A 57,671-nucleotide genomic window follows, 5' to 3' on the forward strand; every position below is an offset into this window, starting at 1 on the left:
TGAAGGACCCAGCCCGCAGTCGAGGGGTGCTCGGGGCTATCGTAGGGGTGTCGCCCTGTCGTTGGAATTGACTCTTTTTCATCCCACTCAATGGCTTCTACGATCGCTTTGCGGGGTGCTGTCTCGCGGTCTGGCGGTTCGTACTCGATCCCGATCTCGTCCAGTACCCGTGGTAGATACGCCGGTGCATAGGTGACCCCAAAGGTTGTGTCAAGAATTTCTACGACCTCTGTTGTGGTACAGGGTTGCTCTCGCTCAATGATCGCTCGAAATCGCTCCCGTTCTTCCTTGGACAGTTTTGGCGGCCGCCCACCAGCATAGTCGGGCATCATCGCCGTAATCCCGCCTGTATTCCATGCCTTGAGCCATCGATAGCCGGTTGAACTCGAGAAGCCCTCCCGGGCGATTGCCTCTCGAACCGAATCACCGCAATAGAGATTTTTGATAAAGCCGAGTCGGCGGATGCGTGGTGCTTCGTCTGCTGCCTGCAGCCGATCGTCTAACTCCGCTTCGGAGAGCCGCCGTGCAACCGTCACCGACTCGCTCATGCAGACACTTATTCTCAAACCTTTTCTATGTACTGCCGGTCGATACGCTGCTGCTTAGGATAGCGTTCTCCGCTCCCAGTAGTCTCCCATCCCCTCGTGTTTAGTTTGGAGCATTGTGCCAGCGAGCGAAACTCTGCAACCAGTTTTCAGCTGTTGCTGGTTCGACGTGGCTGAAACAGTTTGAAAACGAAGAGGTTCGTCGTTTTACTTCTCTGAATATACGTTCGATGGCATTCCGATTTCCGTGGCGTTCTGTCTGAAATCGGAGCCCTGATCGGTCGAGTGCAGTTTGGAGATGTTTGGCGCCATCGACGAGAAACACGGCGGATTCGACATCGTGTTTCTCCCGCAGTTCGTTGAGAAAGAGTTCGGTGAGACCGATTGTCGTGGTCGAAAACAGCCGTAGATGGAGTAATTCGCTCGTTTGTGGATCTGCGGCGGCGTACAGCCAGAACTGCTGATCGTTGATTCGAATCACCGTTTCGTCAACCGCAACCTGATTCGGAGCCTTCCCGCTGACCGGCTGTAGATCGGCCTTCTGTACCCAATCGTGAACCGCTTTCCGAGAACGTTCGACACCCAAACTATCAAGAGCAGAGACGGTATTCGAAAGTGATAGTCCAGCCAGATGCATCTGAATACCGAGCTTCATCGCCGGCTCGGGTGTCCGCTCTCGCTCCACAAAATCCAAATCAATCCAGTCGTTATTCCCGCTGAGGCGTGTGATTTCTGCCATAGACCAGCAAGAAATTCACTCGCCTCACTCTTCATCGTTAACTAAACACGAAGTCCCATCCTGACCTATATCCCAAGCGCTTCTAGCCATGGCCCGTCAACATCGAGTCTTCTGTGCACCCCCGTCGGCACGGTTTGCCATTAGTGGGGGCCCTCTCTGATCCATTGTCACGTTCTATCGGCAAACCTCCTGATAGCTGTATTATTAGTATTATATCAGTCGGTGTTTGGTGCCATACACCTGCTGCCGTCTGCCGATTAGGCAGGGGTGTGCCGCCCAGTCTGAGCGGTGCCGCCCACCGTGCCTCGCACCATGCCTTACACCTCGTGAGTCACCCTCTATTAGGGGTAGAGTTGCTCCCGTCCAGCGTGAATTACACGCCGAGACGATCTGTGAGATATAGCACAAGCAACCCAGCACTGGTACGGATCTGACCCAAATTTTCAGTTGTAGAATGATTGGTAAACGGTGCGAACTGATCTGTTTGTATCTCCCGGTGGACCTGAAGGTCGAAAAAGAAATCGACCGAAAACAACCATGCAAACCCAACAGCCAACTCCAGCTGAGTCCGCACTAACGGCAGCGACGACGATCGCCGGTAGCGAGCGTGATCGCAGCAAGACCCCACCTGCACCATGTTTCACCATCGAATTCAATCCTGACGAGGAGACTCGCCGGCGCTACCGCTTCGAACCCAAACGCGATACAACTGGCTGGTGGCGCTACGAAGACGAGTGGACCGGAATGGACTGGCAGTGTCTCGTCCGCGAATCAATTAAGACGATCTCGTTGTCAGTTGACGGCAGTCCCGTTCTTGACACCTGACGTCCTCTCATAGCTACTGCCGCGGGGTTCTCCATAGGGACTGGTCTCACAGACAGGTTCGCCGGTTCGTCGTCATCCTTACTTATACGCTGAACAGGCGCAATACCACGGCGTTCACGCCGTGGATACGCGCCGTCACTTGGGAGAGAATCCACGTTCGGCAGCACTCTGAGTTTCGGAACATCGACGTTTAAGTGACAGGCAGCCCTATTCATGGATAGGAATCGGTCGGAACGGAGCGGATTCCGACCCGTCCTTCGGAGGCGGCCTGTCCGCCCGCGTAACGAGGCAGTATCCGAAAGGGCAATCGGTGAACGTCACATCCTCGAAGGGTGTGCCCACGTGCCGACTGCTCAAAGCGAGTCAGACGATACCCCCGAGTCTGTTGACGCCTGCCGGCGTCCCCGTGGCACAAACAACACCGGGACGCCGTACACGGTCAAGGATAGGGGTAACGGCAGTTTGGCACTGCCAGCAGTCCACCAGTCCGATACCGTGGGACTACCCGCGCCCGAAAGGGCTGGTAGTCCGGTGATTGGGCTGCGAACCTGAAACTCCCACCGCTCGGGATTCCTCCGCGTTTACGCGGAGGAGGATGTCAACCGACGGCTGGAAGACCTCGTTGAGAAAACGTCTTCGGAGCATGGTGAGCGATCACCACTTGAGGATCCTGATCCAATTGCTCAGAAGCATCGAGACGCTATTCGGGGCGACGACACATAGCCGTGAGTGAAGCACTCGATACGCGGGTTTCGACAGAACTTCCCTTGTCCTGGAACCCGCTGGATAGTTTCAACTCGAGGGCAGTCCGAGTGTTGGCAAGTCTCACACATACGACTGCAATTGAACGAATTCGTTCGAACTCAGATAGAAATGCACCGCCTACAGGGATCCGCTATCAAGAGGGAACAAACACGTCGGACAGTGAGTGGGACGAACGCTGTCGCTTCGTCGCGAGACATAGAGGCTAGAACGAGATCCCACCGATAATTCCACCCCTCTGGGGGTGGGTTGGTGACTGGATCCGCAGGACTCGTCCAGCAGGCTATCGGGAGATACTGGCAGTATTCCTGCTTGAAACCGACAACCGAGACGGTATGGGGACTACTCTCCCTCGATCCAGTACGCGTTCGTATCGTCCCCACCAAGCAGCAGTATATCGTCGATGACAGCGATTCCGCTCCCACCCGTATCGTGCGTTGACTGGTGGACCACTTCACCGCTCTCGCGGTCGAGAGCAAACAGCCCGCTCTGGCTATTGACAACCCACACGTTGTACGGTGATAGAGCGATACGACTCGCCTCGCCGGTGATCGTCCCCTGCCAAGCTCGTTCACCAGACGCCGGGTTCAGCGCGTGGACGGTCCCGTCACCAGTCCCGACAACGACCAAGGAGTTGTCGGCTGTGACACTCGTCGAGATATTTTGGATCGAAGGGCCCTGCCACGCTGTTTCAGCTTCATCGAGGCGGTACCCGACGAGTCCGTTTCCATCGATAGCGAACAACGAATTACCCTGTATGACTGCGTCCTGTGCGCCGATCGTGTCTCGCGTTTCGATTTCGCTACCGGTGTTCGGATCGAGAACCACGAGTTCCGACTCGAAACACAGGTAGATGTTGCCGGCGTGACTGACGACGGCGGCTAATTGACGATTCGAGTACGACGTCTCCCACACCTGCTCGCCAAGCGAGATATCTATCCCATATACAATTGGATCGGTACGGGCCCAATCCCCGCAGCCGAGCGCTACGATCCCTTCCGCAACGGCTGTGCCGTCTGGCCTGCGATGTGCCCCGTCATCCGGAGCCGAGTGTGTCCACTGCTTGTCACCGGAGGATCGGTCGTACGCATAAAAATGGGCTCCAGCCTGCGACAATGAGTCCTCGGCACCGATATCAGCGTGAAACCCGAAGACGACCGTATCAGACGTATAACAGAACGCATCGTAGCCGAGGTGTCGTTCGCCTCCCTCGATGTCTTTTTCTCCGGTCCATAAAATCTGGCTCGTCGATGCACGTGCTGATCCTCCGGCACCGTTGAAAAAGAAGTTCGTGCCGACAGTCCAGATATGATCGATATTACGGTCGGCTGACCACCGTTCGGATAACGTCGGATTGGACCGAACGTTCGCGCTCGGTCCCGGCTCTGGTGTGTCGGATGGTGTTGGTTGGGATGGCGTATCAGCTGTGGAGTTTGGCGCCGCCGGCGCGGGTTGATCGTCTCCATTACGCTGCGTGAAGCCGATCGCCCCTGCGCCCACAGCACCCAGTCCCAATACGCCAAGCACCGCTCGTCTAGGAACTACCGAGCCACTATCCTCTGAAGGGTCTTCATCCGACTGTTGGTGGTCTCTATCCCGTGATGAATCTGTAGTATCCCGATCGGTCCGTGTCGTCGATGACGGTGCTACGGAACCCCCCGTTACGGATATCGCAGAACTATCGGCCGGGTCGCCACCGATATGCTCCTCAAATACCGTATCGATATCCTGTACGAACGGGAGGACACCCTGATACCGTTCGTCTTTGCGTTTAGCCAACGCTTTCAGAAGCATCTCGTCGACCGCCGACGGGACTGCCGGGTTGATCTCCGATGGTGGCTTGGGGTCGTCGCGGAGGACACTCTGCATGACAGCGGTCGCCGATCCGGAAAACGGCGGTTCGCCCGCAACCAGTTCGTAGACAACCACCCCGAGCTGGTAGATATCCGTAATGTCGTCTGGGCGCCCGAATTCATCGGCATCAAACTGTTCCGGGGCGGCGTATGTCGGCGAGAGTCCCTCGACACTCTTTGAATGGTCGATGAGAAGTTTCGCCAGCCCCCAGTCGCTGACTTTCGGGTACTCCCAAGTGTTGTCACCGGTCTCTCGAAGGAGAACGTTCGTGGGTTTGATATCGAGGTGAGCGACCCCATGTCGATGTCCATGGCGGATTCCCTCAGCGATCCGACCACTCAACCAGAGCGCCTCAGCAACGTCGATCGCTCCGACCTTCGAAGCTAGCGTTCCACCGTCCATGTACTCAAGCGCCAGCCAAGGTACTGGAGTCGTGTTCCATGAATAGACGGTAACGATGTTGTCGTGGGCGTCGAGGCTGGCCCACGTTTCGGCTTCGTTCTGGAACCGTTCGAGTACCTCCTGGTGAAGGGTTCCCTCGAACCGTGGCTCTTTGACGGCGACTGGGTAGGACTCGCCGTTACGGTCGACAGTCGCATAGTATACGTTGGCGTCTCCACCGGTCCCGATTTGATCACCCGTATCGAGACGTTCATACTCGAAGTCGGATAGTGGGTGCGGAGGGATCACCGAAGGGATCCGAGGATGGTCGTCGGGCCCAGGCATTCCGGATACTCTGGCAATCTGAGTCGCGGACAATAGTTTCTTTGTTCACTCTGGTAATATCGTTAGTCGGTGACCCTCCATTGACATCCTCCTCCGCCTGAAGGCGGAGGAATCCCACGGCACCGCGCCGCTGGATTGGGATATTACGGTTTGCAGTCTACCACTTGTTCCTGCGGTTGGAATCCGCTGGACAAGTCATGAAGGTAGACTCCGGGCTGTGCCAACCAGCCGGTACTCCTATCCCCACACAAAACGGGTGCGGACTCGGAGTTACTTTGATTGATGTCGAGACGGATGTTCTCCGCCCCGTTCACGTCGGCGTTGAACGCCGTATCACACTCTTCACACACGTACAGGCCGCGTTCGATACGCTGACTGTCGTCTTCTCTACCGCAGACGCAACACGTCTTGCTCGTGTCGCGCTCTGAGACCTCTACGACTTCGATTCCCTCGACTTTCGCCTTGTATTCGAGGATGTTCGAGAACCGGTCGAACGCCCACCCGTGTAGGTCGAGGTTGCCGTGCCGACCCCAGTTCTTCGACTCGCCGTTCTCATCCTCACGAACACCAGCGAGTTTCCCAACGTTGATGCGGCCAACTTCCTGCTCGACACACCGTTCTACGATGTGCTTCGCTAAGGAGTGGAAGAAGTGGCTTCGGCGCTCCGCCCACTTCGCGTGGAGACGAGTGGCCCGTTCGCCCCCCGAATCGTCGCACTTGGCGATTTCCTTTGGGAAGTAGTACCCGTCCTGTTTCAGGCGATTGCCGGGGTACAGGTCGGCTTCCTCCGTACTGTACGCGACCGCCGCGAAGTTACAGATGCCGAGGTCAACACCCGCTGTTTCGTTGCCGGGTGCGTTGGGCGTCTCGATTTCGTCTTTGCAGACGAAGTGCAGTTCCCAGCGTCCTTTCGCCTTGTCGTAGACGGCACGGACTTGTTGTAGGTTTTCGACGGTGACACCGGGGCGTGTCTCGTATTCGACAAGGATGTATTCCCACGCCTTGGGGTGTTCCTTGTGATTCGCGCCTTTGGACAGACGAACACGATTGTTTTTCGAGTCGTGTTTGATGCCGTTTTGCTTCCACGTCACCGTTGACCGAGGGTGTTCTTCGTGGACGCGATGGCCTTCTGAGTCGTAGTAGTTTTTCTTCCGGTAGTCGGGCGGATTCGCTCGACTGTCGGACTTCCTCTTGCCATACCACGAGTTGAAGGCTTCAGCGAGTTCCTCCAGAACGCGCTGACTGGACTGCGAGTGCAATCCCTTGTATTTTGAGTGACCTTTCAACTCGTTTTTGAGGTCGCCGTGGTCGGGAATTTCGCCTGTTTTCTCCCACACTTTGCGGGAGTGGTAGTTTGCAACGTTCCAGAGTTTGCTGGCCGACCACCCGTGCCGGTCGAGCGGTTCCTCTACCTGGCCGTGGTTGAGGATTTTCGCTCGGTAGGTGCGGTGGACTTCTAGCATTCTGAACGTCTGTATAACCACTTATACTCGATTTTCTTGTAAAGGTTCGGTTTGAGAATGGTTGAATATCCGGCCCTGTCATCGACGGTGGGTCGTGGAGGAGTTGTCGGATTCATCCCGCGCCTAAAGGCGCGGGTATTCTCTTCGAATTTCTATAACAAAATCCCTCCCCCCAACGTCTAATACATTAGCCGTACAATTCTCGTATATGCCCGTCGATTTCGAAACACACGAACCCGGAAACCCACGCGTGGACCTGTCAGAAGGGACCAACGCGAGGCGATTGCTGGAGTTCCTGTTGCAGACACCGACCGTTGGATACACGCCAGCGGAATTGGCAGAGGAAACAACGGTCCCGCGTGGGAGTGTTGGACCGACATTGAACCGGCTCGAAGCTGCGGGCCTCGTTCGTCACAAGGAACCGTATTGGGCAGCCCCGGAAGACGACCGGATTGCAGCAGCGACGGCTGCCTTCCTTGGGGTCGAGACGGTCGCTTCCACGTACAGTGATGATTGGTACGCTCAGAACGACGGGTGGGCTGAGGAGTTGCCCGACCTGAGCGACGAGGAGTAACAGCGTGGCGTATGCGCAAGGCGCTATCGTCATCGCGGACGGCCCGTTCGGCAACAACCCAAAGCGCCCGTACCTAATCCTCTCGAACGATCACGTCCCCTTCCACGGCCACGAGTACGTTGCGGCAGTGATCACGACGACGGCTCGAACTGAGGCCGTTGAACTCACTGCTAACAGGCTCGAACGGGGACGGCTCCCCCGAACGTCCTACGTGTCTCCCTGGTCAGTCCTCACACTTAAGCACTGGATGATCACGAAACAACCCGCAGAAGCGACTGACGCGACTGTCGATGAAGTGCGGCAAGAGCTGGATACATATCTTCAGACCGGATGACATCCTCCCGAGCCTAAAGGTGCGGGCCTCCCACCCACTGTTGGCCGGGCAGGTCAATCCTGAAGATTGGGAGTCTAAGGTTTGCTGGACAGTCAGCCAGTGGCTCTGCCACGAAGCCGTCGGCATTGCCGTTAAACAAGTGGGTTCGGCGTACACGTCGAAACGGTGCGCCGAGTGCGGCTTTACCTGTACGCTGACGCCTGTCTGACGGGGTTTAATATTGTCACACACCGAACTACATACCGCCCATAGTCGGGCACATGCCACCGACCGCCGTCATACTTCCCAGTTGCGGACTGGTCCCCGTGGGACCATCATCACACCTCCATCCGTTCCCCGCTGTCGGTGAATGTCCAAGAGCGGTCGCTGAGTTCGCCGGGAAGAGTTAGTACCCGCGAATTCATGTCAGTCGCTTCGTAAACAGAGGCCATGTCGACCTATCGGGCCGTTATCCTCGTTTTGATACTCGCACTCGCAGGCTGTAGTGGTACTGGTGGCGGGGCTGGTGGTCTGCCGACGGATACGGCTACGGAAACGGACACACCGCCCCAAGCAGCGACGACCACTCCAACAGACGTATCGGGGGTCCCGTCTGGAACACTTGAAGTCCATTTCATCAACGTCGATCAGTCGGTGAGTACGCTTATCGTCGCGCCCTCGGGGGAAACGATGCTCATCGATACTGGTGACTTCAACGACGACGGGGAGTACGTACTGCAGTATCTCCAGCGGCAGAATATCACACGAATTGATCATCTCGTCGTCAGCCACAACGATGCCGACCACATTGGCGGGAATGCCGCCGTCATCGAGTACTACGAGACGCAAGCCGATGGGATTGGAATGATCCATGACCCCGGTATCGCTTCGAGTACGCAAACCTACAACGAGTACCTCGACGCCGTCGAAGAACACGACGTTCGACTCGTCGAGACCCGTGAGGGCAACGCGCTGTCGTTCGGTGGCGCTGCGGTTGGGGTCCAGGTTCTCGGCCCACCGGATCCGTATCTGGAAAACGGGGCCCGAAACGAGAACAGTATCGTCCTCAAGTTCACGTTCGGATCGACGAGCTTCCTTGCAACCGGTGACGCCGAGAACGATCAGGAAGCGTACCTCACCGAGCAGTATGGAACACAGCTCCGCGCGACGGTGCTGAAAGCCGGTCATCACGGGAGCAAGACGAGTACGGGTAGCGCCCTCTTGGATGCCGTCCAGCCCAAGACAGTCGTCATTTCGAGTGCCTACGACTCGCGGTATGGGCATCCAAGCGAGGAGACGCTCCAACGGTTGGCCGAGCGGTCGATCCCCACATACTGGACGGCAACCCACGGCGATATCGTCTTTGTCAGCGACGGTCGCAGCATCTCAGTCCGCACCCAGCAGGCAGCCCCAACCGATCCGCTCGTACTCCGAGATGGGAGACCGGTTGCGCCCAGCGCTTCGGATCCAGTCACCGAACGGACGCGTTTAGGTGGGGAGTCACCTGACGGGTCACAGGTGACTTCAGATAGCAGAACGACCGAAACGGCGACTGCCACGATGACCGATGGCGGAACTGTATCGAAAGCGGCGATCGCCATCACCGAGGTCAAGGCTGACGCCGCCGGCAACGACAACGACAACCTGAACGACGAGTACGTCGTTCTTGAGAATAGAGAGGACACAGCAGTCGATATGTCAGGGTGGACACTCACAGATGCAGCAGCCCACACCTATACGTTCCCGACTGGCTTTAGGCTCCCCGCTGGTGAGGAGGTCACGGTACACACCGGAAGCGGGACCGACACGAACACTGATCTGTACTGGGGAGAGGAGTCGGCCGTCTGGAACAACAATGGGGACACAGTTATCCTCCGAACTGCTGATGGGAGACTCATCCTCAAGGAGGAGTACTAAGCATGGTTGATGATGGAACCTACACTGCGGTCCTCGATCGGGTTGAGGACGATCTGGCGGTGTTAGTACTCGAGTCAGATCGCGAGGCAGGGGGGATACTGGTCGTTGAATCCGGACTGCTCCCTGCCGATGGCCAGCATCAAGATGCGCTCTTCACCGTCGAGGTACGGGAGGATGAGCTTGTGGATGCGACATACCACTCGGAGCGAACCAGGCAACGGCAGGAGAGTGCTCAGTCTCGATTTGATCGACTATCGGAGCGCCCCGACCGTGACGAGTGAAAGCGCCACGTGCAAAGGCCTATGTCACGTGGCGGAAATCTGTGAGTATGAAAGCAGTCGTACTCGCAGCGGGGAAGGGACGACGGCTCTGGCCACTCACAGAGAACCGTCCAAAGCCCATGCTCCCCGTCGCAAACCGTCCTATTCTTGAGCATATTATCGATACACTCACCCAAACTGCGATTACCGAGGTACTCGTTGTCGTCGGATCGAATCGAGATCGTATCCAGAGTCACTTCGAAGACAGCTACGACAATCTGGAGATTTCCTATATCGTACAGGAGCCACAACTTGGCACGGGCCACGCACTACTCCAAGCAGAATCGCATCTCGGCGACTCATTCATCGCATTAAATGGCGACCGAGTCATCGATGCAGCAGTTATTGACGCAGTCATCAATCGCCGGAAAGAGACAACCAACCCCGTAATGGCAATCACCCGAATCGAACGGCCGAGTCGATACGGGGTCGTTGAACTTGAGGGACAAACCGTCGTCGGATTGGAAGAACAGCCACATCCCGACCGCACGAAATCAGACTACATCAACGCCGGCGTCTATGCCTTCGGCCCCGAAATCTTCGCTGCGATCCGACGTATCGAGACACACGGCGAAAAAGCGCTTACGGACGCGTTGGACACGTTTATTGACGACCAGCGTCTCGAAGCAGTTCGATACCAAGGGACATGGTTAGACGTCTCGGAGCCGTGGGATCTACTCACCGTCAATACTGCGCTTCTCGGGACGGAACGATCGTCAAATACGATCCCGGAAAACGCGACGATTGACCCCTCGGCAGTAGTCAGAGAGTCCACAACGATCGGAGAGAATACCGTTGTTCACCCACAGGCAGCCGTATTGGATGGCGTCAGCCTTGGCGAGAATGTTAGTGTCGGTGCCGGCGCAATCGTAAAAAATGCGATCATTTTATCTGATGCGACAATCAAAAGTGGGAGTGTTATGACAGATTGTATCGTCGGCGCAAATACAACACTCGGCTCGAACACCACGGTTGAAGGCGGACATGCTGACGTTGTCCTTTCGGATACCGTCTATCACGATGTCACACTTGGAGGATTGATTGGGGATAATGTAGCCGGAGGAGGCAACGTAACTATTACTCCGGGGACAATCGTCGGAAACAACGCCACACTCGATAGTGGAACCTACGTGTCGGGTCGGATTGACGACCGCAGTCACGTGCAGCGAGGATAATCAGATGTGTGGAATCACTGGTTACATCGGCCCAGACGATACGGGACGGATCGTCCATCAGGGACTCAAAAACCTCGAATACCGGGGGTACGACTCAGCAGGGATCGCACTCACAGGCGAGACCCTTACACTCGCCAAAACAGCGGGAGAAGTCGATGAACTCACCGCGCCACAGTCGGCTGACGCCACCGTTGGGATTGGCCACACGCGGTGGAGTACGCATGGGGAACCCACCGAAACGAACGCTCACCCCCATACGGACTGTACTGGTGAGGTCGCAGTCGTTCATAACGGGATCATCGAAAACTACGATGCTCTCAAACGAGAACTCAGCGAGCAGCATATCTTCCAGAGTGAGACCGATACCGAAGTAATCCCACACCTCATCGAGACGCATCTCGCTGACGGCATCTCCCTGTTAGGTGCGGTTCAGCGAACGACCGAACAACTCGATGGGAGCTACGCAATCGCTGCAACGGCGGCCGGTCATAACGGGATCGTTGTCGCACGAGAAGACAGTCCCCTCTTGATCGGCCATGGCGATGATGCGACATTTATCGGGAGTGACGCGACTGCGTTCATCGAACATACGAATCAGATTACGTATCTCGAGTCAGGTGATATTGCGCACCTGACTACGGATGACATCACGATCTACAACGGTGGAGAACCCGTTGACCGATCGACCGATACCCTTGACTGGGATGCCGAAGCTGCGGGCAAGAGTGGCTATGAGCATTATATGCTCAAAGAGATTCACGAACAACCACGGGCGCTCCGACAAGCAATCTCGGGTCGGATCAACGACCTAGCCACGAGTGTCGACCTCGAGGTTGATCTTCCCACGGAGTATCTCCAGTCCATCGAAGAGATCCAGATTATTGCCTGTGGAACCTCCTATCACGCCGGCCTCTATGCGAAAGAGCTCCTCGAAACGCACGCCGGCGTGAAAGTCACCGTCCACATCGCTAGTGAGTATGAGTTCAACGGGGATCGCGATCCGTGGCGTACGCTTGTCCTCGCTATCACGCAAAGTGGTGAAACAGCGGATACCCTCTCGGCACTCCGCGAGGCCACTCGGGCAGGCGCACGGACACTCGCACTCACCAATACGCTTGGCAGTACCGTGACTCGGGAAGCTGATGATACGGTCTTTATTCGCGCTGGTCCTGAGATCGGCGTCGCAGCGACCAAGACCTTTGTCTCCCAAGTCGCGACCACCACGCTCCTCACGGTACATCTGGGGCAAGTTCGAGGAACCCTCTCGTCACAGGCCACGACGGAATTTCTCGAAAGCCTCCGGGATCTCCCTGGTGCAGTTCAACAGGTGTTAGATCAAGCACCGGCGCTCAAACGCGCTGCCGAGACCTACGCTGACAGTAAGGCATTCTTCTATATTGGACGGAAGGCTGGCTATCCAGTCGCGCTTGAAAGTGCCCTCAAACTCAAAGAGATCTCGTATGATCACGCGGAAGGCTTCGCTGCTGGCGAACTGAAACATGGGCCACTCGCACTCGTGACACCTGAGACACCCGTCATCGCAATACTCACTAACCAAGCAGCCGCTGAGAAGACTGTCAACAACGTCAAAGAGGTAGAATCCCGTGGGGCACCTGTTATTGGGGTGGCTAGTGATTCGGCAGTAACCAGCGATATCGACACGGTCTTCGAGATTCCAGCGTGTGGTCCGTTGGAGCCAGTCGTCGCGAATGTCGTCCTTCAGCTGTTTGCATACTATGTCGCAAACGAGAAAGGACGACCGATCGACAAACCGCGCAATCTCGCGAAAAGCGTGACCGTCGAGTAAGGGAAACAAACCAGGCGACATATCTGGAACTGTTCGAAAAAGCGTCGCTCTTCCGTGTTTGTAAGATATCGATGACATCTCGAACAGCAGGACTCTAAGACAGTCACGACCCATCAGAATCCACAAGAGCAGTCCACACATCAACAGCGACCTTCCACAGTTGTCGGACGACGATTTTCAGGTCGTATTGAAGCGACTGCTCGCGGACGTACTGGAGATCGTACCGTAATTTTGCATCTGGATCCAGACTACTCACGTCATTAATTTGTGCTAACCCGGTTAGGCCGGGCTTGACGAACCACCGCTTGCGCCACATTTCCAAATCATTTTCCAGCAGATGCTCTTCTTCGGTCCAAACAGCACGTGGGCCAACGACACTCATATCTCCACGAAGAATAGCCCACAGTTGTGGAATCTCGTCCAAGTGTGTTTTCCGTAACACACCACCAACTCGCGTAATCCGATCGTTATCCTTGTCATCGGTTGGTGTTTGGGACTCGCCCTCTGGTGTCATCGACCGGAATTTGAACACATCAAACGTCTCTCCAAAAACGGCCGTTCGCTCTTGACGATACAGAATGGGACCCCCATCCTCGAGTTTGATCGCCACAGCAATCACCACAATCACGGGGAACAACAGGACAAGCCCTGTAAGCGAAAACGCCACGTCAAACGCTCGCTTCCACAGATAGTCTTGGAGGTCCCAAGGCTCAATCGCGACATCAACGAGCGTTCCGGCATCACTCCCGGCAGTCAACACCGTATCTGCATGGGAGTGATGGACTTTTGCGTCAACACCGTGTTCGTAACAGGCATCTAACGCTCCGAAAAACTCCGCGCGATCGGCATTGGAGAACGCCAACACGGCTGTGTCGACATCATACTCAACAAGGATATCTTCCAGCCGCGACAGCCCCCCCAAATGCTGCAGTTCGTTGCCCTTGCCGCCGTCGGTTGCGGTTGGCATGGGTCCATCTTGTGTCGTGGATGCCGTCCGTGCCGGTGAGGGCGCCAAATAGCCGAGCAAGGGAAGTTCCACTTCCTGGGCAATCACCGCGATATCGTCAAGATCATCCCCGACGATGATCGCTCGGTCCCCGCGTGACGACGGCCGACGAAGCCAAATAAACCACAGGGGAAGCACAATAAGCAGGATCGGTGTAAGCAGTAGGATCGTCATTCGCGGCAGCTTATACGAATAATCAAAGTAACCGATCGTCGCTAACGCGAAAACGGCAACAAACACACGCTTGTGTGCCAACGCAACGATATCGACGATACGGCGTGGCCGCGGTTTATATAACGGAAGAAATGATCCAGTCACGACGCCCACGGTCAATAGCATTTCAATCGTAAATTCGGCACCACTTGGCGGATCAGTTGGTAACCGGCCCAGCGGCGGGACAGTCCCTAGAGTTGTCTGGACAGCACTATTATTAACGACAACAACGGCGAGTGCTGACAGCACAGCCACACCGAGAACGCTGACGATGCGGTAGCGCCATCCAGTATCCATTATCAGCGAGTGTTGCTTGTGCAGTCATAAGTACTACGCCATACGGCTACGGACTCCATCTTGTCCCTGGATGGACTTCCATAACGGTTTAGTCGCTGTACTAATCAGTTTGGACCAACATGGGTACGGGGGACGATAATGTCGCTGATTGATGAGGAGGGGAATTTGTTTGGCGTTATTAATGTTATTGATGCGCTTGTCGTTCTCTTTGTCATTGCCGTTGTGGCGGCAGGGGCCGCATTTGTACTGCAGCCGTCCGATTCGGGGCCAGAACTCGAGACGACCAATGTGACACTTGATCTAGGGACCCAGCCAGAATATCTGATTACTGAACTCAACGAGGGGGATACATACAGTCCAAGTGGAACCAGCCAACTCACGATCACTGATGTCCATCTTACCCCCTCGGAAGAGGGCACACAGGTCATTGTCCGTGCGGAACTCCAAGGGCCAACAGGTGAGGAGGGTATCACCTACGCTGACGCGCCGCCGCGGTTAGGGCGGAGCCTTGAGATCCAGACGAATCGATACGCAGTAAGTGGACAGATCCGTGCGATCGGAGACCAAGCGACGTTTGCTGACGACACAACGACCGTCGTCCTTCGGGATACAGTACCCGCGCCTGATGCGCAAGCGATTGCACCGGGTGATGAAATCCGTATTGCTGGCCGTACCGTGGCGACGATCAACGATGTCGCGGCGTATACAACGAGCGATCCAACTGAACGGACCGTATTTGTGGAAGCTGCCCTGCAGACACATCAAGAACAGGGCCAACACCACTTCGGTGGGAACCCACTACAACGCGGGCAAGTGGTGTCGCTTCCCAGTGAGGAATACACGTACGCTGGCCGTATTGAACGTGTTGGGAGTGGCCTGGATCGTGGGCGTGCGGACGTGTTACTTGAGGCGGTCGTTGATTCTGAGACTGCAGATCGACTTGCAGACGGCGATGTCACTACAGCGGGAGGTCATGAAACAGCAACGATCGAGAATGTGATCACATATGCGACGCAGGATCCAAATCAAAAGCGTGTCCTTGTAGGCGTCTCGCTGCGGACACTTGGATACGCCGAGCGCGAGCAGTTTGGCGCTACACCAGTTCAACGCGGGAATACAATCAACCTCACAGGTGAGAACTACCAGCTATCTAGCTCTATTGAGCGTGTCGGTGCCGTTGAACCCCGCGGTACAGCGGCAACTCGAACCGTTGTCCTTCGTATGAACGAGGTTCGAGAACAGTTTGCAGACGCGATCCAGCCGGGCATGACAGAACGCACTGACGGACAGACGATCGCGACAATCGATCGGGTCACTATCGAGCCGTCGGTCATTATTGCTACCGGCGAAGACGGGTCTGTGAACGTTGTCGATCATCCGATAAACCGTGACGTGACGATTACTGCTACACTCCGGGTGCGTGAGACGACCAGTGGTATTCGATTTAAAGGCCAGAGTCTTCAACAGCAATCACAAATCGTCATCGATCTTGGGACGATAACTATTGAGGCGACGGTCGTCTCTGCGTAGGTATGCCAGCCCATGATTCCGAAACGATGACACGGTCCGAGGCACTCTCCGGATCGAAGGTGATAGCTACTTTTCAATCACTACGCGATACTGCGAGTCCTCGCATCTCGGCCGCGCGCTCTCGAGCGATCGGTGTTGTCCGGAGTTCATTCATATATCGCTGGCTCACCACCCCTCCCGAGCCAGACGTTATTGTTATCGACCTTCGAAAAACAGCTACCATCGCTCCATTCCTCACCGTCCTTGACCGAATCCTTGCTGTGTTGTGTCCGTGGTTCGAGACGTCGCATCTGAAACACGGCCTCGACAGACTTACCAGACTCATAGGCCGGATGAGTGACACTCGACTTGGGCAGACGCTTGTTGGGCTATTTGAGCCGCCAGAGCCGCCGAAGGCAACTGACGACGAAACCCAGCATGACGATTCGGAGACGAATCCGTAATACTACACCAGAACCAACCCAAGATCACGGGTCAATTGAAAGCGGTCCCTTGAGAACGGCAAATACCGAAGATGGATTAGCTGTTAGCTGGCAGCTGCACGGGCATTATCTTGTTCGGGGCGAGCGTCGGATCGCTCGTGATGAACAAGTGTACGTGGTCGGGGCGAATCGCCAACTCTAGTATCTCTAAACCGAGTTCGTCGGCTTTCTCCTCGATGAGTTCTTCAAGACGGTCGCGTACCTCGTCTTCCAGTACCGACTTGCGGCTCTGTTGAAATCCTTACCAACTAACAGGAATAGTCCCCGATGTGCTAAGTACAGAGGATGAGTTCAGCATGTGGGCCTCATTTCTTTCAGGCTGAACTCAACGAACCAGCTGGTCAGTAGATCTGCGTACTGATCGTCATTTCGAGTGGCGCAAGAGTTTTACATATCAGTATTGTAGTGGGAGACAGGAGAATCAAAATGGGAAAAATCTCATCTGACGACAGACACGGGGAAGAGCTCACCCTGACAGTCGATGATCGGGGGCGGGTGACACTCCCGAAAGCGGTCCGGGACCGATTAGGGATCGAATCAAATGATGAGATTCCTGCCACCCTCGTTGGGTCGGTCCTCGAAGTCAATCCGAGCCCGAGTTCGAAACTGGAGACCGCAACAGCTGGCCGAGAGACGTGGGAAAACACCACACCAACTGATGCCGGAGACACGCTTTTCGGTCCGATGGACCAGTGAGCGACAGTTCGATGCCCGATTCGCTGCCGACCGAAGTGACGGTTCTGACCGACGTGAACGTCCTCGCTATCGCGCTGACTGAGGATCATCCCGCACACGAGGATGTGTTTCCCTGGATTCAGAACGCACTTGATGGCCCGAACGTGTTGCTCGTGTTCGATTACTATCCGTTGCGAGCGCAGTATCTCATGACGAGCAATTTTGGCGTCGACGACGTTGCCGCCCGAAACGCAATCCAATCGCTTGTTCGGAGCCCGGCACGAATCATCAGTGCGACCGAGACAACGCTGCTGAAGGCCTACGAGATCAGCGCCGCCAAAAACCACGACGTCTACGATTCGTTCATCGTTGCGCTTGCACGAGCATATGATGCCGATTACTTGGTCACGACTGACCGGGATTTCGACGACCTTTGCGAGGGTGAAGACGTAAAATACGCTAATCCAATCCCGGCCGAGAAGCATGAGAAATTGACGCTCATTGACGGTTGACCTCCTCCCACGGCTGAAGCCGTGGGATTCCCCGAAGGGGAGTTCAAGGTTGCGCGTTTCCTCGGCCCTCAAGTACGCTTTCGCGTGGGGCGTTCGACGGTGGCCGTTCGGTTACGACCCCGAACGTGCTTTCTAGCGCGTACAGCCCGGCCAAACGGGCCTTCCCACCCGGACGCGCCGGGCGCTTCGACGGCCCGAATACCGGTTCGGGCCTCCACGGTCGGGTATTCAGCCAACTGGGTACCACGGGTCGCGTCACCTCGCGTGTTACGCCGTGGACTGGGTTCGGCTTTCTTACCCGGCGGGCTGTGGACGCGAAGCGTCCGTTGGGGTCGAAGACCCCGTGCCACAACCGGGGAACGCCGTCACAACACAGTACGGGAGGGCCAAACTTAACGATTCGGGACACAACTCCCGGCTGGCTGGTGGGCCGTGGATTGTCCCCCCACCGTGTCGGCTTCATCCCACGGCTAAAGCCGTGGGCTTTCGCCTCGAACAACTGTAACGAAGTCCGATTCAGTACACTAATACTCATGAAACCGCCGGGGAGTTGATGATTTTGACACGTAGCGAGCGGAAGCCCACCCCTTTAGGGGTGGGAGGATGTCAAAGAGCCATGCGCGCACTTCCGATCCCGCTTGTCCCGCGATGGTTCCGATATTGTGGTGTCGGGATTGTTGCCGCGGTCTTGTTTTATTTTTCCGTCCTTAGTGCACCACCGGCCTCACCACGCCCTAGTCCATTTTGGGATAAACAACTGCATTTCCTTGGATACGCAGGCTTTACGCTTGCGTTAGCATATGCGACAGCACACCTTCGCGATCGCCTCTGGATGCGAATTATACTGGTCCTAGCCATCGCCGTAGGCTATGGTCTCTTGATTGAATCCATTCAGTGGTTCCAACCGAATCGATATTTTTCACTCGGCGATGCACTAGCAAACGTTCTCGGAGCGGTGCTTGCGAGTGGCTGGTTTCTGCTTGAATCACGGCTGCGATATCAGTTGTTGTGAATACGATTTCTTTATCCACGGAACCACGTGATGTTTAGTCGCCGATTCGCCTGTCATCGTTCGGATTGCTCACTCCGTTTTCTCGCCGTTCTTCTCTGAGTTCTTACACTGGTCTGACCGGGAATCGACTGGCTTCACTCGAAGCTCTCCGAAGCCGTACTTCGAGTGACTGCCGACCCGGAGGATACCGCTCTTCGCAGTCTCGATGGGCCGGTCGTCCTCGTACTTCACGACCTGCCCGTGGTCGACGGTCTAGAGCTTGTAGACCTCCCGTTGCTCGAGGATCTTCTCCGCTCGCTCACGGAGATCGTGTCGGCTCTCCTTCCACCACCACGGGGCGTCCTGGTCGGCGGCCTTGGGGTACTCCGACTCCAGCACGAACGGCGTCGTCACCTCCACGAGGAAGACCTCGCCGTCCTCGAGCCGGGAGTAGTCCAGGTCGTCGAGGTCGACAACCTGCGTGTCCTTCAGCCGCGTGATGCCGTAGCCGTAGTTCCGTTTGCCCCCGAACTGGAGGCTATCGAGCACGTCCTCGCTCAGCGGGAGCGTATCGGGGTCATCGGCGTGCAGGTAGGCGTTGATGTACCACTTCGTGGTCTGCTGCTGCTTGCGAGCGCTCTCTGGGTTGCCCATGATCGTCTCGTGGGACAGCGCCGGGTGGCCGCTCTGCGGGCGGATGTCGTGCGTGTTCAGCGCGTCTCGTGGGGCGGCTGTCGAGAAGCCAGCGATGGGCCGGGTTCCGCATCGCGAACTCGGGTGTCCGCTGACGCTCCACAAAATCTAATTCGATCCCGTCGCTACCATCGCTGAGGCGGCTGATTTCGGGCATGAACAACTTAGAAATCAGCACGCCTCACTCTTCACGCTAACTTAACGCGACCCCCGTGAATAAGAATACCAGCCGACTACGCCAACAAGGTGCTTCCGATTAGATCTGAAAGAATTACTGAACAGGTGTGCAACGGTGTCCGAAAGGCTATCAATTAAATTATAGAACTACTGGGTGTCGACACGTACCGTTTCGTTCTGTCGAACCGCAGTCTCCGGGACTTGGACACGCGTCCCGTCAACAGTATACGTCCCTGGATAGGGAACCGTGATGGTATAGTCCCCGTTTGCATCCGTCCGGACCGTCCGAGTGTAGGTGAAGGAAGTCCCAGTTACTGACTGATTGGTAGTGACCGTCAGTTCCGTCCCCGGTGGTGCGGTCCCAGCAATTTGTGCACCCGGAACGAGCGTGAAGATCTTGAGTGAGGTATCATCGCTCACATAAACGGCCCGATAGTGCGAGAGTCCAGGGGTAGACGTAGTTGCGCTCCCATAGTGAGTATGTAACCGCGTCTGAATCGACTCTTGATCAAAGTCATCATGCTGGTACGGTGAATCGCGGGTCACGATAAAGCCAGTCCGCTCACGAAGGGTCCGATACCACGCTGACCCATCGGTAGCGACAAGGAAATCAGCATAGTTCGTCTGGGCGTAGCTGTATGAACGGGCGTCACCACTCACGAAGTAGTTATACATTCGATTCTTCCCCCAGGGACTGAATACGTAATTCTCGGGGTACGACCACCCTTGTGTGGCAGCATACTCATCCATCCAACTCGCAGCCTGATACTCCGTCTCAGAAATAGAGGGCTGGTTCATTTTGATCGGGACCATTGCAAAACTCAGACTCCCAACTAACAGAAAGACGACTGCGAGCGGGACAATCGTGTCCCGATCCGGGAACTGAGCAATCGACATCGGATGCTGTGTCGGGTTTCGAGTGGTTGTTGACTGTTGGGAAGGAGTAGTGTCCCATAAAATCGGTCGAGCAAGCTCAAGTCGTGAGAGCAAATGAATGAACCCGAGTCCAGCAAACAGCGCAATGGGGATAGACAGTTCACCCGCGAACCGAACCTGGATGAGGGCTAAGCCAAGCAGGAACCACGCATAGACAACCGGAACAAGCGCTTTTTCATCGATATCATGGTAAATACGGAATGTAACCCAACTCAAGTACGGGAGTGCGAGGAAGAGAATCCAACCGAACAAGAGAGCCGGCCCGAAAATCGAACCTAGATCGCCGCTCACAAGTGACATCGTTTCTGCGATACCCTCAGTTTCAAGTAAGAACGCAATGCCACGGTCAAGTCCTTTAGCAAGATCTGGGAAGACCTGAGGCAAGATGGCACCTCCGGCTCCGAGAAGCAGAAGTTCGATAGTGGCAAGAAGTTTCGAAGATCGGTCAGTTCGCCAAGCCACTTCACTCAGAAGAATCGCACCACAACTACCCATCGTTAGTATGGCTGGGACAGTCGCAACGACAGGTGTATGCCATCCTAACTCAAGATGGATCAAATATGTGAGTACAGCGCCACCGCCAAGCCCGATTAGAATCGGATAGCCGATATACAACGGTGACCGATTCTGCTGGAGCGCAGCCATCGACGAAATGGCAACATAAATGCCAACCGGAAGGAGAAGTAACGGGCCAGCTTCCCAAGCGAGTGTCTGCCCAGTAATGCCAACCCCAAGTAGCACGATTCCGGTCATAGATTCCCGCACAGACGATGTCGGTCGGTCCGCAAGAAACACTAATGCAAACATCGTCACTGCCAGCCACAGGAAGTCAAACGCATGGTGATCGGCAAAGCCCACCGATGTTCGAAGTGCATGTGCAGGTATGAGTGCCAGCATAACCACAGCTGCGACACCTACACGACGGTCGGCAAAAACTCGCGTCCCGAGTAGATACACGATGGCCCCAACAGTGACAGCTGAGAGTACGGGGTACCAAGCAAGGACGACACCCGCATCAGACACACTCCCGCCTAAGATTTCGGTCCCCAGCCACAAGACGGCTATGAGGAATGGCTCTCCATATGAAATTTCGGCTGGGAGTGTGAAAAGTGTCTGGAGAGTCGTAGACCCTGCTGATTGTGCTAGGAGTGTCTCTATCCAGTAGCGGTAAAAATAGGGATCGTTACCGGGTAATACGACTACCCCATCGCGAAACACGCTAGGATAGGTGAAAATGCGAGATAACAAAAGAAACAGTAGCGCCCCAAAGACAGGTCCAAGCACCAAGGGTTCAATCTGTGGGAAGGTAATTGATGGAAGCGCTCGGTTATGAGTCACAGTTTCAGTATCCTCATCTCTTTCAAGCACAGCTTGGACGGCCTGTCGGTCTGCAAGCTGATACCCATCGTCAGCTTGCTCAACGATTCCCCGAGATACGATTTCTCCAAATACACCCGAATCAAGCGGGACATCATCAAACGTCCATGTTCCCTGTTTATCGAGTTCCAGTATAGTGTGGAGGGCCTCCTCAGAGTCCGGATAGTCCTCAAGGAAGGATTGCGTTAATTCGCGGATCGCAACCATACGTTCAGGGGGGAGGAAGAACGGTATAAAACCCGCGGAGACATGGTTCAGTATTGACTGGTCATCCCCGTTCAGATTCCAGATAAGAAACGGTCTCATTCGAGCAACCGCAATTTGGAACCAGAGAGCCGAAGTATACAGGAAGCATAGCTTGAAGGTTTGGAAGCAACTCTTAGTAGCGTATTCTCTTTTTTGAACAGTCAAGAGTCCTATTAGTAGCGAACTGAGAGCGACACGCTACAACGGTACAGTCATCACTAACTAACCAGCATCAATAAAAAATCCGCACCGAATGACCGCTTGCGGCGGTCAGTCGTGGTTAGTCGTTAGTTGTCGCGCCGGGTGGCCAGCAGTGCGGCCGCGAGCAGCGCGATGACCGCGACGATGGCACCGAAGCCGGGGCCGCCGCCCTCGGTGGGCGTCGGCGTGTCGGTCGGTTCCGCCGTCTCGGTCGGCGTCGGCTCGGGCGTTGCCGTGGCCGTCGGTTCGGGCGTTGCCGTCTCAGTCGGCGTCGGTTCCGGCGTCTCCGTCGGTTCCGGCGTCGCCGTCTGGACGTTCTGGACGATCTCTACCTGGACGAGGTCCGTGTTCTCCCCGTCGTCGGCTTCGAGGTCGTACGTCCCCGTCTGGACGTCCTCGAGCTCGACGGTGGTCGACCACGTGCCGTCGTAGGACCATTCGTCGGTCGTCGACAGCGCGACCGAGTCGCCCTCTTCGGTCATCAGTTCGGTCGTGATCGAGTTGTCGTCCGGACGGAGGTTGGTGTTACCTTCGACGACCATCGTGTCGTCGACTCCGACCGGGTTGACGCCCGAGGCTTCCATGCCTTCAGGGTAGACGTTCTGGATCGTCGACTGCGCGTCGGCGTACCGGAACGTCGCGGTGACCATCCGGTCGTCGCTCGCGACCGCTTCAGTCGTGTTGTCCACGATCCGGGCGCGGACCTGCTCGCCCGTCAGCGTACCGCCGCTCGGCACGACATCGCTGATACTACCGGAATCAGAGTTGCCGTATTCAGCGTCACGACCCGGGAACAGGACGTGGACGCTGACCGTCTGTGATCCCGCAAGATCGCTCTGGGGGACGCTGACTTCGTCCTCCGAGAACGTGTTGTCGTCGTCCACGGAGATGTCCGTGGTGTAGGTTCCACCACGGTCACCGACGAAGACGACGTCAACGTTCTGAGCACCGAACGCGGTACCAGAGATGTTGACCCGTTCATCGGTAGTCGAGACCTGCCCACCGACGGTCTTGACGTTGGCCGTCAGTTCCGTGTCGGTGACACGCAGGGACTGCTGAGTGCTTGTGTTCGTGTTGAACTCCGAGGTGGTCAGCGAGTAGTCGGCCGGGAGCGAACCGCTGTAGTCGAGGCCGTCAATGTCGACCACGCCAAAGCGGTAGGTGCCCGGCTGACTCAGGATCTGGTTCCCCGCACCGTTGTTGTTGTAGTCAGAGAGGATGACGTCTTCCTCTTCGAAGGTGCCGTCGGCGTCGACGGTCAGCGAGGTCTCGCCGTCAATCTGGACGAGCTCGTAGTCGTTGTTCCGGCGGGCGAAGAAGGCGACGTCGTCGACACCTTCCGAGGCCGTGCCGTTGACGTCGACTTCACTGCCGACCACGTAGGCACCGGAGGGCGATTCAAGCGTGAGCTCACCTTCCGTGACATCGAGCGTCTGGTCATCTACCTCTTCGTCGACAACGGCATCGTCAGTGTTGTCGAACGGCAGGTCAGCCGGAGTGGCTGCACTGCCGTCACTTTCGTAGAGGTAGATGTCCACGCCAGTGTCGTCGAGGTACTGCGTTTCGATCTGCCCGACGCCGACACCCGTGTCGTCGTCGATGGTGACGTTCGCGTACGCGTAGTCAAGGTCGCCAGTGATGGTGCTGTCTGCACGCGGGGACTTCTCAGTATAGTCGTCCGAGACGACACCGACTTCGCTCGTGTCGCCAACCTGGCGGAAGATCCGCTGAGCGTTCTGCTTGTTGTTTTCGACGCTGTCACGGAAGTCGTCGGATTCGATGATGAGGATGTGCTCATCACCAGCGTCCGAACCCTGAATCTCGAAGCGGACGTCCTCACCGCGGGTGACCTCATCCTCGTCAAGGACGAGGCTCGCATCATCGTCACCGGTGACGGTGAGGGTCGTGGACTGGGACGCCTCACCGAAGTCGAGGTCGTCCGTGCCAGCGAGGGAGATCGTGTAGGTGCCGGTACCCGTGTTCGCCATGTCGAGCGGGTAGGCAACCTCGTTCTCGGAGATATCGCCACCGCGGTCGCCCGCACTGGCACCTGCGCCAGCACTACTGAACTCTTTGCCCGTGTCGTCGCCCGTGCGGATGGCAGCAACATCCGAGTCCAGCGTAGAGACAGCCTGAGCGTTGTCGTCAATGACGTCACCAGTCACGTCAAGACCGGATTCGTCCTCGACGGTCAGTTCGAGGTCCTCGGCAGCCTGGTAGTTCCAGGCGCCGACGACCGTCAGGTTACCGGCACCAGTACCAGGAGTACCGGAGGTGGGGGTGCCACTCGGACTAGTTCCCTCAGCGACCGAGCTGCCAGCGATGTCGTTGAGGTTGCTGTTGAGGACGTCCAGCGTGGTGACACGCGGCGTCTGGACGGTTACGTTGGCATTAGATGCATTACCGTTAATGCCGTACGTACCCGTCTCTTGATTCTGTGGAACGTCGGGCGTTTCGAGCGGCACGCCCTCAGCGTTACCAGCTGTTTTGGTCGGAGACGTACCACCGAAATCGTCACTCAGGAAGATATCAGACTCTCCCTGGAAGACGGTGTCTCCTGATTCAATATAGCCTGTACCATCTCGTGTGTCGAAGTCGCCGCCGCCGGTAGAGTTACCGGCACGAGCGGCTGCAGATCCTGACAGCGCTACGGTCCCAGCGAAGACGCTGAAAACCATGAGCGCAGCAAGGATGACTGCACGCACTTTGTTGTTGTTTTCTGTCATGTTTTCGTTGTTGGCTGCACTGCAGTGACAGTCCCGAGGTCGTTCCTCTTTCGTGCCGAATTTGTGGTCTGGCATCACGCCAGCCACTGGTAGGGGTGTACGGAGGATATTGTGCCTGTATTAAGTGTTTTGTGGTTTACGAATGGTATCATACTGCATGAATCGCCGGACAGCGGTGCCATCGGAGCGTCTGACTGATGTCACACAATCCAGTCGCTGGGACCGTCAATCACAATAAGGTCGCGGGGCGCTGACTGATCGATCGTCCACCCAAGTTGTGTCGACAGCAATTGAACAAGGGCATTCGAAAATTGTTCGCCAACGGAAGGAGGAACGGCAATTTTCATTGATCTCCCCTCATTCCCGGAGTTCCCTTCGTCTTCAAAAGGCTCTGCATGATGCAAACGCCAAATCTCAGCGACCTGCTGGGCGTGGCACCGATAGTGATATGCAAGGAGCGGGATCTGGGCCGTCATCTGGGATTCGCTCAAGCGGGGGACACCCAGCGCATAGAGAATCCGACCCAGAAGTGCACCTTCCTCATTCAATCGAAGTTCGGTCGGCCAGTCAGGATCACCAGGCCGAACGATCTCGTAAGAAAGCCCTAACACGTCAGCAAGCGATGCGAACCGCTCCCGTTGGGCAGTTGTGTCGGCCCCAAAGACCGGATAGTACGTTTCACGGAGCGATCCACGAGCCAGCAGCCACGTCAGTAAGGCCGTCAGCGCAGTCGCAGTCTCGCTCTCAGGGGGAACATCACACCAACCACGTTCGCGTGCCCGCTCAAGCGCATTCGTCGCGTAGGGGCGGCTCCCACGCCGCCAGCTTTGAATGGATGATTCGGGGACACCTAATTCAGCGGCGAGGGAACTCCGAGAGTCATCGCGATTGCGTGCAGCCTCGTAGCAACGGTGATATCGATAGCCACCAGGCGTTTTCGTACGTCGAAACGTTGAGGCGATCGCCCGCTCTGTGGGCGGTGTAGAGGAGCCATATAGTGCCGTTGTCGCCAGTCCCGACCGAATCGACGCATCCACTCTTTCTTCGCCAGTTGTAGTTCCGCCGTTGCTCTCGGAGAGGTCGCGGACGGTCGCCGCTGACACCCATACACGATGTTGACTGCCAATAGTGGCTGAACCTAGCGCTGCCGTTGTGAACAGCTCACAGAGTTCTTCGGCAAAAGTTTCTGAGTGGATGCCCTGAATGTAGGATCCCGTCTGTTCGGGATTGGTATTCCGATTTAGGAGATAAATCCGAGCGAAATCACGCCGGTGCTCGTTGTCAACCGTCGAGAGATATGGAGGGAGCGTGAGATCATCTCGCTGAGCTTTCACACCACGTGGAGCACCAAGGACCGACAGAACACGTCCAAAGATTGCGCTTCCTTCGGTCGGGACGATCTCGAGATGCCGGTCAGAGTCCTCCAGATGGCGACAGCGATAACCAAGATGCAACCAGCGAAAATGCTGTGCAAGAATCGCTAGCATCATCGAATCATCAGCTGAAAAGTGGGGTGTGAAGGTATCAACCGAGATGCCACCACCCGAAAAGATCCAAGCGACCAACTGATTGAGCGCCCGAAATCGTTCTGAATCGGTGTCAACATCGATCCAGCCATGCTCTTTAGCCGTTCGAAGTCCAGAAATAACGGCCGGAGTTTTCCCCTCAGCGAGCCACCCCCGGATAGCACTCTGTGGACGATCAACGCGTCGAGCAATCTCCGCACGGGCCATCTCGGGATTTTGGTCACGAAGTCGAGTCGCTTCGCGATACTGAGTAACGGTCTCCCACCCATCATCAGTATAGGTTTCGGCGAACTCCTGTTCGGTAACGAACTTCGATGCCACGAGTACGATTAACCGGAACGGGACCGATAACAATACTTTCGGTGGCACATCAGAGAGAAGCCCGCAATTCACTCGTGAGCAGGGGTGCGCGTGAGTGGTCACGAGGGTGAATGGTCGCCCGTAGACCCGTGTATTATCTCTGTCTTCGGAACATGTCAGAATCCACGGCAAGAAGCAATCGCTAGAATTTGTGCGTCCAACCCACCGAGATGGAATCATTAACAGTACCGGGAATCGGGCAGAAGTGAATTCCTAGTGATGAAGATTAGTTACCTGACGACGAACTCCAGATAGCTTTTAGTTCACCATCAGGAAGTGTTGTTTCCCAAGACATACTCACGTCATCAGCTGCTGTCCCTGCAGGGACAGCATAGACGAACGAATCGCGGATTACCATTCGAGGAGTAAGGGTCTGACTCTCGTACGGATCAGGATTGACCGATTGGTTCGATTGGTACTCTTGTCCGTTGACTGTAATCGTAAATCCGGAGGGATCGGGAGACTGTACCGATTCGTTTTGTAATCGATTCCGAATATCGACACGCATGGCTAACCAGGTGTTATCGCCAGCTGGCGTTGTTGGAGTTGGCGTTGCCGTCGCATTGCTTGCTGTTTCATTATTTGGACGAGGATACTCCGATTCAAATGATCCCCCAAGTACGCTAATCAGTAACCCGTTCGGTACCACATATTGCTGCTGGAATCGGAGTTGTAGTGGCACGACTTCGATGGACCAGATCCTATCGAAAGCCGTCAGCCGATATTGATGGGACCCAAGGTACGGAAACGAGAACTGAGATGTTTGTATGTTTCCTGCTTCACCACCATCCAGTTCAAGACGGACATCATCAACGGTACTCCAGGTTCCGTCCTGTTTCTCTTCAATAGCAGATTTGAATGTATTGGATTCTGAGCCAGTATTCTGTACTCTGAAAGTAAAGGTGACTTGAGCAGTCGATGGGACTTGGTTTGGGACATTGGACTCAACTAACTCGAAGGGTCCTGAACTGGGATTGTTCGAATTACTGTTGTCAGGAGTATCTGAATTGCCATTGCTGGAACAGCCTGCAAGCGCGGTCAGGCCAAGACTACTAAGAAAGAAGCGGCGGCGCATAGATGCTAGTTGCTCAAGTAGCGTTAAATATCATGGGACATGACCCCGTCAAAGTCGTATTTCGCTCGCATCAACTGTCGTTAAAGAGTAAAGAGAGTCGATAAGAGACAGAGATCAAGCCAGTGTGCTCCGCCACAATCCCCAGGAATATTGCGAAAACTACTGTGATTTCACCGGTTTGGTCGTGCGTCTATCTCATTAAGTGCTGCGTTCATCCGATCGTCTTCGGCCTCTCAGTCAAGAAACTAGGACTGACGCTCACTATCGTCGATGCGGATCAACGTGTACCGCATGACGTTTGACGTCTCGCCGGCGGCCAACTGATAGCTCGCTCCAGCATCGATTGCCTCCAAGGAGTCAGTAATGTCCTGATATCCGGTCTCGTCGGCCTCATAATTTGGTGAGACGTCTGGACGAAGGTAGCCGTCGATGTGAACTAAAATGGTCAGGCCTTGTGCAACCCACTTCCCTCGATCCGAGCGTGCTGAAGACCAGTTCAGTACCTCCCAAAGCCGGTTAATGAGAACGCTTGCTTGCTGGATGATATGCACAGCCTCAGCAGACAGACAATGAATCCACGAGGAGGAAGTACTGATAACTCTGCGGACAACGCTGAAATGGGTTCTGAAGGGATCTACGAGGACCTCATTGGCGCTTGTGCCGACTAGAGCTTGGTCTCCACGCTGTGTGATTCCAGTGAGGACTCACCATCTGCGAACACAATTCCCTACTATCTACGAGAAGATTCAAGCCGAAAGGCTCGGACAAGTCGCTAACGCACCTGCAGCGAGATATCATCGAACTACTCCCCGAGCAGGTGAGGTCCGCTCAGATCCCCGCTTGCGGCCCCTACTATAGTGATCACATGGACAGCACTACATTCAGAAGCAAAGTTCAAATCCTCATAAAAGGTGCGCGTGCGGAAAGCACCAGATCTACGCTGGCGATGCATCGTCACGAAGACGGCGCTAGTCTCCTGATAGAGTTCCTCGGGTTCTCAGCGGTCTTAACCTCCTCCGGTCAGTCTACCTCGATCATGCCTTCTACGGCAGCAAGAGTCTGATACCATTGTAGGCACACAATTACGCCTACGTGACATCTATCAGCAGGTGGAAAGAGACAACCCGACAAGAGCTTCTCGAAGGCTGAGTAATGTCTCCGACCCCGATCAGAATGGACGGTACGAAAACCACGGGACAGCGCATCACGGCTTCGCCGCTGACGCACCGTTCATCGGGACACCACTCCAGTCCGATACCGCTACAGCAAATGGTTCGGTATCAAGTCGAATCGTCGTTTGTCCGAGCAAGCGATAGCGATGATAACCACACGAAACGCGACAGTGATGGCGACCGTCCGCGTCTCAAACGACCCCCGAATCGACGGTCGCTCCCGACTCGACCACGACGCTACCGCGGAGGTCCGCGTCCGCGTGGACCTCGCCTCGGATCCGTCGGGAGCACTCCCCGAGTTTCCACTCGTTGGCCGCCAGCAGTTCCCACGGGCGGCCCACGTCCAGCCAGCGCTCCAGCGTGACCGCCGTCACCGTCCGTTCCCGACAGACACGTCCGAGGACGTCCGTCAGCTCGCGCTCCCCGCGTTCGCTACGCTCGACGTCGAGCCACTCCCGGGCCGCCGCGGGGAAGACGTACGCACCGGTGTTGATCACCTCCGAGGGCAGCGTCTCGGGCTTCTCGACGACGTCGGTGACCCGTCCCTCCGTGACGTCGAGGACGCCGTAGGCGCTCGGGTTCTCGACGCGGTAGGAGCCGACGCTCGGGCCACGGTCGAAGAGGTCGGCGAGCGACTCCGGATCGTGAACCGCCTCGGGGTCAAGCCCCGAGGCTTCCCGTGGGTTAGTCGGACACTCCCATCCGACCATCGGCCTGATAGCCTCGAACGGTCGAGTGGGTCACGGTCGGGGCGTCCACGGCCCCCGATGCCTGCCGTCGCACCTTCCGAACAACGGGAAGGCTGTTGAGAGCAGGCACATTCCAATCGAGTTTCTTCACGCCTTTCACGGCGATGTTGACGCTTGCACCACGGTCGCTGTGGTCTTGATGCTCACAATCCTTGCACTTGAACCGCTTTTTGTTGCGGTTCGCACGCTCCGTATGCCCACACATCGGACACCGTTGGCTTGTGTACTCGGGATTAATCCAACCAGTTGGGATGCCCTCGAACGACGCCTTGTAAGACGTATAGAACTGAAGGGCGCGGAACGGCAGGTGGTGCAAGCGTCGGTTCATCCGCGTACCGTAGTCGATACTGTCGCGCATCTCTTTGAGGTCTTCAAAGACGATACACGGCGTCTCGAACTGACGGCTCCACTCCACGATGTGCCGAGACACCTTGTGGAGTCGGTCGCGGACAAACCGTTCCTCACGCCCTTCCAACGTGTCGTGGATGCTGTCCTTCCCCGCGTTCTGGACGCGCTTCCGCATCGTGAAGTAGCGGTGGCGCTCGAACTTGATTTCGGGAAAGTCGATAACCAGTGTGTCCTCAACCCCGTCTTCGGACAGAGCGGTGAGGGCTACGTTGTTCTCGTTCACGTCCACGCCAACGAGCGTCCGTGAGTCCTGCTTGTCTCGAACAGTCTGCTCGGTATTGGTGACATTGACGTGCAACTCGGCGTTGTCGTTGTGGAAGAGGGCTTCCGCTGTCCCAATCTTCCACTCGTCACTGGTGAGCGCAGTCTTGAGAATGTCAAGGTGGGCGTCACTCCCTTCGAGGACGCCCTTGACGTGTTTGTACGGCTTCGCGCTGATACGGAACGCCACGTCACCGTCGTCGGTGAGCGACAGGTTGTATCCTTCCTCGTAGTTCGCACGAAGCGGGTACGCACCGTCTTTGCTGTGACTCGGGAGTCCGAAGTCGTCGTACTCGTAGTAGTTCTCCATCGCGCCGAGAGCCTTGGCAACGACGCGCTGAGTCGTGTTCTTCACGAGGTTGGCATCGTCGGCCACGCGGTCAGGAATGGCGTCCCAGTCCACACCTTCTTTGGCGAGACGGATGGTTTCGTTGTACACTCGACGGGCTTCGAGCGTGGCGTCATACAGCAGGCTCTCGTTGTCACTCTGGATGTCGAGTTGGAAGTCCAGCGTCTTGACGAGAGCCTGTGAGTCGATCATTCTTCGTCTTGTTCGGTTGGTTCTGAGGTTCGGACCACTTTCACGTCGGCTCCACGCCAGCGTTTGGGGACGGTGACGTGGGCACTATTCCCGAACGGTTTGACCTCGCCGTCGAGAACTTCCTCGCCGTCGATTTCAAAGCGATTCGCCATACAATTGTATATCCTTTGGATATACTTTACTGTGTTGGTGGGGTAAGTTCGATATGGGTGAGAAGCGGTCGAATCACACGGTTTACAACGTCAACTACCACTTCGTGTGGTGTCCGAAGTATCGACACGCGATTCTCGAACCCATCAAGGATTCGTTGGAAGCGAGTTTCCGCGACGTGTGACCAGTACAATTACGAGCTACTGACGTCGTCCGAAAATCAAAGATTTTCGCGATCACGAGAGACTTCGTCTCTCGAACGACTCCACATCTCGCCCGACCACGTACACCTGTCCCTGCAGCCCACCCAAAACACGCGCCGAGCGAGATTGTACGGACTGTCAAGAGCATCACGGCGCGGGAGATGTGGGAACGGCACGAGTCGTTCTTGGGGGAGTATCTGTGGGGTGGTGGATTCTGGGAACAGTCGTACTACATCGGAACGGCAGGAACAGTCTCAACGGAAACGATTGAGCGGTACATCGAGCGGACAGAACACGTCTAAGTGTCGGCTTCACCCTCGGGGTCAAGCCCCGAGGCACTCGCCTTGTTTTCTCTGTAGAGGTTGTCGCCGTTCAGGACGGCGAAGGGGCCGTCGTCGAGTTCGGCCGCTCCGACCCGCACGGCGTCGGCCGTCCCACGCTGGACGTCCTGTACGGCGTAGTCCACGGGGACGCCCTCGAACTCCGTCCCGAAGCGGGCGCGAACGGCCTCTGCCTCGTAACCCACGACGAACACCAACCGCGAGGCCCCCGCCTGCACCGCCGCAGCCGCCGTATGCGCAACGAGTGGCCGCCCGGCGACCGGGAGCATCGGTTTCGGCCACCGTTCGGTCAGCGGCCGCATGCGGGTCCCCTGGCCAGCCGCCAGAATGAGCGTCTGCATGGCCCTATGTACCGTCGGGGCTTGCAAGTCAGTACCGGCTGGACCACCGTCGTCGGGGGCGCCGGCTCCTCACCCCGCCGACCGGTCGGGCGTCGCCGACACGTACCGTTCACCGACCCCGGCGACGACACCAACCACCAACCCGGTCGCGTGGCCGACGACGCTCGTGCCGGCCGGCGGGTCGGCGAGGCCCAGGAGGGTCACCCCCAGTCCGACCGTCGCGACGGCGGCGATACCCCACTCGACGCGCGGGAGCGACCGCCATCGGTGGAGCGAGCGGAGTCGGGCCGTGGCCTCGCGGCCGACGAGCGCGTGGGCGACGCCACTCCCGCCGATACCCAGTCCGGGCGCCACGCCGCCGACGACGAACAGGGCCGGGACGAGCGTCGTCGTGAGAAAGCCCGCGACGACGACGAAGCCGACGTAGTCCTGCCAGGGGCGGCGCCGTTCGAGGAAGTAGCCGAAGGGAACGACCCACACGAGCGTCGCGACGAGGTGGTCGCCGCTCGCGTGGAGCAGGGGGGCGAACACCTGCGTGAGCGCGTTCGCCGGGAACGTATCGAGCGTGACGAGTTGTCGGGGCGAGATACCGAGGACGTACGCGACGTTCTGTTCGGCGCGGTACGCGAGTACGAAGCCGAACGTCAGCGCCAGGGTCACGCGCCCATGCGAGGGGGACACTGGGCGGAATCGGTCGGACATGGGTGAGTTCGTGGACGGACGACGGTCGTCGTCCGAGGGTCCACGACGCGTCCGTCTCTCCCCACCAGGGGAGGATAAACGTTCGGCGGAACGGCGAACGTGAGCGTTCCTCAGGGCGCCAGTCCCATCCCTCTCCGTGAAATCGCGTGACGAAGAGGGATATCCCCGTCCGGGCGTCGAATGGGAGTGGTTAATTATTTATATCACGGGTCAGCAAGGGTATGCGTATGTCATCCCGAGACACGGAAGACGGGTCCAGCGGGGTAAGTCTGGACACCGATGACGAAGAGACGAGCCGACGTGACTTCGTGAAGATCACGACGGGTGCGGCGAGTGTCGGTGCCATGGGCGCGCTCGCCGGTTGTGGCGGTGGCGGCGGTGGAGACGGCGGCGACGGCGGCGACGGCGGCGATGGCGGCGACGGTGGAGATGGCGGCGACGGCGGCGACGGTGGAGACGGCGGCGACGGCGGCGACGACAGCGGTGGGAGCGAAACCGTCACCGTCGACTTCCTCTCGGCGAACGCCGTGGAGAACGGCGACATCCAGCGCCACTTCCAGGACTCGATGGAGGACTTCGCGTCCAAGAACGACGGCTACGAGGTCAACCTCCAGACGGCGTCGTACGGCGACGTTCAGCAGTCCCTCACCTCCCGCGTGCAGAGCGGGAACCCGCCGGCGCTGGCGGAGTCCGGCGGCCTCGGCCTCCAGTTCTTCCGGAACGACCAGCTCGTCGACCACGCCTCGTTCATGGAGGGGACCGACACCCTCCCGGACGACCTGACGACGGCAGGCCAGCAGGTCGCCGAGTTCCGCGGCAACTACTGGTCGCTGGGTGCCATCCGCAACACCAACAGCAACCTCGGCATCCGGCCGAAGACGTTCTCGCAGGCGGGCGTCGAGGATCCGATGGAGGAGCTGAAGACCTGGAGCCAGTTCTACGATGTCCTCCAGACCATCGACGAGGAACAGGACATCATCGCCTACGAGGAGACGGGCGTCCCGGGCGACCTCGAGTCCTACTGGGGCTACGCGCGAACGGCCTACACCGACGGGACGGACCCGTGGATCCGCGGCGAGGGGACCGACCCGACCGTCGTGATCAACAACGAGGAGATGGAGGAGGACCGACAGAAGACCGACGGCATGATCAAGGCGTGTATCACTCTCGCCAACGAGTTCAGTAGCGCCGAGGCCGCCACGCGCGGCGACGAGGACATCCCGGCGCTGATGCTCAGCGGGCAGGTCGCCTCCTTCACGTACGCGCTGGCGACGGCGAACCGGTGGTACTCCGTCGACGAGAACGCCAGCATCGGCTGGAACGACGGCGAGGGCGACTTCATGCTGCTGCCCGACCCGCAGCTCGACGAGGACTTCGGCGACGCCATCGGCATCGACGACCTCAGCGGCCACTCGGGTCAACACGGCGGTCACGTCTGGGGACTGGAGCAGTGCCACACCATCTTCGACGGCGTGAGCGACCAGCAGAAGGAAGGGGCCTTCGCGCTCGGTCGCTACCTGCTCGAGGACAACGACTTCGTCCTCCCCGCGTGGGGCGAGTACTACGAGGCCATCCCGGGACTCGACCCCAAGCTCGAGGCGCTCCGTGACGAGTACGACCTCCCGCAGAACTTCGAGCAGTCGCTCACCAACCAGGTCGAGTACGGCGACCAGTACAGCAACACGGGCGGCCCGTGGGACGTCTGGCCGACCGACCCGATCCGCTGGACCGACATCAACGAGACGATCAGCCAGGCCATCGCCGGCCAGCACGGCGTCCAGGAGACGCCCTCGATCGTCCGCGAGCGGGTGCTGACCCGACTCGAAGAAGAGAACAACTGAACGGCGATCCCCGTCACGTCGGGTGATCGACACCCGCCGTCGGGATCCCCTGCGGCGCGGACGGAAACTTTTATCACGATCATATTGGTCAGTGAGACCATGGCACAGAGACAAGGACGCACCCGAGAGGAGATCCGTGAGCAGTACGGGCTCGACGAGCGGACACTCACGGATCGACTCCGGGAGAACTGGACGGGGTACGTCTTCATCATACCCACGTTCCTCGCGTTCACGGCACTGTTCTACTATCCCATGGTCCGTGGGGTCACGATGACCTTCACCGACACCAGGCTCGGCGAACCCGGCCAGTTCATCGGCCTGGCGAACTACCAGTGGCTCGTGACGAACGACCTGTTCGTCTACGCGTTCGGCTGGTCCATCGCGTTCGTCGCCGGGACGACGTTCCTCCAGCTCGGACTGGGACTGCTCGCCGCACTGTTGTTGAACGAGTTGGGCGAAGCGGCCAAAGACTGGGTCGGGGCCCTGATCATGTCGCCGTACTTCGCCGCGCCGCTGGCCGGCGGTGTGGTCTGGATGTGGTTCCTCGACAACAACTTCGGCTTCATGGCCAAGGCGCTCGCCGTCTTCGGCGTCGACGCCCCGGCCTTCCTCGCGACGGGGGTCTGGCCGTTCATCTCGCTGATCGTCGCCCAGACGTGGCACGACTACGCCTACTCGGCGATCATCTACGCGGCCGCCATCGCGAGCATCCCGAGCGAACAGTACGAGGCGGCGGCCCAGTCCGGCGCCAACCGCCTCCAGCGGTTCCGTGACGTGACGGTGCCCCGGCTCCTGATCCCGACCATCGTCATCCTCTCGCTGCGGACCGCCTGGAACATCGCGGAGTTCTCCCAGCCGTTCGCCCTGACCGGCGGCGGCCCGGGGACCCGGACGATGCTCCTCAGCATCCTCACGTATCGCGTCGCGTTCGTCAACAACAACTTCGCCCGCGCGTACACCGTCGGTATGGCGATGGTCCTGCTGTCGATGACCGCCGCCGTCATCTACGTGAAGGCGATCAGCGAAGAGGAGAACCTGTACGTCTAACCATGCTCAACGACACCAAACGAAACCGCGCGCTCCTGTACGCCGGCATCGCCGCCTTCGCGCTGTTCGCCATCGTTCCGTACTACTGGGTGATCCGGACGTCGTTCCTGACGAACATCGCCGCGATCAGTCCCGATACGGGGTTCATCCCGGCGCTCAGTAAGCTCACACTCGAATCGTACACACAGATCTGGGACCGGTTCGCCTTCGTGACGTTCTTCCGGAACAGCATCATCGTCTCCGTGGCCGCGACGGTCATCTCGCTGTTCTTCGCGATTCCGGGGGCCTACGCCTTCGCCCGACTCGACTTCCCGGGCCGGAAGGCGCTGTTCTACACCGCCGTGTTCACGATCATGTTCCCGTGGATCGTGCTGACGATTCCGGTCTACGAGGTGTTCTACTTCCTCGACCTGGTGAACACCCTCGTGGGTGTGATCATCGCCCTCTCGATTTTCGTCCTGCCACAGAACATCTGGCTGCTCCAGGGGTTCTTCAGGCAGGGCATCCCCGAGAGCATCGAGGAGGCGGCGCTCATCGACGGCCACAACGAACTCACGGCCTTCCTCAGGATCGTGTTGCCGCTGAGCCTGCCGGCCGTCGCGGCGGCGGCGCTCTTTGCCTTCCTGACCGCGTGGAACAACTTCCTCTGGGTGTTCGTGCTCACGACCGACGAGGAGGTCAGGACGGCGACGGTCGCCATCTACTACATCCTCGGGAGCGACGTGCTCCGGGAGTGGAACGTGCTGATGGCGTCGCTCGTCCTGCTCGTCGCCCCGCCGGTGATCTTCTACGGCCTGTCGCGACGGTACGTCGGTGAGGGCCTGGGAGGGACGCCCGGATAGCTGATCTCGGGCCGCTACGGCCCGTTCACCGGAAACGCCACGACGAACCGAGAGCCAAATAATAAATGGTGCGACATCGAATCCGACTACAACAACCATGGCACGCCTCGAACTAGACGACGTAACGAAAGTATTCGACACGAGCGCCGAGACCATCGTCGCGGTCGAAGAGCTCAATCTGGACATCAAGGACGGCGAGTTCATCGTCGTCGTCGGCCCCTCCGGCTGTGGGAAGTCGACGACGCTCCGCATGATCGCCGGCCTGGAGACGGTCACCGACGGGGAGATCCGGCTGGCGAACGAACGGATCAACGAGAAATCGCCGAAGGATCGGGACATCGCGATGGTGTTCCAGTCGTACGCGCTGTACCCGCACAAGACGGTGCGGCAGAACATGGCCTACGGCCTCCACCTGAGTACGGACCTCGACGACGAGGAGATCGATCGCCGCGTGCAGGAGGCCGCCGAGATGATGGGCATCGAGGACCTGCTCGACAAGAAGCCGTCCTCGCTGTCCGGCGGCCAGCAGCAACGCGTCGCGACCGGTCGGGCCATCGTCCGCGAGCCCTCCGTGTTCCTCTTCGACGAACCGCTCTCGAACCTCGACGCGAAGCTCCGCAAACACATGCGGACCGAACTCTCCCGGATCCACTCCGAGGTCGGGATCACGACCGTCTACGTCACCCACGACCAGGAGGAGGCGATGACGATGGCCGACCGCATCGTCATCCTCGATCAGGGGACGCTCCAGCAGGTCGGCGCACCGAAGGAGGTCTACCACGAGCCGGTGAACCGCTTCGTCGCGAACTTCATCGGCTCGCCGTCGATGAACTTCGTCGACGTCGACCTGGAACTCGAATCGGACGGCTCCGGCCGGCTCGTCGGCGACGACTTCGACTACGAGGTGAGCAGTCGACTGCTCCAGCCCCTCGACTCCAGCACCACCGAGGTCGAGTTCGGCATCCGCCCCGAGAACGTCCGGATCGACCCCGACGCGCCGACGGCAAAGAGCATCGAGACGACCGTCGACGTCGTCGAAGTCGTCGGCTCGGACAACTTCATCTATCTGGACCTCGCCGGCGAGGAGTTCCGCGTCCGGACGCCCTCGGAGGTCGAACCGACCGAGGGGGAGACGGTCCGGCTCACCTTCGACGAGGACGACATCCACCTGTTCGACAGCGCGTCCGGCGAGGCGCTCGTCCACGGCTTCCCCGACACGGACGTCAGCGCGACCGCGGAGCAGTCCGACACGACCGCCGACTGACGACCCCCCGACGTCTTTTTTACGGAAGTGCGAGGAGAAAGCCCCGCCCTTCAGGGCGGGGATGAATCCGACAAACGACGACACAATCCACCGACGATAGCACAGCCTGCTATTCCAATAGATACTTTAGACAGCATACCTAATTACAAGTGTAATGGTCACGGTGACCGTCACCGCGAAGTTCCACAATCCATCCCTCTCACGGCGCAAAGAGTGGCAACACGCCACTCGACTCTACCGTGACACCAAGCAATTTTGTATCGACGGATGGGAGAACGGCGACTTTGGCAAATCCGTGACCACGGCTAGCATCGACAACGACCTCTACTCGGCAATCCAGAACCAAGCCATCCGGGAGGCAAAATCCGACCATAATAAGGACGGAGCGGTTCGCTACCGAGAGAGTCAGCCGTTCGCCGTCAACAACCAGAACTGGGAACTCGATACGACCGAGAACGGCACGGTCGTCGTCGGCTTCCCATGCGTCTCTCAATGGTGTTACACCCCGATAGAGGTGTACGACGACATTGCCAATCCAGTAGACCGACTAGTCGAAGGTGACGCCGACAAGACTCGTCTACAGGTCTACCGTCGCGGAGACGACTGGTATTGTACGTTCAATATCGAGTACGACGCCGATACGTCGGGCGAGACGCCCATCGGTGTCGATATTGGTGAACGACACATCCTCGCTGTGACCGCCTACGATGAGGACGAGTCGATGCTGGTGTCTGGTGGTGAGGCGAAGTACGTTCGACGCAAATATCGTTCCCTACGCGAGTCGCTATCGAAAGCGGGTGCGCTTCGCGCACGCAACCGCGTGGGTGACAAAGAACAGCGTCGGATCAAAGACATGAACCACAAACTCTCCCGTCGCCTCATCACGTTCGCGGAACAGTTCGAGAACCCCGTCATTCGGATGGAAGATCTCGAAGGCATCCGCGAGAACAGTTCGTGGTCGGGCGTCCACTCGTGGCACTTCCACCAACTCCAACAGTTCATTACGTACAAAGCCGAACGCGCTGGTGTTCGCGTTGAAAAGGTCGATGCGTACCATACCAGCCAGCGGTGTTCGGCGTGTGGTTCGATGGGAACCCGTGATGGCGACCACTTTTCGTGTACGGAGTGTGGCCGTGGACGACACGCCGACCTGAACGCTTCGGAGAATATCGCACAACGGGAGGGTGAACCATGCACGGCGTAACAGTTCGGCTGACGCGAACCGTGCTACCTCGCTGGTTGAATAGCCAGTCGTCGTCATCGGGCTACGCCCGATTGCCCGTGGAACTACGTTCCACGCCGTTGACGCCCGCAGATTGCGGGGAGGAAGGCCCAATTGACAGGGCTACACGCGCTGGAAAGCACGTCCGTGGTCACAACTGGACGGCGACCTTCGACGGCCCACGCGAAAGCGTACTTGAGGCCCGAGGAAACGCGCAACCTGAATATCCCCTTCGGGGAATCCCCGCCCTTTAGGGCGGGGAGGATGTCAAGACGCAGGCATCGGCGTGGAGTTGATCGACGAAGACGACACGTCACGGACGTGCAGCCGCTGTGACTGCGAAGGCGTCCGAGCAACGCAGGGACGCTTCGAGTGTCCCGAGTGGGGGCTGGACGACAAGAACGGTTCGCTAAACATCGGCAACCGAGCCGGGGGCAAGTTCTCGAAACCGCTGTCCGAAGCGGGGGCTGTACTGGCAGAGCCCGAAACGCAGGTCATCGTCCCACGTGACGACGAACCTGCGAACCCCTCCGTGTCCGTGGGTGCAACCTCCGGTGGGGGAACCCCACGGCTTTAGCCGTGGGAGGATGTCATGAGGCCGTCGACCGCTCGTCCGTCGCCCGCAGTCGTTCGACGACCCGCCGCATGTCGGCGGTTTCGTTCACCGAGTCGTTCTCCACCCGTTCGGTCATCGCCGCCGCGACGGCCATCCGCGCGTCGACCAGCCGCCGTTCCACCCGGGTCGCCCGCTCGGCCTGGGCCGGCGTGAGCGAGTCGTCGCGCGCCGCGGCCAGGAGCGCCTCCGCGTCGCGGGAGACCCGCAACGCCTGCCGCCCGTGTTCGGTGACGCGCTCGCTATCGTTTTGCACCCACGTCACCTCCTGGGCTTCCTCGTCGACGATGGCGACCAGAAACGCCGCCTTCGACAGGCGCGTCTCGGCCCGGCTAGTTCCGGGGTCGAGGTCTCCCCGGGCGTCGATGCCGGTGATGACCGTCCGCTCGGCGGGGTTGTACGCGTCCGACGGGTACGCGGCGGCGCCGACGGTGCCGAGTCCCACGAGCAGGAGGACGATCACGAAGACGCCGAGGAACACCCGCGGGGCGCCCCGGATCGGCTCCATGCCCGAGAAGGGGTTGTTCCGCGTCCGGTCGAAGGAGAGGGAGTACGCCTCGGCGACGGTGTCCGCGAGGTCGTGGGTGTGTTCGGAGGTGCCGGTGACGACGACCCGGCCGGCCTCGGTGATCCGGACGAAGGAGTTGTGAAAGCCGGTGTACATCACCATCAATCCCGGCCCCTCCTGGAAGGACTCCCGCTCCACGTCGTCGGCGTTGGCGTCGGATCGGACCGCGTCGACGATGGATTCGAGGCAGTCGACCGGGTCGTCGACGGTGGACCGCGAGACGAAGATCGACCCCGTCTCGGCGCTGATCCCTTCGTCGACGTCGGCGAACCGCCGCCGGAGCGACGTGACCGCGCTCTTCGAGTAGGCGATGCCGAAGGGGAGCGTGGCCGCGACGAGGCCGATGGCGGCCGTCGGCAGGAACCGCCCGGGGCCGCCGTAATGAAGCGTCGCCCAGATAGCCGCCAGGATCACGAGACCACCGCCGCCCCACGTGACCGTCCGGAGTTTGTTCATCCCAGGAAGGTCCGCTTGAGTCGCCCGACGATGCTCGTCTGGCGGGCCGCGCTCTCGGCCTCGCAGACCGGCTGGAGCTTCCGTTCGAGGTCCTCCCGACTCTCGAAGCGTTCGACGTCGGCCTCGTTCAGGAACTCCGCGAGCATCATGGAGTTACCGTCCTCGTCGAGGGTGATGTTCTCCAGTGGCATGTTCCGCTCGAGCCGTCGCGAGGACACGGGATAGGACCACCCGGACTCGACGATGAGTTCGTGTACTGCGTCGGGTCCGACCGTCATATGCCAACGGTCGGTGACCACGATAGATAAATACATCGTCGGCGGTCGACGGTCGACCGCGACGTCACTCGTAGACGTGCAGGGAGCCCGTGCTGTTGTCCTCGATGTAGTCCCAGTCGTACTCGACGCCCAGACCGGGGCCGTCGGGGACGGGAACGGTCCCGTCGTCGTCGACGGCGTCGATCATGTCGGAGTAGCCGCCCTCGTAGACGGGGGGTTGGGTGTTCTGACACTCGGGGTGGACGAGCGCCATCTCGTAGTAGTTGGTGTTGCGGGTGGCGGCGATGCAGTGTCGCTGGGCCGGGCCGGGCGCGTGGAACTCCACGTCCAGGCCGAACGCCTCGGCCATCCGGGCCACCTTCATCGCGCCGGTGATGCCCGCGTCGTACTCCGGATCGGCCCGCAGGAAGTCGGTCGCGTCGCCGGCCGCGAAGTCGGATTTCATCTCCAGGCCACGGACGTGTTCGGTCTGGAGGATGGGCGTATCGAGTTTCTCGCCGAGTTTGCGGTGAGCGTGCTGGGAGATGCCGCCGTCGCGGAACGGGTCCTCGTACCAGAAGAAGCCCTCCTCGTCGAGCGCGCGGCCGAGTTTTAGGGCGTCGGCGAACGTCTCCAGTTCACAGGCCGGGTCGTGCATGAGGTCCATCTCGTCGCCGACGCGGTCGCCGACGGCGTGGACCGCCTCGATCTCGCGCCGGAGGTCGCGGGTGTCGTCGCCGCCGCCCCAGCCGTGGATCTTGAACCCGTCGAAGCCGGCGTCGCGACACTCTTCGGCGAAGTCGGCGAAAGCCGCCGGGGAGTCGAGCCCCCCCACCTCGTCGCCGTGATACGTCGAGGCGTAGGCCGGAATCCGCTCCCGGTAGGTGCCGAGGAGTTCGTGGATCGGCGCGTCGTAGTGTTTGCCCGCCAGATCCCAGAGGGCGATGTCGACGGGACCCATTCCCATCCGGTCGTACTTCCGGAGCGCGCGCTTGATCTCCGACCAGTGTTTCTCGCGCTGGAGCGGGTCCTTCCCGATCAGGTAGTCCGCGAACGTGTTGATCTGGGCCGCTCCCGGCGAGTTCCCCCCCACGTACTCCCCCGTGACGCCCGCGTCCGTGTGGATCCGCAGGCCGAACAGCTTCCGGTGGGTCGTCTCGCCGGGGTCGTAGACGAGGTTGAACCCGTGTTCGTCGGTCCCGACGTCCTCCAGCGGATAGGAGAACTCCGTGCTCTCGATTTTCGTGATCGTCAGCGCCATACCCCCGAAGTCCGGCGACCGCGTAATAAGTATACCTTCCGAGGGCGACGACAACCGAGGGACTGCAGGCGACCGGAGCCGGCACGGATCCCGGGACGTCTCGGTCACCGGAACCGGCGACCGCACAGCGGTGGGGTTTTTCAACTCCATGCGCGTACCCACGGTCGATGTTCGAGCCACTGGAGACGGTACTCCTCACCGTCGGTCCGAACGACAAGAATCGCCTCGACGAGTTATCGGAGACGGTCGTACAGGTCGCGAAGCCGGCCGACGCCACGGTCGTGATCACACACGTCTTCACGCCGGACCAGTTCCAGGAAATCGCCGAGGACCTCGGGATGTCCGACCTCGCCGAGACGGAGGTCGACGAGGTGCTGGAGCGCCACGAGTCGGTCCGACACTTCGAGCAGGTCTTCGACGAACACGGCGTCGACTACGAGGTGAAAGGCGTCGTCGGCGACATCAGCGACGGGATCATCGGCATCGCCGAACGGACCGAGAGCGACCGCGTCGTCGTCTCGGGGCGGACGCGCTCGGCGGTCGGCAAGGCGGTCTTCGGCAGTACGGCCCAGGACGTGTTGCTGAACGCCCCGTGTCCCGTCACGTACGTGAAGGCGAAGGCGAAGGACTGAAACGGGACGTCGATCCCCGCGGTGGGGGAGCGACCGAACTCGTACGGATTATTGTAACCGTGTCCCGGTCGTTCGTCAGGACAGTCCGGCGAACGACCGGTAATGACTTACAACGAATATCAGTCGTAGACGTGCAGGGAGCCCGTGCTGTTGTCCTCGATGTAGTCCCAGTCGTACTCGACGCCCAGACCGGGGCCGTCGGGCACCGAGACGGTGCCGTCCTCGTCGACGGTTTCGAGGTAGTCCGAGTAGCCGCCCTCGTAGACGGGCGGGATCGGGTTCGGCACCTCGGGGTGGACCAGGGCGAGTTCGTAGTAGTTGGTGTTACGGGTCGCGGCCATGCAGTGTCGCTGGGCCGGGCCGGGCGCGTGGAACTCCACGTCCAGACCGAACGCCTCGGTCATGCGTGCGATCTTCATGGCGCCGGTGATGCCCGCGTCGTACTCCGGATCGGCGCGGACGAAGTCGGTCGCGTCGGCCTGGACGAAATCGGAGTGGGGTTCGAGCCCGCGGACGTGTTCGGTCTGGAGGATGGGCGTATCGAGTTTCTCCCGGAGCTTCCGGTGAGCGTGCTGGGAGATGCCGCCGTCGCGGTACGGATCCTCGTACCAGAAGAAGCCCGCCTCGTCACAGGCACGACCCACCTTCAGCGCGTCGGCGAAGGTCTCGTACTGACAGGCCGGATCGAGCATCAGGTCCATCTCGTCGCCGACGCGCTCGCCGAGCGTCCGGACCGTCTCGATCTCCCGGTCGATGTCGCGCCACTCGTCGGACCCCCAGACGTGCATCTTGAAGGCGGGGTAGCCGAGGTCCAGACACTCCTCGGCGAAGTCGGCGTACGCCTCCGGGGAGTCGAGGCCGCCGTTCTCGTCGGCCTCGTAGGTGGAGGCGTAGGCGGGCAGGCGCGTCCGGTAGGTGCCGAGGAGTTCGTGGATCGGCGCGTCGTAGTACTTGCCCGCGAAGTCCCAGAGGGCGATGTCGACGGGACCCATTCCCATCCGGTCGTACTTCCGCAGCGCCCGCTTGATCTCCGACCAGTGTTTCTCGCGCTTCAGTGGATCCTTCCCGATCAGGTAGTCCGCGAACGTGTTGATCTGGGCCGCCGCCGGCGAGTTCCCCCCCACGTACGCCCCCGTGATCCCCGTATCCGTGTGGATCCGGAGCGCGAACTGCTTCCGGTGGGTCGTCTCGCCGGGGTCGTAGACGAGGCTGAATCCATCCGGGTTCTGTCCGACGTCCTCCAGCGGATAGGAGAACTCCGTGCTCTCGATTTTCGTGATCGTCGGCGACATACCTCGTCATCCCGGGTCAGTGCCATAAATTTGCGGGACGACTCGGGGGCGGCATCCCGATACGGGGACGGATCTCAGAAATGCGAGAACTTGTCGCGGCGGTAGAGGTCGAGTTCGCTCACGGTGTTCGGCGGGCGCTGGGCCGCCGCGAAGGCGATGGCGTCGGCCACGTCCGCGGGTTCGGTCACCTCGCCCGGGTCGTAGCGCTCCGCGAGCGGATCGTCGGTCTCCGACCCGAACTCGGTTCGCACCTCGGTGGGGTTGACGACGGTGACGGCCACGCCGTCGTCGCCGACGGCGCCCTCGAGGCTCAGGGCGAACCCGCGGACCCACCACTTCGTCGCGGCGTACACCGGGTTGTAGGGGCGGGGGTGTTGGCCCGAAAAGCTCCCGAGGAAGATCAGGTTGCCGTCGGACGCGCGGAGGTGTGGAAGCGCCGCCTGGGCGGTGTAGAAGGTCCCGTTGACGTTCACCTCGGTCATCAGTCCGTACTCCTCGTCCGAGAGCGACTCGACGTCCTTGTCGACCCCGAGGCCCGCGTTGACGACGACGACGTCGATGCCGCCGAACGTGTCGGCGGTTTCGGTCACCGCCGACCGGACCTGCTCGGGGTCGCGAACGTCCGTCGGGACGACGAGCGCCTCCCGGTCGTGGTCCGCGCGGATGGCGTCGGCGATCGATTCGAGGCGCTCCTCGCGGCGCGCCGCGAGGGCGACGTGCGCCCCCGCCTCGGCGAGTCGGTGGGCCGCGGCGCGGCCGATGCCGGAACTGGCGCCGGTGACGAAGGCGATGCTGTCGTCGAGTTCGTCGGGATCCATACCCCACGCTCACGAGCGAGCGACAAAAGTGTGCACCTCGGGCGGCGACGGGTGACTCCCGGCCCCCGGTCAGAAGGCGCTCGGGGTGAACCCGCCGTCGACGGTGATGGTCTCGCCGGTGACGTACGACGCGGCGGGGCTGAGGAGGTAGACGACGGCGCCGGCGATGTCCGCGGGGCGGCCGATCCGACCGATCGACGCCCGCTCGACGATGCGTTCGTACCGGTGGCTCCCCTCGGCGTAGGCGTCGGCGGTCTGTGGGGTGGCGACGAACCCCGGCCGGACAGCGTTGACCCGCACGTCGGGGCCGAGGTCCTTCGCGGCCGCGTGCGTGTAGCCGTCGATGCCACCCTTGGCCGCCGAGTAGGCGGCCAAGTCCTCGATGCCGAGCGCCGAGGACAGCGACGCGACGTTGACGACGCTCTCCAGGTCGGCCCGGTCGAGGAACGTCTGGACGGTCCGGTGGACGCCGGTGAGCTGGACGTCGAGGACGCGCGCCCACTCGTCGTCGGTCACGTCGGCGACGGACGCGCGGGCGATGGCGCCGGGGGAGTTGACGACGGCGTCGACGGTACCGAACCGCTCGACGGCCGCGTCCGCGAGCGCGTCGAGCGAGTCGCGGTCGGTCACGTCACAGGTGTGTTCGAGCGCCGCCGCGCCGCGTTCCCGAGCCGCCGCCGCGGTGGCGGCGACCCGCTCCTCGGTTCGACTCGTCGGAACGACGTTCGCTCCCTCGATGGCGAGGGCGAGGGTGATCGCTCGGCCGATACCGCTCGTTCCGCCGACGACGACGACCGTCTTTCCGTCGACCGATATGGGTTCGTAGTCGACGGCCGCGCTGTGGTGTTCGTCCGGCACGACCGTCCGATGCGCGGCGACCGTCATATACGTTCGTGTCGACGGCCGACGGCGGCGGGATTGGTCGCATCGGTACGCTTAAGCACGTTCCTTCGGGAGCCGTATGCACATGTCAGACGTAAGTATCTCCGGAGTAGAGACGTATCTGGTCGCGAACCCCTGGAAACCGTGGGTGTTCGTCGAGGTGGAGACGGACGCCGGCGTCACCGGCATCGCCGAGGCGACGACCCACGACAAGCCACGGACGGTCGCCAAGGCCATCGACGAGATGTCGAACTACTTCGTCGGGAAGGACCCCTTCGACACCGAGCAGATCTGGCTGGAGATGTACCGCGACGAGTGGTTCTCGAAGGGCGTCGTGAACACGACGGTCTGTTCCGCGGTCGACATGGCCTGCTGGGACATCAAAGGGAAACTCCTCGATAAGCCGGTCTACGAACTGCTCGGCGGGAAGGTCCACGGCGACGAACTCCGGGCCTACGCCAACGGCTGGTACACGGACACGGACGGCGAGCCCGAAGGCTTCGCGGAGGCCGCCGAGCGCGTCGTCGACGACGGCTACGACGCGATGAAGTTCGACCCGTTCGGCACGGCGTGGCAGCGCATGTCGAAGAAGGACCTCAACCACTCGGTCGACATCGTCCGCGCGGTGCGCGAGGCGGTCGGCCCCGACGTGGACCTGCTCATCGAGTGTCACGGCCGGTTCACCGCCGGGCAGGCCGTCGACATCGCCCGCGAACTCGACGAGTTCGACCCGACGTGGTTCGAGGAGCCGTGCCCGCCGGACTCGATCAACAGCCTCGCCGAGGTGGCCGACAAGTCGCCGATCCCGGTCGCGACCGGCGAGCGCCACATGACCAAACACGACTTCTTCGACCTCGTCACCCGGACGGACGTCGACGTCTTCCAGCCGGACCTGATGAACACCGGCGGGATCACCGAGGGCAAGAAGATCGCGGGCCTCGCGGAGGCCGACCACGTCAGCATCGCGCCACACAACCCCCAGGGGCCGGTCGCAGGGGCCATCTACTCTCACTTCTGTACCTCGACGCCGAACTTCATGATCCAGGAGATGTTCCAGACCTACGACGTGGACTGGGTCGACAACCTGCTCGTCGACCCGCTGGAGGTCGAGGACGGCTACGTCCAGGTGCCCGAGGGCCCGGGCTTCGGGATCGAGCTCGACCACGACGTCATCGCGGAACACGCCTACACCGAGGACAAGGTCCACACGATCAACCTCTTCGAGAAGGACTGGGAGAAGCGGGCGGTCGAGAAGCGATAGTCGGTCGGCGCCCTCGTTATTTCGGCACGCCGTAGACGTCCCGCGACCAGTCCCGCGTGAGGGTGTCGTAGACCGGCTCCCCTCGGTCGAGTTCGTCGATCCGGCGGTGGTCCGCGGGGTCCAGTTCCCACCCGAAGAGGTCGATATTCTCCGCGACGTGAGCGGCCGAACTCGACTTGGGGAGGACGACGATATCCTTCTCGACGGCCCACCGGAGCACGATCTGTGCGGGCGTCCGGTCGTACGCCTCGGCGAGTTCGAGGATGGTCTCGTCGTCGAGACAGGCCGTCCGAGCGAGCGGGGCGGCGGCCTCGACGACGACGCCCTCGGACTGGCAGTACTCGACGAGGTCGTGTCGCTGGAACTGCGGGTTGAACTCGATCTGGTTGACGGCGATGGGGACGTCGCTAACGTGCAGCGCGTTACTGAGTTGGTAGCCGGTGAAGTTCGACACGCCGACGTTCCGGATCTTCCCCCGGTCGTGGAGCGTCTCCATGGCGTCGAGCGTCTCGCGCAGCGAGATGGCCGGGTTCGGCCAGTGGATCAGGTACAGGTCGAGGTAGTCGGTGCCGAGCCGATCGAGGGTTCGCTCGCAGGCCCGGACGACGTTCCCGTAGTTGAGGTTCTTGGGGAGGACCTTCGAGGTGAGAAACAGGTCCTCGCGCTCGTAGTCGGCCAGCACGTCGCCGATGGCGGCCTCGTTGTGGTAGCCCTCGGCCGTGTCGACGTGCGTGTACTCGCCGTCGAGGGCGGCGCGGACGGACCCGCGGACGGCGTCGTCGTCGAGGTCCCACGTCCCGAGGCCGACGACCGGCAGTTCGTCTCCGCTCGGCAGGGTCAGTGACGGTACGGACATCGGTTCGGCCTCTCGCCGCCAGGGACATCAATCGTGGGGGCGAGCGGGCGGCTACCCCGACGCGAGGAGGTCGAGTTCGTCCATGACCTCGTGCAGCTCCGTCCGTTCGGACTCGGAGAGGCGTTGGATGGGGGGTCGCGGAACGCCCAGATCCCGCCCGGCGAGCCGTGCGCCCTGCTTGAACGCGGCGGGGAAGGTCCCGCCCATGAGCGCGTCGGCGAGCGGCGTGACCGTCTCGACCTGCGTCGTCCGGGCGCGGTCGAGGTCGCCGGCACGGTAGGCCTCGTAGACGTCGAGCAAGGGCTCCGGCGCGACGTTGGCGGTGCCGGTGACGCCGCCGTCGGCCCCGAGCACCAGACTGGGCAGGAGCAACGAGCCGAGCCCCTGGAGGTAGACGAACTGGTCGGGCGTGTTCCCGATGATGCGGGAGCCCCACGTGAGGTCGCCGCTGCTGTCCTTCAGGCCGACCACGTTGTCGAAGGCGGTGGCCAGGTCGGCCACGGTGTCGACCGCGAAGGTCTGTCCCGTCATGTCGGGGAGGTGATAGAGGAGGATCGGGAGGTCGGTCGCGTCGGCGATACGGGCGTAATGGTCGTACAGTCCCTCCTGGTCCGTTTCGAGGAAGAAGGGGGTGATCGCGACGAGGCCGTCGGCCCCGGCGGCGTCCGCCCGCCGCGTGCGTTCGACGGCTTCGAGCGTCCCGCTGGCGCCGACGCCGGCGTAGACCGGAACCGACCCGTCGGCCCGGTCGACGACGGTGGCCGTCACCCGTTCGAGTTCGTCGGTGTTCAGGTTCGACAGTTCGCCGATCGAGGCGCCGGGAAAGAGGCCGTGGACGCCGGCCTCGATCAGGAAGTCGACGTGGTCGCGGAGTCGGTCGTCGGCGATACTGCCGTCCTCGGCGAACGGCGTCACGAGTGGGGGGACGATCCCTCGGATATCGGTCATGGTGTGAATGGGCCTACCCACCCCCGCACCGGGGATAAACTTTGTCCCACGCCGTCGGAACGCGGACGGCCGCGGGCGGGCGACCGAAAAAGGTATCATCGTCTTCGGTCGTCATCGGGTATGCGAGTCACTGACGTGGAGACGTTCGTCGTCGACGCGGACTGGCGCAACTGGTTTTTCGTCCAAGTCACCACCGACACCGGGATTACGGGCGTCGGCGAGGCTCTGAGCGGGGAGGGGCTGACCGCTGCGCTGGAGGCCACCGCCGAGGCGCACAAACATTACGTGATCGGCGAGGACCCGCTGAACCGGAAGGGGATCAGCCGGAAACTCCGCCGCTATCCCTTCGCCTGGCGCGGCGGAAAACTCATCAACGCCGTAGCCGCGGCCGTCGACATCGCCCTGTGGGACATCGCCGGCAAACACTACGGCGAACCGGTCTGGAAACTCCTCGGGGGCAAGGTCCGCGACGAGATTCCCGTCTACGCGAACGGCTGGCACATCGGCGAGCGCACGCCCGAGAACTACGCCCACCACGCGAAGAAGGCCGTCGACGCCGGGTATCCGGCCCTGAAGTGCGATCCCTTCGCCCACTACGAGTACTCGCTCACCGACGACCAGCTCGACGAGGTGGCCGACCTCCTCGAGGCCGTGCGCGACGCCGTCGGCTGGGACGTCGGCATCGGCCTCGACTGCCACGGCCGGTTCACCCGTCGGGGCGCCATCGAAGTCGCCGAGGCGCTCTCCGAGTACGACATCATGTTCCTCGAGGAGCCGGTCGAACTCGAGGACCGCGAGGTGATGGCCGACGTCACCCAACACGTCGACATGCCCGTCGCCACCGGCGAACGCATCTACAACAACGAGACGATGGAGGATGTCGTCCGCAAGCAGGCCTGTGACATCGTCCAGCCCGACGTGACGAACTACGGGAGCCTCCAGGAGGTCCAACACGCGGCGTCGATGGCGAAATCCCGGTACATGACGGTCGCGCCTCACAACCCGAACGCGGGAGTCAGTACGGCCGCCTCGGTGCACCTGTGTGCGGGGATCGAGAACCTCGAAGTCCTCGAACACATGAGCCGCGACGTCGACTGGGCCGACGAAATCATCGACCACGACTTCACCGTCGAGGACGGAAGCATCGAGGTGCCCGACGAACCGGGCCTGGGCGTGACGTTCGACCCCGACGCCGCCCGGGAGTACCCCGGCGAACCCAAGGACAGCCACAGCCTCTTCGACGAGGACGGCGCGCTCAAGCGCCCGTAGACGCGTCGCGGTCCGGGGACGGTCCCGGCGCCGACTGCGGGGACTTCGGTCCCTGGTTACCAGACCCGATAATTTGATCGGGAGTCTCAAACCGCATCGTGAGCAATGTTCCCTGAGAACCCACATGCGAACCCAATGCCCGTTCTGTGGGAACCGCGTCGAAACCCTCCCCGAACACCTCGAAGAGTGTCAGGAGGCTCCCCGTGACGACCCACGGACCGACTGATTGCGGGGCGGGCAACTGGCCGTGCCCGTCGACGGACACGCACCGGAGGACGAACGGTATCCACCCGCTGGCCGGACGCGACGACGGATGATCGACCCGCCGGACTCACTCGCGTCGTTCATCGAGCGGGGACCGGTCGCCGATCGGTCGCTAGCGGTCGTGAATCGGACCCGTCCGCGACCGATCCAGGAAATGCTGGAGGAGCTGTTCGCCGAACAGCACGTCGACGTCGAGGAACTGGACGTTCCCGACGCCGAGGCGGACGTGGTGTTGCTCCTCGACGACGACCGGGAGGTGATCGCCTCGTCGCCGCTGCAGGCACTCGAAGAGGAGTTGCTCCTGGTCAACTCCGACCTCTACGTGACCGGGACGAGGGCACTCGAGGACGTGACGATGCCGGCGGTCCTCGAAGGGCTGGCGGAGACGCCGTTCAGGGTCCGTGGCTACCCGGCGGCTCACTCGGAGAAGCTGCCGCTCATCGCGATATCGCGGTACATCGAGCGACTCGCCTGGGAGCACGGCGCCGGGCGGCTGCGGTCGTCGTTCCAGCGACTGTCCAGACTCGACGACGAGCGGGGCACCCGAGAGGTGTACCGACGGCTCGGGACGGCCGACGTCGACGTCCACGTCTACGGCGTCCCGGACTGGGTGCCGCCGGAGTCGTTCCCAGGCGTCGTCCACGCGGGCTACACCGGGGAGTTTCGCTCCTCCTGGTTCGTCGTCCACCACACGGACGACGGGGACGCACGGTCGGCGGCGCTCGTGGCCGAACGGGTCGGCGACGACGCGTGGGAGGCCGTGTGGACGTTCCGCCAGGACCGCGTGCACGCCGTCAACCGGTATATCGAGCGCGCGCTGTGAGTTCGACGTCTCTCCCCGATCAGGGGGTCGCCGACGCGTGCCGGACGTACCGATCGAGCGCGACGCCGCCGCCGAGACAGGCAAGTAGGCCGGCGTACCAGAGCAGGTGCGCCGGACTGTCGGGAGCGACGACGAGACGGATCGCCACCATGCCGACGACGTAGGCCGGGACGCCGCCGCCCAGGAACCGGGGGACGCCGATCCGGGTCACGCGACCGAAGGCGGCGCCGAGGGCGACAGCCACGAGGAGGACCAGTCCGATCGTCGGGGCCTCGCCGACGACCGTCGCAACGGCGGTCCAGTAGACGGCACCGGGCGGCCACAGCACCAGCCCCGACACCAACGCGAACGTGCCACAGACGGCGAGGTCGCGGGGGAGCCGTTCCATCGGGGAGCGTTCGCCCGCCCGACGCAAAACGGTGGTGACCGGCGGCCGTCGCGGTTCGCCGGATCGTCGCCAGTCGTTGAGAACGTTCAGGGGTTATTTACCGCACCTGGCCAATCGGACGCCATGAGCGGAACGACCGAACCGGGTCGCGTCCTCCACGTCGTCGACGAGTCGCCGACGGTCCGGTTCGAACCGTGGACCGACTGTACGGTCGAGACGGTGACGAACGCCGCGGACGCGAGCGTCCGACTCGCCGAGGCCGCGTTCGACTGTGTCGTCGTCGAGGACGACGCGTCCCTGACGGCGGTGCGGGCGGCGGTCGGCGACCTGCCGGTACTCGTCGTCGCGGCGACGGAGGCCGACGGGCTCGCCGACGATCGGTCCGTCGTCCTGACGGACCCGGACGCGAAATCGCTCGCCGACCGGGTGGACGGCGCCGTCGAGCGACAACGGGCGGCGCGGCGGGCCGCGAGCGCCGAGCGGGCGTATCGGCTCGTCGAGGCCGTCGGCCGAGCGCTCGCCGCGGCGGAGACCCGGAGCGAGGTCGACCGACGCGTCTGCGAGGCCGTCGCGGACGCCGGCCCGTACGCCGCCGTCTGGATCGGCGACCACGACCCCGAACGGGACGTCGTCACGCGTCGGGCGGCGGCCGGCGACGACGCGGGTTACTCCGGGGACGAGGTCCCGGCCGACGCGGGGGCGACGGAACGGGCGATCCGGACCGGCGAGGTCGCCGTCGAGCGTGGCGGCGGGGACACACCGGGCGACGAGGGCGGTGCGACCGCGGCCGTCCCCCTCCGCGACGACGGGACGGTAACGGGCGTGCTCCACGTGGCCACGCACCGGGCGGACGCGCTCGACGAGCGGACGACCGAGGCCCTGACGACGGCGGGGTCCCTCGTTGCCGACGCCACCGAACGCGCCGAGACCCGGGCCCGGCGCGAGCGCCGCAACCGCCAGTTCCGGAGCGCCGTCGAACACGCCGGCCACGTCGTGTTGCTCACCGACGCCGACGGCCGGATCACCTACGTCAACGACGCCTTCGAGTCCGTCACCGGCTACACGGAGTCGGAGGCGCTCGGTCGCAGTCCGGCGCTGCTCCAGTCGGGGACACACGACGAGGCGTTCTACCGCGACCTCTGGGAGACGATCCGCGACGGCGACGTCTGGCAGGGCGAGGTCGTCAACGAACGCAAGGACGGGAGCGAGTACGTCATCGACCAGACCATCGCCCCGATCAGCGACGACGACGGCGACGGTGACGATGAGGCCATCGGCTACGTCGCGATCAACCGCGACATCACGGCGCGCAAGGAGCGCGAACTGAACCTGACGTTCCTCAAGCGCGCCATCGACCAGGCGGGGATCGGCATCGGAACCTACGACGCCGACGGCTACGCGACGTACGTCAACGAACGCCTCGCCGAGCAGTTCGGGACGGATCGCGACGAACTCCGGGAACACCACATGTGCTCGCTGGATCCGCGGCTCGATCGGTCGCGGTTCCCGGCGTACTGGTCGTCGTTCGAGGACGGCGAGCGGCGCATCTACGACACGCGGATCGGACGTCTCGACACCGACGAGTGCGTTCCCGTCGAGGTCGTCACCTCGCGGGTGCGCATCGACGGCGAACCCTACCAGGTGAACACGGTCCGGGACGCGACCGAGCGCAAGCGACAGGAGCGTGACCTCGAACGCTTCCGGAGCGCGGTGGCCCACGCGGGACACAGCGTCCTCATCACCGACGCCGAGGGCCGGATCGAGTACGTCAACGACGCCTTCGAGTCCGTCACCGGCTACTCGGCCGCGGAGGCCATCGGGCAGACGCCCGCGCTGCTCCAGTCGGGGACACACGACGAGGCGTTCTACCACGACCTCTGGGAGACGATCCTCGACGGCGACGTCTGGCAGGGCGAGGTCGTCAACGAACGCAAGGACGGGAGCGAGTACGTCGTCGACCAGACCATCGCCCCGATCAGCGACGACGACGGCGAGATCACCGGCTTCGTCGCGATCAACCGCGACGTGAGCGAACTCAAGGCCTACGAACGCGAACTGGAGGCACAGAACGACCGACTCAAGCAGTACGGCGAGACGGTGGCCCACGACCTCCGGAACCCGCTCGCCGCACTCGACGCCGAACTCAAGCAGTTCCGCGCGACCGTCGACCGGGAGTCGGCGGCAGACGGTCCCGCGGACACCGTCGACGCCGCGGCCGTCAACGACCTCTGTGCGAGCATCGACGACACCGTCGATCGGATGGAGACGCTGATCGAGGACCTGCTGGCGATGGCCGAACACGGACAGCGAGTGATCGACCCCGAACCCGTCTCCCTGGAGAGTGCCGCGACCGAGGCGTGGACGGGCATCGACGCTCCGGACGCCGAACTGTCGGTACAGGACATCGCGGTCGACGCCGACCCCGACCGGCTCCGGGAACTGCTCGCCAACCTGTTTCGGAACAGCGTGGAGCATGGCTCCACGAGCAGCCGGACGCAGTCCGGCGACAGCGAGGGATCGGAGATCCCTCGGGAAACCGGCGAAGCCGGTGACAGCGTCGAACACGGTTCCACTGATGATCCCGACGACGGCCTCCACGTGTGGGTCAGCCCGCTCGATTTCTCCCCCGGCTTCGCCGTCGAGGACGACGGCCCCGGCATCCCGCCGGACGAACGCGACGACGTCTTCGAGCGCGGGTTCACGACCGCCTCGGACGGCACCGGCTTCGGACTGGCCATCGTCGAACGGATCGCCGACGCACACGGCTGGACCGTCTCCGTGACCGAGGGCCGCGAGGGCGGTGCGCGGTTCGAGTTCCGGACGGACGAAGATGCGTAGTGACCGGCGCCGGAATTATTTTCTCTGTATTCTTCATTGAAAAATAGTCCCGGGCGGATTCGAACCGCCGTCCTGGGCTCCAAAGGCCCAGATGATTGGCCACTACACCACGGGACTGCACTCCGTTCGTCCCGCGAGACTCGGGTGCCCTGCACCCTCACCGTGGGACCACGGCGTTCCCGTCTCGACGGTCACGCGGTATAAATCCAGCCGTTCCGTCAGTCCGCCGGGCGCTCGCACTCGATTTCGAGTTCCCGACAGGCGTCGGTTTCGGCGTCGAAGCAGTCCGGACAGTTGGGGTTGCGGTTGATGATGGTGTCGAGGCGGTCGGCCACCGTGTCGTCGATGACGGCCTCGAGCTCGCGGGCCTCGGCGCGGAACTCCTCGACGTCGAGGACGTTCGCGAGGAACCGCTCGATGATGCAGTACGTCTGGATCGCGTCGCGGGCGCGAGCGATCCCCTCGTCGGTGAGGCGAACCCCCTTGTACTTCTCGTGTTCCGCGAGGTCCCGGCTCTCGAGTTTGCCGATCATCTCGTTGGCGCTGGCGGGGCTCACGTCGAGCATGTCCGCGAGCGTCCCCGTCGCCGCCGGGCCGTCTTCCATCTCCTGGATCAGGTAGATCGCCTTGAGGTACTGGTCTGCCGTGTTCATCGCTAATCGCGTGTCTCCATGATCTTCGTTACGTCTTCGACGCCGTCGGCCTCGTCCTGCCGGATGGCTCGCAGGGTGTCGAGGAGTCGGTCCCGATCCACCGAGAACCGCGCGTCGCTGGCCTCGATGGCCGACACGAGGTCGTCGTAGAACTTGTACGCCGTCTCCTCGTTACAGAGCTGATCGTAGAGGACGCCGTCGAAATCGTCCGGTTTGGTCTGGGCGTACTGGGCCTCGACGAGCGTCTCGATGTCCTCGAACGGGATCGACTCCGCGTCGAGGTCGGCGATCACGTCCTCCAGTCGCTCCCGGTGTGCGGCCGACTCCTCGGCTGCGTCGGCCAGCAAGGTCTCGATTTCGGGGTCGAGCTCCCGGTCGGCGCCGAGCGACTGGTAGTGGTGGTGTGCCCGCGCCTCGACGACCTCCTCAAGGACGATCCCGATCTGGAGGAGGCGGGCGAGCTGGTGGTCGGAGCCGACCCGATGGCTGACGCTCATCGGAACGGCTGCCACCTCCGAACGTGTGTGGTCGGGACGATCATACGAAGCAATCGGGGCGAGGGGAACTTAAGGCGTTCCCTGCGGCCCGTGACCGCCTACTCGCGCAGGCGAGCCGTGATCTCCGCTTCGAGGTCCTCGCGGAGCTCCTCGACCTCGATCTCCTCGAGGACGGGGACGAAAAAGCCCTCGACGAGGGTGTTCCGTGCCTGCCGCTCGGGAATCGTCCGCGAGGTGAGGTAGAACAGGTCCTCCTGGTCGACCTGTCCGACCGTCGCGGAGTGGGAGGCCTCGGTGTCGTGGTTGTTGATGATGAGCTTCGGCGAGGCGTCGGCCTCGCTGTCGTCGCTCAGCATGAGCGTGTTCTCGCGCTGGTAGGAGTTGGTGTCCCACGCCTCGCGACCCACGTCCTGGACGCCCTCGTACACCGATCGGGCGGTGTCGTCGAGGACGCCGCGGGTGACGAGGTCGGCCGTCGTGTGCTCGGCCTGGTGCCAGACCCGCGCGTTCACGTCGAAGTGCTGGTCGTCGTGGCCGAAGAAGGCCCCGACGATCTGGCTCTCGGAGCTGTCGCCGTTGAGCTCCGTCTCGATGTCCGAGCGGGTGAGCCGCGAGCCGATGTTGCCCTCGATCCAGTCGATGGTCGAGTAGACGCCCGCGTCGCCGCGCTTGCGCGTGACGTTGTAGGTGTCCTCGTCGAGCGTCTGGAGCGAGCCGTACTGGACGTAGCTGTTCTCGCCGGCGTCGACCTCGACGAGGTTGCTGTAGTAGCGCGCGCCGTCGACGTCGTCGCCGGAGTCGATCCGTTCGAGGATCGTCACCGACGAGGAGTCCTCGGTGACGACGAGGGTGTGACTGAACAGCGACCGGGAGTTCATGTCGGTCCGGATCGTCACGTCCTCGGCGTCGACGCCCTCGGGCACGTAGACGAACGTGCCGGTGGTGAACAGCGCCACCGACAGCGCCGTCAGGTAGTCGGTCTCGGGGTCGATGATCGAGCCGAACTTCGCTTCGAGGAGCGTGGGGTGTTCCGCCACCGCGTCGTCGAAGGAGAGCACCTCGACGCCCTCGTCGGTGAGCCGTTCGGTGTCGTCGGACTGGGTCAGCGGGTCCGCCAGTTCGGCGAAATCGAGCTGTTCGAGGTCGGTCCACCGACGCCCGGGCGTCTGGATGACGTCGGGCATCTCGAGGTGGTCGAGGGCCTTGAGCGCCTTCAGGCGCGTCTCGCGGAGCCAGTCCGGCTCGTCGCGGCTGTCGGCTATCTCGTGGACCGTCGCTTCCGAGAGGTCCGCTGGTACCTGCGCACTCATGATTATCCGAGACTCCCCTCCATCTCGAGTTCGACGAGACGGTTGAGTTCGACCGCGTACTCGATCGGTAGTTCCTCCGTGATCGGCTCGATGAAGCCGGAGACGATCATCTGCTTGGCGTCGTCGTCGTCCAGGCCACGGCTCTGGAGGTAGAAGACGTCCTCGTCACCGATCTTTCCGACCGTCGCCTCGTGAGCCACGTCGACGGCGGACTCGTTGATCTCCATGTACGGCATGGTGTCGCTGGTGGACTCGTTGTCGAACATCAGCGCGTCACACTCGACGCTGGTCGAGGAGTCCGACGCGCCGTCGGCGATGTGGACCAAGCCGCGGTAGTTGGTGCGGCCACCGTCTTTCGCGACGCTCTTTGACTCGATGGTCGATTTCGTCTCCGGGGCGTTGTGGTACACCTTCGCCCCGGTGTCGATGTTTTGCCCCTCGCCCGCGAAGGCGATGGTGATGTGGTTGTCGGAGGCGCCGCGACCCTTGAGCACCGTCGAGGGGTACAGCATCGTCGCCTTCGACCCCATCGATCCCGAAATCCACTCCATGCGACCGTCGCCCTCGACGAGGGCGCGCTTGGTGTTCAGGTTGTAGGTGTTCTTCGACCAGTTCTGCACCGTGGAGTACTGGACGTGGGCACCATCGTCGACGAACA

The 57,671-nt window shown here is 60.8% G+C and carries 50 protein-coding genes, 1 tRNA gene and 6 pseudogenes (2 of these 57 cut by a window edge); 24 read left to right on the forward strand and 33 right to left on the reverse strand.

The genetic code is table 11. The features are described 5' to 3' along the window. Positions 1 to 548 carry the 5' portion of a helix-turn-helix domain-containing protein gene (locus EI982_RS08485; RefSeq protein WP_157689292.1) on the reverse strand. 7 nt of this gene lie to the left of the window's left edge, so the window shows 548 of its 555 coding nt (coding positions 1-548); its start codon is at positions 546 to 548; its stop codon lies off the left edge, out of view. A gap of 100 nt (positions 549 to 648) precedes the next feature. Then, the gene (locus tag EI982_RS08490; RefSeq protein WP_157689293.1) at positions 649 to 1,284 is read right to left on the reverse strand and encodes an IS6 family transposase; all 636 of its coding nucleotides are present in this window, start codon (positions 1,282 to 1,284) and stop codon (positions 649 to 651) included. Between the two features lie 537 nt (positions 1,285 to 1,821). Between EI982_RS08490 and EI982_RS08495 the strand changes: the two genes are divergently transcribed. Continuing rightward, positions 1,822 to 2,109 carry a hypothetical protein gene (locus tag EI982_RS08495; RefSeq protein ID WP_157689294.1) on the forward strand — a complete coding sequence of 96 codons (288 nt, stop codon included), beginning with the start codon at positions 1,822 to 1,824 and terminating at the stop codon, positions 2,107 to 2,109. Positions 2,110 to 3,213: 1,104 nt separating this feature from the next. Here EI982_RS08495 and EI982_RS08500 read toward each other — a convergent pair. Continuing rightward, positions 3,214 to 5,451, reverse strand: coding sequence for a protein kinase domain-containing protein (locus EI982_RS08500; RefSeq protein WP_157689295.1), 2,238 nt, complete (start codon positions 5,449 to 5,451; stop codon positions 3,214 to 3,216). Positions 5,452 to 5,594: 143 nt separating this feature from the next. After that, positions 5,595 to 6,914 (reverse strand): RNA-guided endonuclease InsQ/TnpB family protein, encoded by a 1,320-nt coding sequence (locus EI982_RS08505; RefSeq protein ID WP_157689296.1) that lies wholly within the window; start codon positions 6,912 to 6,914, stop codon positions 5,595 to 5,597. Between the two features lie 208 nt (positions 6,915 to 7,122). On the opposite strand from EI982_RS08505, the gene EI982_RS08510 reads away from it, so the two are divergent. The 6 genes from EI982_RS08510 (at position 7,123) to glmS (ending at position 13,020) form a co-directional block, all read left to right on the forward strand. After that, on the forward strand, positions 7,123 to 7,488 hold the full coding sequence (locus EI982_RS08510; RefSeq protein WP_157689297.1) for a MarR family transcriptional regulator: 366 nt from the start codon (positions 7,123 to 7,125) through the stop codon (positions 7,486 to 7,488). A gap of 4 nt (positions 7,489 to 7,492) precedes the next feature. Next, positions 7,493 to 7,822, forward strand: coding sequence for a type II toxin-antitoxin system PemK/MazF family toxin (locus tag EI982_RS19155; RefSeq protein WP_157689298.1), 330 nt, complete (start codon positions 7,493 to 7,495; stop codon positions 7,820 to 7,822). A gap of 429 nt (positions 7,823 to 8,251) precedes the next feature. Beyond that, positions 8,252 to 9,718 carry a lamin tail domain-containing protein gene (locus tag EI982_RS08525; RefSeq protein ID WP_157689299.1) on the forward strand — a complete coding sequence of 489 codons (1,467 nt, stop codon included), beginning with the start codon at positions 8,252 to 8,254 and terminating at the stop codon, positions 9,716 to 9,718. 2 nt (positions 9,719 to 9,720) lie between these two features. Beyond that, entirely contained in the window at positions 9,721 to 9,999 is a 279-nt protein-coding gene (locus EI982_RS08530; RefSeq protein WP_157689300.1) for a DUF3006 family protein, read from the forward strand. A 47-nt stretch (positions 10,000 to 10,046) separates the two neighbouring features. Next, positions 10,047 to 11,213 carry a sugar phosphate nucleotidyltransferase gene (locus EI982_RS08535; RefSeq protein ID WP_157689301.1) on the forward strand — a complete coding sequence of 389 codons (1,167 nt, stop codon included), beginning with the start codon at positions 10,047 to 10,049 and terminating at the stop codon, positions 11,211 to 11,213. Positions 11,214 to 11,217: 4 nt separating this feature from the next. Beyond that, positions 11,218 to 13,020 (forward strand): glutamine--fructose-6-phosphate transaminase (isomerizing), encoded by a 1,803-nt coding sequence (glmS, locus tag EI982_RS08540; RefSeq protein WP_157689302.1) that lies wholly within the window; start codon positions 11,218 to 11,220, stop codon positions 13,018 to 13,020. 103 nt (positions 13,021 to 13,123) lie between these two features. Here glmS and EI982_RS08545 read toward each other — a convergent pair whose 3' ends face one another. Continuing rightward, the gene (locus tag EI982_RS08545; RefSeq protein WP_157689303.1) at positions 13,124 to 14,536 is read right to left on the reverse strand and encodes a sugar transferase; all 1,413 of its coding nucleotides are present in this window, start codon (positions 14,534 to 14,536) and stop codon (positions 13,124 to 13,126) included. A gap of 138 nt (positions 14,537 to 14,674) precedes the next feature. On the opposite strand from EI982_RS08545, the gene EI982_RS08550 reads away from it, so the two are divergent. Beyond that, a complete protein-coding gene (locus tag EI982_RS08550; protein ID WP_157689304.1) occupies positions 14,675 to 16,066 on the forward strand; it encodes a DUF4330 family protein in 1,392 nt (463 codons plus the stop codon). 546 nt (positions 16,067 to 16,612) lie between these two features. Here the strand turns inward: EI982_RS08550 and EI982_RS08555 are convergent. After that, a pseudogene (locus EI982_RS08555) lies at positions 16,613 to 16,774 on the reverse strand (transposase); the annotation flags it as partial. A 200-nt stretch (positions 16,775 to 16,974) separates the two neighbouring features. Here EI982_RS08555 and EI982_RS18905 point away from each other — a divergent pair. The 3 genes from EI982_RS18905 to EI982_RS19160 all read left to right on the forward strand — a co-directional run bounded on the left by EI982_RS18905 (position 16,975) and on the right by EI982_RS19160 (position 18,747). After that, positions 16,975 to 17,244, forward strand: coding sequence for an AbrB/MazE/SpoVT family DNA-binding domain-containing protein (locus EI982_RS18905; RefSeq protein WP_157691107.1), 270 nt, complete (start codon positions 16,975 to 16,977; stop codon positions 17,242 to 17,244). A gap of 11 nt (positions 17,245 to 17,255) precedes the next feature. Next, complete coding sequence (locus tag EI982_RS08565) at positions 17,256 to 17,735, forward strand: type II toxin-antitoxin system VapC family toxin (RefSeq protein ID WP_157689305.1); 480 nt, start codon at positions 17,256 to 17,258, stop codon at positions 17,733 to 17,735. A 616-nt stretch (positions 17,736 to 18,351) separates the two neighbouring features. Beyond that, a complete protein-coding gene (locus tag EI982_RS19160; RefSeq protein WP_157689306.1) occupies positions 18,352 to 18,747 on the forward strand; it encodes a VanZ family protein in 396 nt (131 codons plus the stop codon). A gap of 69 nt (positions 18,748 to 18,816) precedes the next feature. Here the strand turns inward: EI982_RS19160 and EI982_RS19225 are convergent, their stop codons facing one another. The 8 genes and pseudogenes from EI982_RS19225 to EI982_RS18735 form a co-directional block, all read right to left on the reverse strand. Further along, a complete protein-coding gene (locus EI982_RS19225; protein WP_233255314.1) occupies positions 18,817 to 18,978 on the reverse strand; it encodes a hypothetical protein in 162 nt (53 codons plus the stop codon). Positions 18,979 to 18,999: 21 nt separating this feature from the next. After that, positions 19,000 to 19,380, reverse strand: coding sequence for a hypothetical protein (locus EI982_RS19230; protein ID WP_233255315.1), 381 nt, complete (start codon positions 19,378 to 19,380; stop codon positions 19,000 to 19,002). Between the two features lie 106 nt (positions 19,381 to 19,486). After that, positions 19,487 to 19,576, reverse strand: a pseudogene (locus EI982_RS19235) (IS6 family transposase); the annotation flags it as partial. A 167-nt stretch (positions 19,577 to 19,743) separates the two neighbouring features. Next, a complete protein-coding gene (locus tag EI982_RS08580) occupies positions 19,744 to 22,116 on the reverse strand; it encodes an STT3 domain-containing protein (protein ID WP_157689307.1) in 2,373 nt (790 codons plus the stop codon). 326 nt (positions 22,117 to 22,442) lie between these two features. Next, positions 22,443 to 25,157, reverse strand: a complete 2,715-nt coding sequence (gene csg, locus EI982_RS08585; protein WP_157689308.1) for an HVO_2072 family ArtA-dependent S-layer glycoprotein — start codon at positions 25,155 to 25,157, stop codon at positions 22,443 to 22,445. Between the two features lie 125 nt (positions 25,158 to 25,282). Continuing rightward, positions 25,283 to 26,929: a hypothetical protein gene (locus EI982_RS08590; RefSeq protein WP_157689309.1), complete on the reverse strand. Its 1,647-nt coding sequence runs from the start codon at positions 26,927 to 26,929 to the stop codon at positions 25,283 to 25,285. A 265-nt stretch (positions 26,930 to 27,194) separates the two neighbouring features. Further along, positions 27,195 to 28,043, reverse strand: coding sequence for a hypothetical protein (locus EI982_RS08595; RefSeq protein ID WP_157689310.1), 849 nt, complete (start codon positions 28,041 to 28,043; stop codon positions 27,195 to 27,197). A gap of 245 nt (positions 28,044 to 28,288) precedes the next feature. After that, a complete protein-coding gene (locus EI982_RS18735) occupies positions 28,289 to 28,594 on the reverse strand; it encodes a hypothetical protein (protein WP_157689311.1) in 306 nt (101 codons plus the stop codon). A gap of 523 nt (positions 28,595 to 29,117) precedes the next feature. On the opposite strand from EI982_RS18735, the pseudogene EI982_RS19240 reads away from it, so the two are divergent. Next, positions 29,118 to 29,388, forward strand: a pseudogene (locus EI982_RS19240) (ISH3 family transposase); the annotation flags it as partial. 21 nt (positions 29,389 to 29,409) lie between these two features. On the opposite strand, the pseudogene EI982_RS08605 reads toward EI982_RS19240, so the two are convergent. The 3 genes and pseudogenes from EI982_RS08605 to EI982_RS08615 form a co-directional block, all read right to left on the reverse strand. Continuing rightward, positions 29,410 to 29,880: pseudogene (locus tag EI982_RS08605) on the reverse strand (sugar phosphate nucleotidyltransferase); the annotation flags it as partial. A 19-nt stretch (positions 29,881 to 29,899) separates the two neighbouring features. After that, on the reverse strand, positions 29,900 to 31,174 hold the full coding sequence (locus tag EI982_RS08610; RefSeq protein ID WP_157689313.1) for an RNA-guided endonuclease TnpB family protein: 1,275 nt from the start codon (positions 31,172 to 31,174) through the stop codon (positions 29,900 to 29,902). Beyond that, a complete protein-coding gene (locus tag EI982_RS08615; protein WP_007540613.1) occupies positions 31,171 to 31,326 on the reverse strand; it encodes a DUF2080 family transposase-associated protein in 156 nt (51 codons plus the stop codon). Before EI982_RS08615 ends, EI982_RS08610 begins: the two co-directional genes overlap by 4 nt. A 131-nt stretch (positions 31,327 to 31,457) precedes the next feature. On the opposite strand from EI982_RS08615, the pseudogene tnpA reads away from it, so the two are divergent. Beyond that, positions 31,458 to 31,829, forward strand: a pseudogene (tnpA, locus tag EI982_RS08620) (IS200/IS605 family transposase). A gap of 23 nt (positions 31,830 to 31,852) precedes the next feature. On the opposite strand, the pseudogene EI982_RS08625 reads toward tnpA, so the two are convergent. Beyond that, positions 31,853 to 32,209, reverse strand: a pseudogene (locus EI982_RS08625) (sugar phosphate nucleotidyltransferase); the annotation flags it as partial. Between the two features lie 69 nt (positions 32,210 to 32,278). Next, on the reverse strand, positions 32,279 to 32,890 hold the full coding sequence (locus tag EI982_RS08630; protein WP_157689315.1) for a rhomboid family intramembrane serine protease: 612 nt from the start codon (positions 32,888 to 32,890) through the stop codon (positions 32,279 to 32,281). A 248-nt stretch (positions 32,891 to 33,138) separates the two neighbouring features. On the opposite strand from EI982_RS08630, the gene EI982_RS08635 reads away from it, so the two are divergent. The 6 genes from EI982_RS08635 to EI982_RS08660 all read left to right on the forward strand — a co-directional run bounded on the left by EI982_RS08635 (position 33,139) and on the right by EI982_RS08660 (position 39,704). Continuing rightward, complete coding sequence (locus EI982_RS08635) at positions 33,139 to 34,752, forward strand: extracellular solute-binding protein (RefSeq protein ID WP_199243772.1); 1,614 nt, start codon at positions 33,139 to 33,141, stop codon at positions 34,750 to 34,752. 99 nt (positions 34,753 to 34,851) lie between these two features. Continuing rightward, positions 34,852 to 35,799 (forward strand): carbohydrate ABC transporter permease, encoded by a 948-nt coding sequence (locus EI982_RS08640; RefSeq protein WP_157689316.1) that lies wholly within the window; start codon positions 34,852 to 34,854, stop codon positions 35,797 to 35,799. A 2-nt stretch (positions 35,800 to 35,801) separates the two neighbouring features. After that, positions 35,802 to 36,641 (forward strand): carbohydrate ABC transporter permease, encoded by an 840-nt coding sequence (locus EI982_RS08645; protein ID WP_157689317.1) that lies wholly within the window; start codon positions 35,802 to 35,804, stop codon positions 36,639 to 36,641. A gap of 97 nt (positions 36,642 to 36,738) precedes the next feature. Next, a complete protein-coding gene (locus tag EI982_RS08650) occupies positions 36,739 to 37,905 on the forward strand; it encodes an ABC transporter ATP-binding protein (RefSeq protein WP_157689318.1) in 1,167 nt (388 codons plus the stop codon). A gap of 154 nt (positions 37,906 to 38,059) precedes the next feature. Then, complete coding sequence (locus EI982_RS08655) at positions 38,060 to 39,109, forward strand: RNA-guided endonuclease TnpB family protein (RefSeq protein ID WP_157689319.1); 1,050 nt, start codon at positions 38,060 to 38,062, stop codon at positions 39,107 to 39,109. A 304-nt stretch (positions 39,110 to 39,413) separates the two neighbouring features. Continuing rightward, a complete protein-coding gene (locus EI982_RS08660; protein WP_233255316.1) occupies positions 39,414 to 39,704 on the forward strand; it encodes a zinc ribbon domain-containing protein in 291 nt (96 codons plus the stop codon). 13 nt (positions 39,705 to 39,717) lie between these two features. Here EI982_RS08660 and EI982_RS08665 read toward each other — a convergent pair whose 3' ends face one another. The 3 genes from EI982_RS08665 to EI982_RS08675 form a co-directional block, all read right to left on the reverse strand. Further along, positions 39,718 to 40,764, reverse strand: a complete 1,047-nt coding sequence (locus EI982_RS08665; RefSeq protein ID WP_157689320.1) for a CPBP family intramembrane glutamic endopeptidase — start codon at positions 40,762 to 40,764, stop codon at positions 39,718 to 39,720. Continuing rightward, a complete protein-coding gene (locus EI982_RS08670; protein ID WP_157689321.1) occupies positions 40,761 to 41,042 on the reverse strand; it encodes a hypothetical protein in 282 nt (93 codons plus the stop codon). The genes EI982_RS08665 and EI982_RS08670 overlap by 4 nt, the downstream gene beginning before the upstream one ends. Positions 41,043 to 41,106: 64 nt before the next feature. Further along, positions 41,107 to 42,282 carry a mandelate racemase family protein gene (locus tag EI982_RS08675; RefSeq protein WP_157689322.1) on the reverse strand — a complete coding sequence of 392 codons (1,176 nt, stop codon included), beginning with the start codon at positions 42,280 to 42,282 and terminating at the stop codon, positions 41,107 to 41,109. 167 nt (positions 42,283 to 42,449) lie between these two features. On the opposite strand from EI982_RS08675, the gene EI982_RS08680 reads away from it, so the two are divergent. Then, on the forward strand, positions 42,450 to 42,914 hold the full coding sequence (locus EI982_RS08680; RefSeq protein WP_157689323.1) for a universal stress protein: 465 nt from the start codon (positions 42,450 to 42,452) through the stop codon (positions 42,912 to 42,914). Between the two features lie 119 nt (positions 42,915 to 43,033). On the opposite strand, the gene EI982_RS08685 is transcribed toward EI982_RS08680, so the two are convergent. The 3 genes from EI982_RS08685 to EI982_RS08695 form a co-directional block, all read right to left on the reverse strand. Then, positions 43,034 to 44,206: a mandelate racemase family protein gene (locus tag EI982_RS08685; RefSeq protein ID WP_157689324.1), complete on the reverse strand. Its 1,173-nt coding sequence runs from the start codon at positions 44,204 to 44,206 to the stop codon at positions 43,034 to 43,036. A gap of 74 nt (positions 44,207 to 44,280) precedes the next feature. Beyond that, positions 44,281 to 45,024 (reverse strand): SDR family oxidoreductase, encoded by a 744-nt coding sequence (locus EI982_RS08690; protein WP_157689325.1) that lies wholly within the window; start codon positions 45,022 to 45,024, stop codon positions 44,281 to 44,283. 69 nt (positions 45,025 to 45,093) lie between these two features. Then, entirely contained in the window at positions 45,094 to 45,909 is an 816-nt protein-coding gene (locus tag EI982_RS08695; RefSeq protein ID WP_157689326.1) for an SDR family NAD(P)-dependent oxidoreductase, read from the reverse strand. 82 nt (positions 45,910 to 45,991) lie between these two features. Here EI982_RS08695 and EI982_RS08700 point away from each other — a divergent pair, with 82 nt between their 5' ends. Beyond that, positions 45,992 to 47,167 carry a mandelate racemase/muconate lactonizing enzyme family protein gene (locus EI982_RS08700; RefSeq protein ID WP_157689327.1) on the forward strand — a complete coding sequence of 392 codons (1,176 nt, stop codon included), beginning with the start codon at positions 45,992 to 45,994 and terminating at the stop codon, positions 47,165 to 47,167. Positions 47,168 to 47,183: 16 nt separating this feature from the next. Here EI982_RS08700 and EI982_RS08705 read toward each other — a convergent pair whose 3' ends face one another. Next, positions 47,184 to 48,023 carry an aldo/keto reductase gene (locus EI982_RS08705; protein WP_157689328.1) on the reverse strand — a complete coding sequence of 280 codons (840 nt, stop codon included), beginning with the start codon at positions 48,021 to 48,023 and terminating at the stop codon, positions 47,184 to 47,186. Positions 48,024 to 48,074: 51 nt separating this feature from the next. Beyond that, the gene (locus EI982_RS08710) at positions 48,075 to 48,971 is read right to left on the reverse strand and encodes a dihydrodipicolinate synthase family protein (protein WP_157689329.1); all 897 of its coding nucleotides are present in this window, start codon (positions 48,969 to 48,971) and stop codon (positions 48,075 to 48,077) included. 120 nt (positions 48,972 to 49,091) lie between these two features. On the opposite strand from EI982_RS08710, the gene EI982_RS08715 reads away from it, so the two are divergent. Further along, on the forward strand, positions 49,092 to 50,240 hold the full coding sequence (locus EI982_RS08715; protein WP_157689330.1) for a mandelate racemase/muconate lactonizing enzyme family protein: 1,149 nt from the start codon (positions 49,092 to 49,094) through the stop codon (positions 50,238 to 50,240). A 313-nt stretch (positions 50,241 to 50,553) separates the two neighbouring features. Further along, positions 50,554 to 51,327 carry a DICT sensory domain-containing protein gene (locus tag EI982_RS08720; protein ID WP_157689331.1) on the forward strand — a complete coding sequence of 258 codons (774 nt, stop codon included), beginning with the start codon at positions 50,554 to 50,556 and terminating at the stop codon, positions 51,325 to 51,327. 19 nt (positions 51,328 to 51,346) lie between these two features. Here the strand turns inward: EI982_RS08720 and EI982_RS08725 are convergent, their stop codons facing one another. Continuing rightward, on the reverse strand, positions 51,347 to 51,715 hold the full coding sequence (locus EI982_RS08725) for a hypothetical protein (RefSeq protein WP_157689332.1): 369 nt from the start codon (positions 51,713 to 51,715) through the stop codon (positions 51,347 to 51,349). Positions 51,716 to 51,838: 123 nt separating this feature from the next. Between EI982_RS08725 and EI982_RS08730 the strand changes: the two genes are divergently transcribed. Further along, positions 51,839 to 54,553, forward strand: coding sequence for a PAS domain S-box protein (locus EI982_RS08730; RefSeq protein ID WP_157689333.1), 2,715 nt, complete (start codon positions 51,839 to 51,841; stop codon positions 54,551 to 54,553). A gap of 44 nt (positions 54,554 to 54,597) precedes the next feature. Here EI982_RS08730 and EI982_RS08735 read toward each other — a convergent pair. The 5 genes from EI982_RS08735 to sufB form a co-directional block, all read right to left on the reverse strand. Continuing rightward, a tRNA-Gln gene (locus EI982_RS08735) sits at positions 54,598 to 54,670 on the reverse strand. A 101-nt stretch (positions 54,671 to 54,771) separates the two neighbouring features. After that, on the reverse strand, positions 54,772 to 55,206 hold the full coding sequence (locus EI982_RS08740; protein WP_157689334.1) for a metal-dependent transcriptional regulator: 435 nt from the start codon (positions 55,204 to 55,206) through the stop codon (positions 54,772 to 54,774). Between the two features lie 2 nt (positions 55,207 to 55,208). Then, positions 55,209 to 55,703, reverse strand: coding sequence for a ferritin-like domain-containing protein (locus EI982_RS08745; protein ID WP_157689335.1), 495 nt, complete (start codon positions 55,701 to 55,703; stop codon positions 55,209 to 55,211). A 98-nt stretch (positions 55,704 to 55,801) separates the two neighbouring features. Next, on the reverse strand, positions 55,802 to 57,013 hold the full coding sequence (sufD, locus tag EI982_RS08750; RefSeq protein ID WP_157689336.1) for a Fe-S cluster assembly protein SufD: 1,212 nt from the start codon (positions 57,011 to 57,013) through the stop codon (positions 55,802 to 55,804). Positions 57,014 to 57,015: 2 nt separating this feature from the next. Further along, positions 57,016 to 57,671, reverse strand: the end of a protein-coding gene (sufB, locus tag EI982_RS08755; RefSeq protein ID WP_157689337.1) for a Fe-S cluster assembly protein SufB. It continues 775 nt past the right edge of the window; 656 of the gene's 1,431 nt are visible here — the last part of the coding sequence; its start codon lies off the right edge, out of view; its stop codon occupies positions 57,016 to 57,018.

Origin of the sequence: Haloplanus salinarum (assembly GCF_009762275.1) — an archaeon.
In the GTDB taxonomy this organism is placed as follows: Archaea; Halobacteriota; Halobacteria; order Halobacteriales; family Haloferacaceae; genus Haloplanus; species Haloplanus salinarum.

Bases quoted from the DNA above. Each gene is read 5' to 3' on its own strand.
- EI982_RS08490 (WP_157689293.1), bottom strand. From the start codon at position 1,284: ATGGCAGAAATCACACGCCTCAGCGGGAATAACGACTGGATTGATTTG.
- EI982_RS08495 (WP_157689294.1), top strand. From the start codon at position 1,822: ATGCAAACCCAACAGCCAACTCCAGCTGAGTCCGCACTAACGGCAGCG.
- EI982_RS08500 (WP_157689295.1), bottom strand. From the start codon at position 5,451: ATGCCTGGGCCCGACGACCATCCTCGGATCCCTTCGGTGATCCCTCCG.
- EI982_RS08505 (WP_157689296.1), bottom strand. From the start codon at position 6,914: ATGCTAGAAGTCCACCGCACCTACCGAGCGAAAATCCTCAACCACGGC.
- EI982_RS08510 (WP_157689297.1), top strand. From the start codon at position 7,123: ATGCCCGTCGATTTCGAAACACACGAACCCGGAAACCCACGCGTGGAC.
- EI982_RS08525 (WP_157689299.1), top strand. From the start codon at position 8,252: ATGTCGACCTATCGGGCCGTTATCCTCGTTTTGATACTCGCACTCGCA.
- EI982_RS08530 (WP_157689300.1), top strand. From the start codon at position 9,721: ATGGTTGATGATGGAACCTACACTGCGGTCCTCGATCGGGTTGAGGAC.
- EI982_RS08535 (WP_157689301.1), top strand. From the start codon at position 10,047: ATGAAAGCAGTCGTACTCGCAGCGGGGAAGGGACGACGGCTCTGGCCA.
- glmS (WP_157689302.1), top strand. From the start codon at position 11,218: ATGTGTGGAATCACTGGTTACATCGGCCCAGACGATACGGGACGGATC.
- EI982_RS08545 (WP_157689303.1), bottom strand. From the start codon at position 14,536: ATGGATACTGGATGGCGCTACCGCATCGTCAGCGTTCTCGGTGTGGCT.
- EI982_RS08550 (WP_157689304.1), top strand. From the start codon at position 14,675: ATGTCGCTGATTGATGAGGAGGGGAATTTGTTTGGCGTTATTAATGTT.
- EI982_RS18905 (WP_157691107.1), top strand. From the start codon at position 16,975: ATGGGAAAAATCTCATCTGACGACAGACACGGGGAAGAGCTCACCCTG.
- EI982_RS08565 (WP_157689305.1), top strand. From the start codon at position 17,256: ATGCCCGATTCGCTGCCGACCGAAGTGACGGTTCTGACCGACGTGAAC.
- EI982_RS19160 (WP_157689306.1), top strand. From the start codon at position 18,352: ATGCGCGCACTTCCGATCCCGCTTGTCCCGCGATGGTTCCGATATTGT.
- EI982_RS19230 (WP_233255315.1), bottom strand. From the start codon at position 19,380: ATGGGCAACCCAGAGAGCGCTCGCAAGCAGCAGCAGACCACGAAGTGG.
- EI982_RS08580 (WP_157689307.1), bottom strand. From the start codon at position 22,116: ATGGTTGCGATCCGCGAATTAACGCAATCCTTCCTTGAGGACTATCCG.
- csg (WP_157689308.1), bottom strand. From the start codon at position 25,157: ATGCCAGACCACAAATTCGGCACGAAAGAGGAACGACCTCGGGACTGT.
- EI982_RS08595 (WP_157689310.1), bottom strand. From the start codon at position 28,043: ATGCGCCGCCGCTTCTTTCTTAGTAGTCTTGGCCTGACCGCGCTTGCA.
- EI982_RS08610 (WP_157689313.1), bottom strand. From the start codon at position 31,174: ATGATCGACTCACAGGCTCTCGTCAAGACGCTGGACTTCCAACTCGAC.
- EI982_RS08615 (WP_007540613.1), bottom strand. From the start codon at position 31,326: ATGGCGAATCGCTTTGAAATCGACGGCGAGGAAGTTCTCGACGGCGAG.
- EI982_RS08635 (WP_199243772.1), top strand. From the start codon at position 33,139: ATGTCATCCCGAGACACGGAAGACGGGTCCAGCGGGGTAAGTCTGGAC.
- EI982_RS08640 (WP_157689316.1), top strand. From the start codon at position 34,852: ATGGCACAGAGACAAGGACGCACCCGAGAGGAGATCCGTGAGCAGTAC.
- EI982_RS08645 (WP_157689317.1), top strand. From the start codon at position 35,802: ATGCTCAACGACACCAAACGAAACCGCGCGCTCCTGTACGCCGGCATC.
- EI982_RS08650 (WP_157689318.1), top strand. From the start codon at position 36,739: ATGGCACGCCTCGAACTAGACGACGTAACGAAAGTATTCGACACGAGC.
- EI982_RS08655 (WP_157689319.1), top strand. From the start codon at position 38,060: ATGGTCACGGTGACCGTCACCGCGAAGTTCCACAATCCATCCCTCTCA.
- EI982_RS08665 (WP_157689320.1), bottom strand. From the start codon at position 40,764: ATGAACAAACTCCGGACGGTCACGTGGGGCGGCGGTGGTCTCGTGATC.
- EI982_RS08670 (WP_157689321.1), bottom strand. From the start codon at position 41,042: ATGACGGTCGGACCCGACGCAGTACACGAACTCATCGTCGAGTCCGGG.
- EI982_RS08675 (WP_157689322.1), bottom strand. From the start codon at position 42,282: ATGGCGCTGACGATCACGAAAATCGAGAGCACGGAGTTCTCCTATCCG.
- EI982_RS08680 (WP_157689323.1), top strand. From the start codon at position 42,450: ATGTTCGAGCCACTGGAGACGGTACTCCTCACCGTCGGTCCGAACGAC.
- EI982_RS08685 (WP_157689324.1), bottom strand. From the start codon at position 44,206: ATGTCGCCGACGATCACGAAAATCGAGAGCACGGAGTTCTCCTATCCG.
- EI982_RS08690 (WP_157689325.1), bottom strand. From the start codon at position 45,024: ATGGATCCCGACGAACTCGACGACAGCATCGCCTTCGTCACCGGCGCC.
- EI982_RS08695 (WP_157689326.1), bottom strand. From the start codon at position 45,909: ATGACGGTCGCCGCGCATCGGACGGTCGTGCCGGACGAACACCACAGC.
- EI982_RS08700 (WP_157689327.1), top strand. From the start codon at position 45,992: ATGTCAGACGTAAGTATCTCCGGAGTAGAGACGTATCTGGTCGCGAAC.
- EI982_RS08705 (WP_157689328.1), bottom strand. From the start codon at position 48,023: ATGTCCGTACCGTCACTGACCCTGCCGAGCGGAGACGAACTGCCGGTC.
- EI982_RS08710 (WP_157689329.1), bottom strand. From the start codon at position 48,971: ATGACCGATATCCGAGGGATCGTCCCCCCACTCGTGACGCCGTTCGCC.
- EI982_RS08715 (WP_157689330.1), top strand. From the start codon at position 49,092: ATGCGAGTCACTGACGTGGAGACGTTCGTCGTCGACGCGGACTGGCGC.
- EI982_RS08720 (WP_157689331.1), top strand. From the start codon at position 50,554: ATGATCGACCCGCCGGACTCACTCGCGTCGTTCATCGAGCGGGGACCG.
- EI982_RS08725 (WP_157689332.1), bottom strand. From the start codon at position 51,715: ATGGAACGGCTCCCCCGCGACCTCGCCGTCTGTGGCACGTTCGCGTTG.
- EI982_RS08730 (WP_157689333.1), top strand. From the start codon at position 51,839: ATGAGCGGAACGACCGAACCGGGTCGCGTCCTCCACGTCGTCGACGAG.
- EI982_RS08740 (WP_157689334.1), bottom strand. From the start codon at position 55,206: ATGAACACGGCAGACCAGTACCTCAAGGCGATCTACCTGATCCAGGAG.
- EI982_RS08745 (WP_157689335.1), bottom strand. From the start codon at position 55,703: ATGAGCGTCAGCCATCGGGTCGGCTCCGACCACCAGCTCGCCCGCCTC.
- sufD (WP_157689336.1), bottom strand. From the start codon at position 57,013: ATGAGTGCGCAGGTACCAGCGGACCTCTCGGAAGCGACGGTCCACGAG.